Genomic DNA, 53,823 nt, shown 5'->3' with positions numbered 1-53,823 from the left:
CTCGCTGGAGGATGACGTAGCCGCGGTGCGAAGAGCCATCGATGCGCAGCCCGGCAAGGTGGTCCTGGTCGGGCATTCCTGGGGTGGCGTCGTCATCACGGAGGCCGGCGCCGCCGAAAAGGTTGCTTCGCTCGTGTACGTGGCGGCGTTCGCACCAGACGCCGGGCAAATCGCAGGCGAGATCGGCAAGAACCACCCACCGGCGCCCGGCTTCGCCCACATCAGCGCGGACTCAGGGGGCTTCCTGCGGCTGACGCCGGAAGGGGTGAGCAAGCATTTCGCGCAGGACCTGCCGGCCTCGAGAACCGCCGTGATGACCGCCACGCAAGGACCGATCCACAGCAAGGCCTTCGAACAGAAGGTCTCGACAGCGGCGTGGAAGACCAAGCCTTCGTGGTATGTGGTCGCCACTGCAGACCACATGATCCAGCCGGATCTCCAGCGTGAGATGGCCAAGAAGATCGGTGCCCGCGTCACTGCGCTGAACACCAGCCACGTGCCGCACCAGTCGCAGCCCGCCAAGGTGGCGCAGGTGATCCTGGACGCTGTTCGTCAATCCAAGTAGAGGCCCGGCGCGCCGGGCTGCGCTGCGAGAGGCGCGAAGCGCCTCTACGTGCTGCTACTTCTTCTGCCGGTACTTGCGCAGCGCCGCGATCTGGGCCGCCATCACGGCCAGTTCGGATTGGGCGAGCGCGATGTCGATGTCGCTCTTGGCGTTCTTGAGCGCTTCCTCGGCCGCGGCCTTCGCCTTGCTGGCCTTCTCGTCGTCGAGGTCCTTGCCGCGGATCGCGGTGTCGGACAGCACGGTCACGGTACTGGGCTGCACTTCCAGGATGCCGCCGGCCACGAAGACGAATTCCTCGCCGCCGTCGGCCGTCTCGATACGAACCGCCCCCGGACGGATGCGCGTGATCAGCGGCGTGTGGCGCGGATAGATACCGAGCTCGCCGGCTTCGCCGGGCAGCGCGACGAACTTGGCCTCGCCCGAGAAGATGGACTCCTCGGCACTGACCACGTCGACGTGAATGGTGTTTGCCATCTGGATTCCTATGGCGCCTTAGGCGACCTTCTTGGCTTTCTCGAAAGCCTCGTCGATACCGCCCACCATGTAGAACGCCTGTTCCGGCAGGTGGTCGGCTTCGCCGTTCACGATCATCTTGAAGCCGCGGATGGTTTCGGCCAGCGGCACGTACTTGCCGGGCGAGCCGGTGAACACTTCGGCCACGTGGAAGGGCTGCGACAGGAAGCGCTGGATCTTGCGCGCACGGGCCACGGCCAGCTTGTCGTCGGGAGCCAGTTCGTCCATGCCCAGGATCGCGATGATGTCGCGCAGTTCCTTGTAGCGCTGCAGCGTGCCTTGCACGGCGCGGGCCACGTTGTAGTGCTCTTCGCCGACCACATGCGGGTCGAGCTGGCGCGAGGTCGAGTCCAGCGGGTCCACGGCCGGGTAGATGCCGAGCGACGCGATGTCGCGCGACAGCACCACGGTGGAATCCAGGTGGGCGAAGGTGGTGGCGGGCGACGGGTCGGTCAAGTCGTCGGCCGGCACGTACACGGCCTGGATCGAGGTGATCGAGCCGACCTTGGTCGAGGTGATGCGCTCCTGCAGGCGGCCCATTTCCTCGGCCAGCGTCGGCTGGTAGCCCACGGCGGAAGGCATGCGGCCCAGCAAAGCGGACACTTCGGTACCGGCCAGCGTGTAGCGGTAGATGTTGTCGACGAAGAAGAGCACGTCGCGGCCTTCGTCGCGGAACGATTCGGCGATGGTCAGGCCGGTCAGCGCCACGCGCAGGCGGTTGCCCGGGGGTTCGTTCATCTGGCCGTAAACCATGGCCACTTTCGACTCGCCGAGGTTCTCGAGGTTGACCACGCCCGAGTCGGACATCTCGTGATAGAAGTCGTTGCCTTCGCGGGTGCGCTCACCCACGCCGGCGAACACCGACAGGCCGGAGTGGGCCTTGGCGATGTTGTTGATGAGTTCCATCATGTTCACGGTCTTGCCCACGCCGGCGCCGCCGAACAGGCCCACCTTGCCGCCCTTGGCGAAGGGGCAGACCAGGTCGATCACCTTGATGCCGGTTTCCAGCAGGTCGGTCGACGGCGAGAGCTCGTCGTAGGCCGGTGCCTTGCGGTGGATCGAAGCGGTGACTTCCTGGCCGACCGGGCCGCGCTCGTCGATCGGGCGACCGAGCACGTCCATGATGCGACCCAAGGTCGCCTTGCCCACGGGCACGGTGATCGGGTTGCCGGTGTTGGTCACGACCAGGCCGCGACGCAGGCCGTCGGACGAGCCGAGCGCAATGGTGCGCACCACGCCGTCGCCGAGCTGCTGCTGCACTTCGAGGGTCAGCGTGCCGCCTTCGTATTGCAGCGCGTCGTACACCTTGGGCATCTGGTCGCGCGGAAATTCCACGTCGACCACGGCGCCGATACATTGAACGATCTTGCCTTGCGCTGTATTTGCTTGAGCCATCATCTGCTCCGGTAAAAATTAATTCTGGTTGAGGTCGAAGGACCGAAGGTCTTCAGACGCCTGCGGCCGCCGCAGCGCCCGAAACGATCTCCGACAGCTCTTTGGTGATGCCGGCCTGGCGGGTCTTGTTGTAGACCAGCTTGAGCTCGTCGATCACGTTGCCGGCGTTGTCGGTGGCAGACTTCATCGCGACCATGCGCGCCGACTGCTCCGACGCCATGTTCTCGGCCACCGCCTGGTACACCAGCGATTCGACGTAGCGCACCAGCAGTTCGTCGATCACGCTCTGGGCATCGGGCTCGTAGATGTAGTCCCAGGAGTGCTGGCCCTTTTCCATCTTCATCGATTCGGCGGCCAGCGGCAGCAGCTGCTCGACCACCGACTCCTGGCGCATCGTGTTGATGAACTTGGTGTAGCAGAGATAGACCGCGCTGAGCTTGCCCTCAGCGTATGCGTCGAGCAGCACCTTGACCGGGCCGATCAGCTTGTCGAGATGCGGCGTGTCGCCCAGCTGGGTGACATGCGAGACCACGCGGGCGCCGATGCGGTTCAGAAAACCCAGGCCCTTGTTGCCGATCGCCACCGCCTCGATGGCGACACCGGCCGACTGCTGCTCGCGCAGCTTGGTCGTCACGACGCGCAGCACGTTGGTGTTCATGCCACCGCACAGGCCCTTGTCGGTCGTCACGACGATGAAGCCCGCGGCCTTCACGTCGTTGACCTTCATGAAGGCGTGCGTGTACTCCGGGTTCGCCTGGCCGAGATTGGCCGCGATGTTGCGGATCTTCTCGCTGTAGGGGCGGGCGGCGCGCATGCGTTCCTGCGCCTTGCGCATCTTCGACGCGGCCACCATTTCCATGGCCTTGGTGATCTTCTTGGTGTTCTCCACCGATTTGATCTTGCCGCGGATTTCCTTACCAGCTGCCATTGGGACTCCTTGGGTCGATCAGGCGAACGACTTCTTGAACGAGGTGACGGCGGCCGTCAATTCGGCCTCGGCGTCCTTGTCGATCGCCTTGGCCTGCTCGATCTTGTCGAGCAGCGCGCCGTGGCTGGACTTCAGGAACTGGTGCAGGCCGTGTTCGAACGGCAGCACCTTCTTGACGTCGAGATCGTCCATGAAGCCCTTGTTCACCGCGAACAGCGAGGCACCCATCAGCGAGATGGGCAGCGGGCTGTACTGGGCCTGCTTCAGCAGTTCGGTCACGCGGGCACCGCGGTCGAGCTGCTTGCGGGTGGCTTCGTCGAGGTCGGAGGCGAACTGCGCGAAGGCCGCGAGTTCGCGGTACTGCGCGAGGTCGGTACGGATACCGCCCGACAGGCTCTTGATGACCTTGGTCTGCGCCGACGAACCCACGCGCGACACCGAGATACCGGCATTGATGGCGGGACGGATGCCGGCGTTGAACAGGTTGGTTTCCAGGAAGATCTGGCCGTCGGTGATCGAGATCACGTTGGTCGGCACGAAGGCGGACACGTCGCCGGCCTGCGTTTCGATGATCGGCAGTGCGGTCAGCGAGCCGGTCTTGCCCTTGACTTCGCCCTTGGTGAAGGCTTCGACGTAGTCGGCATTCACGCGGGCTGCGCGTTCGAGCAGGCGGCTGTGCAGATAGAACACGTCGCCGGGGTAGGCTTCGCGGCCCGGCGGGCGGCGCAGCAGCAGCGAGACCTGGCGGTAGGCCACGGCCTGCTTGGACAGGTCGTCATAGACGATCAGCGCGTCCTGGCCGCGATCGCGGAAGTACTCGCCCATCGTGCAGCCCGAATACGCGCTCACGTACTGCATGGCGGCCGATTCGGAAGCCGAAGCGGCGACCACGATGGTGTAGTCCATCGCGCCGGCCTGCTCCAGCGCGCGCACCACGTTCTTGATCGACGAAGCCTTCTGGCCGATCGCGACGTAGACGCAGGTCATGTTCTGACCCTTCTGGTTGATGATCGCGTCGATCGCCACCGCGGTCTTGCCGGTCTGGCGGTCGCCGATGATCAGCTCGCGCTGGCCGCGGCCGATCGGCACCATCGAGTCGATGGACTTGAGGCCGGTCTGCATGGGCTGGTCGACCGACTTGCGGGCGATCACGCCCGGGGCGACCTTTTCGATCACGTCGGTCATCTTGGCGTTGATCGGACCCTTGCCGTCGATCGGCTGGCCGAGTGCATTCACCACGCGGCCGATGAGCTCGGGGCCGACCGGCACTTCCAGGATGCGCCCCGTGCACTTGACGGTGTCGCCTTCCGAGATGTGCTCGTACTCGCCCAGAATCACGGCGCCGACCGAGTCGCGCTCGAGGTTCAGCGCCAGGCCGAAGGACGGCGTGCCGTCCGCCGTGGGCGGGAACTCGAGCATTTCGCCCTGCATCGCGTCCGACAGGCCGTGCACGCGCACGATGCCGTCGGTCACCGACACCACGGTGCCCTCGTTGCGAATGTTCGCGCTGACGCCGAGGCCTTCGATGCGGCTCTTGATCAGTTCGGAAATTTCTGCGGGATTGAGTTGCATGACTCTTTCCTTCTTTCTTTGTAAGGGCTGACGGCCTCAGGCTGCCAGCGCAACTTTCATTTGTTCGAGGCGCGCTTTGACGGAGGTGTCGAGCACCTCGTCACCCACCACCACACGAATGCCGCCGATCAGGGCCGGCTCCTGCTGGACCGAGATCTGCAGCTTGCGGCCGAAGCGCTTTTCAAGCGCCGCAGCAACGCCATTCAGCGCTGCCGCATCGATCGGGAAGGCGCTGTATACGACGGCGTCGGACGAACCGCTTTGCGCATTCGCCAGGGCCCGGAACTGCTTCGCGATTTCCGGCAGCGCGGAAAAGCGCCCGTTCTCGAGCAGGGCCATCAGGAAGTTGTTGGCGGCAGCCGGCAACGCAGCGCCGTAAGCGCCGGCGATGACGCCGAGCACCTGCTCGGGCGTGACCTTGGGGTTGTCCGCGAACTGCTGGAGCTCGGGGTTGGCGGCGATGGCGGCGACTTTTTCGAGCCAGGCGCCGGCGCCCGCGAGGTCCGACGAAGACGCCTTGAACAGCGCTTCGGCATAAGGACGTGCAATGGTGGCGAGTTCTGCCATGGCTTCGATCAGAGTTCGGTCTGCAGGCGGGCGAGCAAATCGGCGTGCACGGCCGGATTCACTTCCTTGCGCAGGATCTGCTCGGCGCCCTTGACGGCCAGCGCGGCCACCTGCTCGCGCAGGGTCTCGCGCGCCTTCACGGCCTGCTGCTCGGCTTCGGCACGGGCGGCTGCGACGATCTTGTTGCCTTCTTCCGTGGCGCGGGCCTTGGCCTCTTCAACGATGGCCTGCGCACGACGTTCGGCATCGGCAAGACGTTGCGCGGACTCGTTGCGCGCCTTGCCCAGTTCGACTTCCACCCGCTTGTCCGCATCGGACAGCGCGGCCTTGGCCTTGTCGGCAGCAGCCAGGCCATCGGCGATCTTCTGGGCACGCTCATCCAGCGCCTTGGCGATCGGCGGCCACACGAACTTCATCGTGAACCCGACAAGAATCAGGAACACGATCATCTGGACGATCAGGGTACCGGTAATGCTCACTTTTCACCCTCTCTTTGGGATTCGATCCGACGAGAAGCCGGGTCCCCGATTACTTCGGCAGGTTGGCGATTTGCGCGAGGAACGGGTTGGCCGTTGCGAACCACAGCGCGATGCCGGTACCGATGATGAACGCGGCGTCGATCAGACCGGCCAGCAGGAACATCTTGGTTTGGAGTTCACCCATGAGCTCGGGCTGGCGTGCAGCCGACTCGAGGTACTTGCTGCCCATGATGCCGATGCCGATACATGCGCCCACAGCGCCCAGACCGATGATCAGGCCGGCGGCCAGTGCAACAAAGCTAATAACTTCCATGATGACTCCTAGAGGACTTTGGTTGAAGAGAAAAGAAAAACGAAAAACTGAAGAGAACGCCGATCAGTGGTGATCGTGCGCCTGGCCCACGTACACCAGCGCCAGCATCATGAAGACGAAGGCCTGCAGCGTGATGATCAGGATGTGGAAGATGGCCCACGCGGTGCCCGCGACGACATGGCCGAGCGCGAGGAACACGCCCGTGGCCGACAGCGTCCAGGCGCCGCCCATCAGTGCGATCAGAAGGAAGATCAGTTCGCCGGCATACATGTTGCCGAACAGACGCATGCCGTGCGAGACGGTCTTGGCGATGAACTCGATCATCTGCATCGCGAAGTTGAAGGGATAGAGCGCCCAGTGGTTGCCGAAGGGCGCGGTGAACAGCTCGTGGATCCAGCCGCCCAGGCCCTTGATCTTGACGTTGTAGTACAGGCAGATCAGCAGCACCGAGACCGACATGCCCATGGCCACCGAGAGGTCGGCCGTGGGAACCACGCGCAGATAGGCATGGTGCGGATCGCCATGGATCAGACCCCAGATCCAGGGCAGCAGATCGACGGGCAGCAGGTCCATCGCGTTGAGCAGGAAGATCCACACGAAGATCGTGAGCGCCAACGGTGCCACGAACTTGCGGCTGTTGGCGTTGTGGACGATGCCCTTGGCCTGCTGGTCGACCACTTCTACCAGGATTTCGACCGCAGCCTGGAATCGGCCCGGCACGCCCGAGGTGGCCTTGCGCGCGGCCGACCACAGCACCCAGCAGCCCAGCACGCCGAGCAGGATCGAGAAGAACAAGGAGTCGAAGTTGAAGACCGAGAGGTCGGCGACGCCCGTCGGCTTGGAGCTCTGAAGATGCGTCAAGTGGTGAACGATGTATTCACCAGCGGTCTGACCATGTTCCGCAGCGTTTTCAGCAGCCATCCGTTACTCGTCTTTAAGTTTCAAGCGCCTGGGAGCCAGCATCACTGCCACCCACGCCGCCTTCATTGTCACCACCAGGCCGACCAGCATCGCCGGCCAGCTCAGCGCCGTTACCAGCCTTGGCGCGGCGATCAGCATCGCCACCGTCAAGGCCATCTTGACCATTTCCCACAAGAAGAATCCGAACACCGCAGTGCCCGGATTCAGGGAAGAAAACCTTCCGGTGAGCCCCCGCGCGAACACCGCAGCGGGAATGACCACTGCCAGTGCGCCGTATCCGGCGGACCACCCCAGATTTTGCCTCCCCGTCAGGCCCCAGGCGGCCAACGCCACCAGCAGCCCCGCTCCGATCTGAACCGCAATCACGCGCCAAGGCGAGATCGACGGCTTCTTTTCGCGCAGCCGCTGGGCCTCTTCGGCGGTCAACGGCTTGAAGTCAGCATCCGGGTCTTGAGCGTCCTCTCGGACTTCCCTCTCTCTCACATCGCGGGCGATTGTTTTCATTTCGAATGAAGCCCGGATGACGACCCAGAATTTCTACAAAGCCATTGATTATAAGTAAAAACCCATGGCTCTCCGCCATGTTCCGAGCCGCGCTCGCAAAACATCCTTGCCCCGCGCTGCGGCAAGCGCACAGCAGTTGGAAAGCGCCGGAGTGGCCCCACCATAATCTCCTATGCACCCGATCGCCGACGCCATCCCCGACTCCCTCTGCTACCTCGACGGCAGCTACGAGCCTCTTCGCGACACCAAGGTCAGCGTGCTCGACCGCGGCTTCATCTTCGGCGACGGCGTCTATGAAGTGGTGCCGGTCTACGGCGGCGTGCCTTTCTGCTTCGAGGAGCACATGGCGCGGCTCGACCGCTCGCTGGGCGAGCTGCAGATCGCCAATCCGTTGACGCATGCGCAATGGCGCGCGATCGCGATGCATCTCGTCGAGGCCAGCCCGCCTTCCGAGCGCGCGGCCGTGCAGGCCATCTACATCCAGGTCACGCGCGGCGTGGCCCCGCGCGAGCATGCGATGGTGCAGGGCCTCGTGCCCACCGTGTTCGTCATGCTGAACCCGATGAAGCCGGTGTCCGAAGCGATGCGCGCCAAGGGCGTCGCTTGCGTGAGCGCGCACGACTTCCGCTGGCAGAAGGCGCACATCAAAAGCACCAGCCTGCTGGGCGCGGTGCTGGCGCGGCAGATCAGCGTCGAGGCCGGCGCGGCCGAGACCATCATGTTCCGCGGCGACTGGCTCAGCGAGGCATCGTCGAGCAACGTCTGGGTGGTGAAGGACGGCGCGGTCTACGGACCGCCCAAGGACGAGCTGGTGCTCACGGGCATCCGCTACGGCCTCATAGAGCGCATCTGCGCCGAGGCGAACTTCCCCTTCTCGCTGCGCCGCATCGCACGCGACGCAGTCTTCGGCGCCGACGAACTGCTGCTGTCCTCGGCCAGCAAGGAAGTGCTGCCGGTGGTCACGCTCGACGGCCAGCCTATCGGATCGGGACGTCCCGGCCCGGTCTTCCAGGCGCTGCATGCGGGCTACCAGCGGGCCATCGAGCGCAGCGCGCGAGAGCAAGGAGTCCACGCATGAGCCCCGCCCGGCCGCCCGAAGGGGCTCACGCCGCAGTGCACAGCACGGAGGTTACCTAATGAGCACATCCCCCGACACCCCGCCGATCGACGCGCGCAAGGAATCGCTGATCGAGTACCCCTCGCAGTTTCCGATCAAGGTCATGGGCGCCAAGGCCGATGGCTTCGTGCATGCGATCACTCTGATCGCCGAGCAGTTCGATCCGAACTTCGATGCCAGCACCATCGAGCTGCGCAACAGCAAAGCCGGCAACTACCTGGGCGTGACCATCACCGTCACCGCCACCAGCCGCGAGCAGCTCGACGCCATCTACATGGCGCTGTCCGCGCATCCGATGGTCAAGGTGGTGCTCTGAGCACAGCGCTCGCGCCCGTGTGGCTCGGCCGCGTCGCCTACGCGCCGACCTACGCGGCGATGCAGCAGGCGACACGGGAGCGCACGCCGGACACTGCCGACGCGCTCTGGATCTGCGAACACCCTCCGGTCTATACGCAGGGCCTGGCCGGCAAGGCCGACCATGTGCTGAATCCCGGCGACATTCCGATCGTGCAGACCGACCGCGGCGGCCAGGTGACCTACCACGGCCCCGGCCAGGTGGTGGCCTATCCGCTCGTCGACCTGCGGCGCGCCGGCTACTACGTGAAGGAATACGTCTTTCGCATCGAGGAGTCGGTGATCCGTACGCTGGCGCACTTCGGCGTCACCGGCCACCGCGTGGGGGGCGCACCGGGCATCTATGTGCGGCTCGACGACCCCTTCTCGCACGCCGCGCTGACCGGCCCGATGCATCCCACCGACCCCTTCCGCGGCCTCGGCAAGATCGCCGCACTGGGCATCAAGGTCAGCCGGCACTGCGCCTACCACGGCGTTGCGCTCAACGTCGCGATGGACCTGGAACCCTTCTCGCGCATCAACCCCTGCGGCTATGCAGGGCTCGAAACCGTCGATCTTTCTACAATCGGCGTTCAAACAACCTGGGACGAAGCCGCGCAGGTGCTGGCCGGCAAGCTGGCCGCCTACCTCGCGCCTTGAGCCCCACTCAAGAGAAGCCATGAGCACCCTCGACGTTGTCCGCGACGCACAGAGCGCCGAAAACTACAACCCCCTGGCCAAGCAGAAGGCCGCGGCCAAGCTGTCGCGCATCCCGGTCAAGGTGATCCAGCAGGGCGAGGTGCTCAAGAAGCCCGAGTGGATTCGCGTCAAGGCCGGCAGCCCGACCACCCGCTTCTACGAGATCAAGCAGATCCTGCGCGAGAGCAACCTGCACACGGTCTGCGAAGAAGCCTCCTGCCCCAACATCGGCGAATGCTTCGGCAACGGCACCGCCACCTTCATGATCATGGGCGACAAGTGCACGCGGCGCTGCCCCTTCTGCGACGTCGGCCACGGGCGGCCCGATCCGCTGGACAAGGACGAGCCGCTGAACCTCGCGAAGACCATCGCCAAGCTGCGCCTCAAGTACGTGGTGATCACCAGCGTCGACCGCGACGACCTGCGCGACGGCGGCAGCCAGCACTTCGTCGACTGCATCCGCAACATCCGCGAGCTCTCGCCGCAAACGCAAATCGAGATCCTGGTGCCCGACTTCCGCGGCCGCGACGACCGCGCGCTCGAAATCCTCAAGGCCGCGCCGCCGGACGTCATGAACCACAACCTCGAGACCGCGCCGCGCCTCTACAAGGAAGCGCGCCCGGGCAGCGACTACCAATTCAGCCTCAACCTCTTGAAGAAGTTCAAGGGACTGCATCCCGAGGTGCCGACCAAGAGCGGCATCATGGTCGGCCTCGGCGAAACCGACGAAGAGATCCTGCAGGTCATGCGCGACATGCGCGCGCATGACATCGACATGCTGACCGTCGGCCAGTACCTCGCGCCCAGCAGCAGCCACTTGCCGGTGCGCCGCTATGTGCATCCCGACACCTTCAAGATGTTCGAGGAAGAGGCCTACAAGATGGGCTTCAGCCATGCCGCCGTGGGCGCGATGGTGCGCAGCAGCTACCACGCCGACCAGCAAGCGCACGCGGCCGGCGTCTAGGCCTCGACCGGAAGCCTGCTTGCGGCTTCAGCGCGCGAGCGCACTTGCCAGTGCCCGCCAGTGCCTTGCGCACTCGGCCTGCTCAACGTAAAAAAACCACTGCGGAATTCTCGCGGCGAGCAGATCGTGCGCGCCGCATGTGCGAGCGCGCCTCCTTTCTCGTCCATCCGTCAGGCCTCGAGGCTGCGCCCTCATTCGCTCTGCCCAGGCGCGTGAACTTGTGCGCGAAAAGCCTTTTCGCGCAACGATCATCGAATGTGAATTTTTCACATTATTAACATATAGTCACGTTTTGAAATTTTTCTGGGCGCTCGAAGGGATTGGCCTCCATGCATCAGTTTCTGGAATTGCCGTCGACTGCATTCACGCTGTCAAGCCGGCGCGCGCGCTGCAACGGACGGCGGCCATCGCGTGGCTTCACCTTGATCGAGTTGATGGTGACGGTGGCGATCGTCGCCATCCTGGCAGCGATCGCCTATCCCTCGTATACCAATTACATCGTTCGTTCTAATCGATCGGCCGCCCAGGGCTACATGCTCGAACTCAGCAACCTCGAGCAGCGCTACCTTTTGGACGCGCGGAGCTACGCCCCGAATCTGGCCGCGTTGAACTATTCACCTCCGTCGAATGTGTCGTCCAACTACTCCATCGAGGCGGCCCCCGTTGCCGGCACGCCACCGAAGTTCAGGATCACCGCCACGCCGACCGGCGGTCAGGCCGCCAGGGACACCGCCTGCGGGACGCTGACCATCGACGAAGCGGGAGCGAAGACTGCGTCGGGCACCAGCGGAGCTGCGGGATGCTGGTAAGCCGTCGCCGCACGCGCCGCCACGTCCGCGGCTTCACCCTGATCGAACTGGTCACCGTGATCACGGTGATGGGCGTCCTCGCTGCGCTTGCGCTGCCCTCGTTTCGCGCCTTCGTTGCGAACCAGCGCATCCGCAACGTTTCCTTCGACTTGATGGCGGCGCTCACGCTCGCTCGCAGCGAGGCCGTGACCCGCAATCGCAGCGTCGATCTGGCGAAGACAGGCAGCGCCTGGGACGAAGGCTGGGAAGTGAAGGACGGCGCTAACGTCTTCCACAGCCAGCAGGCCTACAAGAACCTCGCCATCAGCGACTCGAGCGACCTGGACGTCATCACCTATGGCAAGGACGGCCGCACCGTGACCACGAGCACCAAGTTCACCATCGCGCCGTCGGCCACCATGGCAGGCGTCAATTCGCGCTGCATTTCCATCGGGCTGAGCGGCCTGCCGAGCAGCAGCATGGGGGCCTGCTAGATGGCGCCGCGCATTCCGGCTCGCGTGACGGCCCAGCAGGGGGTCGCACTGATCGAAGTCCTGGTCACGCTCGTGATCCTGCTCTTCGGGCTGCTCGGCCTGGCAGGCGTGAGCAGCCGCGCCAACGTTGCCGAGATGGAGGCCTACCAGCGGATCAAGGCGCTACAGCTCGTGCAGGACATGGCCGATCGCCTCAATGCGAACCGGAAGGTCGCAAGCTGCTATTCGAATGGCGCCACCGGCTTGCAGTTGAGCGCGACCAGCACCACCGTGCCGGCCTGCACCGCGGGCAACGTGCAGCAGCAAACCCAGGCGGCTGCCGATCTCACGGCCTGGAAAGACTTGATCAGTGGCCAGGCCGAAACCCAGTCGGGCGCCAAGCTCGGCGCCATGATCGGAGCGATCGGCTGCGTGACGCTCGACGACGCGGCCAACAACATCTATCTGATCGCCGTGTCGTGGCAAGGCCTGGCCAAGACGGCCGCGCCGACCCTGGCCGATGGCAGCACCGCCTTTCCCTGCGGCAGCGGAGCCTACGGCGACGAAAAATTGCATCGGGTGGTCACGACCAAGGTGCGGATCGGGGCGTTGTCGTGAGAGCGCGCATGCATTCCGGCTACCGGCGGCACAACAGCGGCTTCACGCTGGTCGAGCTGATGGTGGCCATCACGCTCGGCCTGTTCCTGATGATCGGCCTGATCAGCTTGCTGGTCTCGACCGTGAGCTCGCGCTCCGAACTCGACAAGACCGGGCGCCAGATCGAAAACGGGCGCTACGCGCTCCAGCTGCTCAGTGAAGACATCCAGATGGCCGGTTTCGTCGGCGCTTCCTCGAGCACCGCTTTCGCGACCGTGGCGCCGGTGGCCTGCCCTACGAATGTCGCCGCCCTCGGCTACTTTGCAATGACGAGCCCGGGCACTTCCACCGTTCCCTTGCCGATCCACGGACTGAGCAGCACGCCGAGTTGCATCAGCAATGTCATGGCGGGCACAGCGATGCTGGTCGTCACGCGCGTCAGCACCAACATCGTAAGCCCCGCGTCGGCAGTCGCAGCCGAGGCCTACCTGCAGGTTTCCACCTGCTCGAATGACACGCTGCCCTTTGCGGCCGCAGCCGGCGCCTCCGCGGCCAGCTTTCCGCTGATGCAGAAGGACTGCCTGCCGAGCAAGCTTGCGCCACTGCGCAAGATCGTGCAGCACGTGTACTTCGTGAGCACCTGCAATGTGTGCGGCACCGACACCATTCCCACGCTCAAGATGGCCGAGTATCTGAACGGCGAGATGAAGATCACCCCGCTGGTGGAAGGCATCGAGAACCTGCAGCTCGACTACGGAATCGACATGGACGGCAGCGGCTCCCCGGACTGCTACACCAGCAATCCGGCCAGTCCGCCGGCATCGGAAATTGCCGTCGCGGTATGCCCGCAAACCACGCCGGCCTACGACTGGACCGTGGCGCTGACCAACTGGGCCAACGTGATGGCCATTCGCATTCACGTGCTGGCGCGCAACACCGAGCCGAGCGGCGGCTGGACCGACGCCAGAACCTACGACATGGGGCTGGCCGTGCCGGCCGCAGGCCCCTTCAACGACCGCATCAAGCGCCACGTCTACAGCACGGTCGCGCGCCTCTACAACAGCTCGGGCCAGAGGGAAACACCATGAACCGCTCCAGGCGCAGCGCCGCGCCGCGCATGCAGGCAGGCGCCACCTTGCTGGTCTCGATGATCTTTCTGATGGTGATCACGCTGATCGTCGTCTCGTCCATCAAGGCCGTCAACGTCAACACCAAGCTGGTCGGCAACATGCAGACCCAGAAGGAGGCCGGCGCGGCCGCGCAGCAGGCGATCGAAAGCACGATCAGCGCCGACTTCACTTCGCTGCCGGTGCCCAGCACGTCGGTGATAGACATCAACAACAGCGGCCAGCCCGGCTCGGCCTACACCGTCGAGGTGCCGGCGCCGCTTTGTACCGGCGTCAAGCCGATCAAGCTGAGCGAGCTGGACGCCACCAACACGGACGACCAGCCCTGCTATGCCAGCGGCGCTTCGCAGAACACGGGCATCGTCGGCTCGGGCGCGAGCGGCAACTCGCTGTGCTCGAACTCGAACTGGGAAGTCAATGCCACCGCCACGCCGCCCGGGAGCACGGAGCCGGCCCCGACCGTGCACCAGGGCATCGCCGTGCGCGTGGCCGTTGGCGCCGCATGCTGATCAATCAGGAATAGGACCGATGCGCAACTCACAATTTTTGCAACTGGGTGCCTTGGCCCTGCTGACGCTGGCCAGCGCCGCGGTACGGGCCGAAGACATCGACATCTACCAGGGCTCGTCCGGCGGCAGCATCCCGAACATGCTGATCATTCTCGACAACGCGGCGGCGGCCAGTGCGAGTTCGAGCTTCACATGCCCATCCCTGACGGTCAACGACCCGAACAAGAACCTCGGCTTCGAACAATGCGGCCTGCACAGCGCGGTCTCCAAGATCGGCAGCAACGCGGCACTCAACGGCAACATCAATCTGGGCTTGATGTACTTCCCGGGGGGCCCCACCGACGGCGGCACCTTCGTCCTGCCTGCAGCATCGCCCGCGCCCGGCTCGCTGCTTCTCATGGACGGAACCAGCTCCGATGACAGCAAGGGCGTCGGCAAGATGCTCCGACGCGTCGAGGCGCTGAGTCTCAACAAGGACAAGGGCAACAACAACCAGATCGCGCAGGCGATGCAGGAAGCGTGGGCCTTCTACCAGGGCAAGACCGGCCTCTCGGGCACCACCTACCCGGGCCTGGCGAACCAGCAAGCCTGCGGCAAGAACTTCGTTCTCTACATCACGCTCGCCACCAACAACCAGAAGCCGCAGGACAGCGGCACCCGGGGCGGCACGGCCTTGCAGGCCGCAGCAGGCTTGAGTGCACTGCCTGCGCAATTGACGCTGCCGGCCTGGAAATCGGAGCTCTCCTCTTCCGCGGCCTCCGGCAAGTACCGCAGCGACTATGCGGACGAATGGGCGAACTTCATGTACACGGGCAGTTCGCCCAATCTCGCGACGACGTATCCGGGCATCACGACCTACACCATCATCCTCAGCGATGGCAGCAACCCCGACTACGAACAGCTCATGGTCAGCATGGCCGAACAGGGCGGCGGCAAGTATTTCCTGGTCGAGCTCGGAGACGTCCAGGGCCTGATCGACGCCATCCTCCAGATCTTCAACGAGGTGCAGGCCGTCAACAGCGTGTTCGCGGCGCCGGTGCTGCCGGTGAGCGCCAACACGCAAGGCACCTACCTCAACCAGATCTACATGGGCATGTTCCGCCCCGACGGCGACGTCAACCCGCGCTGGCAGGGCAACCTCAAGCAATACCAGTTCGGTGTCGACATCACCGACCCGACGGCGCCGCAGTTGTTCCTTGCCGACGCCTCCTGGGGGAAGTACTCGGTCGGCACCAACGCCAACCGGGCACTGAGCGCAGCGGGCACGGGCTTCATCTCGCCCTCGGCAGTGAGCTTCTGGACCTCCAAGTCCATCGGTTCCCTGCCCGACTCCAAGGGCGGCTTCTGGCTCAATGCCTTCAAGGAGCAAGGCGCCAAGGACGGGTACGACTGGGAGGATGGACAGGTCGTCGAGAAGGGTGGCGTCGGGCAACAGATTCGGCTCAAGTACCTGACAGACAGCTATTCGGCCACCGCGGCCGCCGCGACACCCACGACCGCGCGCAACGTCTTTACCTGCATCGGCACCGGTTGCAGCGCCAATGCGGCTTTGAGCACGATGCCCTTCAAGGCCGACAACACGAATCTCAGCGCGACGGCGCTGGGTATCATCGACAGCAAGGTGACCCCGGCCAACCTGATCAACTGGGTCCGCGGCGAAGACACCTACGCGGCCGGCGACACCGCAGCGGGCCGCGAATCGAGCAGCCCGCCCGACGCAAGCATCAAGATCCGCGGCTCCGTGCACGGCGACGTCCTGCATTCCCGACCCGCGGTGATCAACTACGGCGGCACGACCGGCGTGGTGGTGTTCTACGGCGCCAACGACGGCATGTTCCGCGCCATCAACGGCAACCAGCCGAACAACCCCACCGACAGTAGCAAGCCCATGGGCAACTGCACGGTGTCGTCGACCTGCGCCCTCACCATGAGGGACGCTACCGGCGCCACCACGAGCATCCCGCCGGGCGGCGAGTTGTGGAGCTTCGTGCCCTCGGAGTTCTACCCGGGCCTGCAGCGGCTCTACGAGAACAGCCCGACGCTGAAGCTGGGCACCTTGACCACCGGCAGCGCGAAGAACTACTTCTTCGACGGCGCACCCAGCGTCTACCAGAACAGCGCCACCGGGAAGGCCTACATCTTCCTCTCGGCGCGCCGCGGCGGCCGCCTGCTCTACGCGCTCGACGTGAGCGATCCCACGAACCCCAAGTTCATGTGGAAGCGCACCAATGCCGACACAGGCTTCGCGGAACTCGGGCAGACATGGTCGCAGCCGAAGGTGGCCATGATCAAGGGCCACGCCAACCCGGTGCTGATCTTCGGTGCGGGCTACGACACCAACGAGGATGTCGAGCCGCCCAACGCCGACACCATGGGCCGCGGGATCTTCATCGTCGACGCGGTGACCGGCAACGTGCTGTGGCAGGCCGGCCCGGGCGGCGCAGGCAGCAGCTGCACCGGCAACCCTTGCAAGCTGGCCGAGATGACCTACTCGATCCCCGCCGACGTCACGCTGGTGGATCGCGACTTCGACGGCCTCATCGACCGGCTCTACGCAGCAGATACCGGCGGCAACATCTGGCGCGTGGACCTTCAGCCCACCGGCAGCGGCGACATGAGCACCTGGCAGGCCACCCACCTCGCCGCTCTGGGCGGAAGCGGCGCCACCAGGCGCAAGTTCTTCTTTCCGCCGGACGTGGTGCTGACGAAGACCTACGACGTGGTGCTCGACATCACCGGTGACCGGGAGCACCCTCTGCTGCCGCATCAGGCCACCAACATCGTGAACCGCTTCTACATGATCAAGGACACCAAGGTCGGCATGAGCGCGAGCGGCTGGACACCGGTGCGCGACGACACCAGCAGCAGCGCCAACCTTGCGCCGGCGACGCTGTTCAAGGCCACCAACACGATTCCGTACGACGGCTCGCTGAACGGCTTCTACGTCACCCTAGCCGGCGCTGGCGAAAAAGGCGTGAACGCGCCGACGACCGTCGGCGGCCTGGTCTACTTCGGCACCAACCAGCCCATCGTTCCCAGCAGCACCACTTGCCAGGCCAATCTCGGCACGGCGCGCAGTTATTCGGTGAACTTCCTCACTGGCGCTTCGAGTTCCCGTCTGTTCGACGGCGGCGGGCTGGCACCCTCGCCCGTGTTCGGCATCGTCACGGTCAACGTCGGCGGTACGGACCGCCAGCTGCCCTTCCTGATCGGCGGCGGTGGCTCCGGCGCCGACGGCAAGTCCGGCCTGGGGGCGCAAAAGCCGGTCATACCGATCAAGAACATACGGAAACGGACCTACTGGTATCGAGAGACGGACCGGGACCACTGAGGCCGAAGAAGCCGGCGTCCAATCACGTCCTGCTGCTGGCATCCTTCGCTGCAAGGACTTCGGTATCCTGTGCGTGTCCGTGAACAGCGCTGCGTGCAGACAATGCGGGCGCCACATCCTTCTCACCACGTATGACCGATTTCCAGGCGGCGATGGACCGCGACTTCGGCGTGATCGCCGAGCTGATCCACCTTCACGCGCATGAGGCCTCCGAGCGACCCGCGCTGGTCGACGGCGCACGCGAACTGAACTACGGCGCGCTCGACGCGCTGATGGACCGCATCGCCGCCGGCCTTCAGCGCGACGGCCTGCGCGCAGGCGATGCGATCGCGATCTGCGCCGCGTCGAGCGTGAACTATGCGGCGGTGTTTCTGGGCGCGCTGCGCGCCGGCATCGCCGTCGCGCCGCTGGCGCCCGGCTCCACGCCCGCCAGCCTGGCGCGGATGATCGAGGACGCCGAGGCGCGCATCCTGTTCGTCGATGCGGCCACGGCCGAGGTGATCGGCGATGCGGCAGCAGCAGGCGTCCCGCGCATCGCGCTCGACGGCTGCGAGGCCGGGCAAGCGCTCGAAGCCTGGCTCGCGCCGGCCGGTACGCGGCCTGCGGCCGTCGAGCCGCAGCCCGCCTCGCCCTTCAACATCATCTATTCCTCGGGCACCACCGGCGAACCCAAGGGCATCGTGCAGGGCCACGGCATGCGCTGGGCCCATGTGCGGCGCGGAGCGAAGTACGAGTACGGGCGCGACACTGTCACGCTGCTGTCGACGCCGCTCTACTCCAACACCACGCTGGTCGTGTTTTTTCCGACCATCGCCTACGGCGGCTGCGTGATCCTGATGCCGAAGTTCGACGCCGCCGGCTACCTGAAGCTGGCCGAGCAACATCGCGTGACGCACACGATGCTGGTGCCGGTGCAGTACCAGCGGCTGATGGCGCACTCCGCCTTCGATGCGCACGACCTGTCGAGCTTCCGCTTCAAGTTCAGCACCAGTGCGCCATTCAACGCTGCCCTCAAGGCCGACGTGCTGAAGCGCTGGCCCGGCGGCCTGATCGAGTTCTACGGCATGACCGAGGGCGGCGGCACCTGCATCCTCGAGGCGCACCTGCATCCGGACAAGCTGCACACGGTCGGCCAGCCGGCAGAAGGCAGCGACATCCGCTTGATCGACGAAAGCGGCCGCGAAGTCGCACCCGGCGAGGCCGGTGAGGTGGTGGGCCATTCGGCCGGCATGATGGTCGGCTACCACCGTCAGCCGGAGAAAACGCGCGAAGCCGAATGGTTCGATCCCGCGGGCAAGCGCTTCATCCGAACCGGGGACGTCGGCCGCTTCGACGACGAGGGCTTCCTCACGCTCTTCGATCGCAAGAAGGACATGATCATCAGCGGCGGCTTCAACATCTATCCGAGCGATCTCGAGGCGGTGTTGCGCGAGCATGCGGCGGTGGCCGATGTGGCGGTGATCGGCGTGCCCTCCGAGCAATGGGGCGAGACGCCGGTGGCCTTCGTGGTGCGGCGCGCCGGCGACGACACCGCCGCCGACGCGCTGCTGCAATGGGCCAACGCCCAGCTCGGCAAGACCCAGCGGCTCGCGCGCCTGCAGCTCATCGACGAGCTTCCGCGCAGCGCGATCGGCAAGGTGCTCAAGCGCGAGCTGCGTGAGCGCGACGCCGCACGCTGAAGCCGCGCCCGCGCACGTTGGCGGCGGCAACCCCCTGCTGTGGGTGCTGGCGCTGGTGGCGATCGGCTTCGCGATCGCGCGGCCGCGTCCGCCGATCGACTACCTGCTGCTGATCGACTGGCAAACCATCGGCGCACTGGCCGGGTTGCTCGTCATCACTCAGGGCGTGGAGAAGAGCGGCATGCTGCAGGCCGCCGCCGCGCGGCTGCTCGCGCGCACCACCGAGCTGCGCACGCTTGTCTTTCTGCTCACCGCGAGCGCGGCGCTGCTCTCGGCGCTGGTCACCAACGACGTGAGCCTGTTTCTCCTGGTGCCGCTCACGCGCGTGCTGGCTGCGCAGGCGCATCTGCCGCTGGCGCGGCTGGTGGTGCTGGAGGCGCTGGCGGTCAACGCGGGCTCGGCGCTCACGCCGATCGGCAATCCGCAGAACCTCTTTCTCTGGCGTCGCTCCGGCGAGAGCTTCATCGGCTTCATGGGCATGATGGCGCCGACCGTCGCGCTGATGCTGTTCTGGCTCTTCCTCGCCATCCGCTTCCTGGTGCCGCGCGCGCCGATCCTGCTCAAGCCGGCCGGCGATGCGGCACCCATGCAGCCGCGGCTGCTCGCCCTGTCGGGGCTGCTCTTCATCGGCTTCGTGATAGCGCTCGATCGCCACTGGCTGGTGGCCGGCCTCGCCGTGGTGCTCGGCGTCTTCCTGCTGTTGCGGCCGCGCGTGCTGCTCGGCGTCGACTGGGCGCTGCTCGCGATCATCGCGCTGATGTTCGTCGATCTGCGGCAGCTGGCCGAGCTGCCGGCCATCGCATCGCTGCTCGGCCAATGGACCATCGCCGAGGGCTGGCGCGCCTACCTCGCCGCGATCGTCACGTCGCAGTTCATCAGCAACGTGCCCGCGGCCATCCTGCTGGAGCGCTACGTGCACGACCTGCCGGCGCTGGCGGCTGGCGTGAGCGTCGGCGGCTTCGGCTGCGTGCTGGGGTCGCTGGCCAACCTGATCGCCCTCAGGCTGGCCAAGGTGCCGCACGGGCTGCGCGAATTCCATCGCATCAGCATCCCTTTCCTGCTGGTGTGCGCGGCCTCGGCGCTGCTGCTCAGGCTCTAGTCTTCATTGCGGCCATCGCGGACGGATCGACCAGCCGGTCGTAGTCCGCGGCGCTCAGGAAGCCCAGCGCGACGGCCGCATCCCGCGGGCTGATGTTCCGTTCCAGCGCGGTCTTCGTGATCTGTGCGACCCGGTCGTAGCCCAGCACGGGATTGAGCGCGGTCGCCAGCAGCAGCGCGTTGTCGACGTGGACGGCCAGGCGCGGCCTGTCGACCTCGATGTCCTTCACCATCCGTTCGGAGAACACGCGGGCGCTGTCGGCCAGCACGCGGATCGACTGCAGCAGGTTGTGGATCAGCACCGGCTTGGCGACATTGAGCTCGAAGTTCCCCGAGGCGCCGGCCATGGTGATGGTGACGTGGTTGCCCATCACCTGGAGCCCGGCCTGCACCACCACTTCGGCGATGGTCGGGTTGCGCTTGCCCGGCATGATCGAGCTGGTCAGCCCGTCGTTCGGAATCACCAGCTCGCCCAGCCCGCACCGCGGCCCCGAGCCGAGCAGGCGGATATCGTTGGCGATCTTGACCAGCGAGGTCGCGACGACGTTGAGTGCGCCCGAAATCTCCACCATCGTGTCGTGCGCTGCCATGCCCTCGAACTTGCTGGGATTCGGCGCGAAGGCCACGCCGGCCAGCGCACTCAGCTCATCGCAAAAGGCGGCGTCAAAGCCAGACGGCGCATTGAGCCCGGTGCCGGCCGCGGTGCCGCCCTGCGGCAACAGGCACAGGCGCGGCAAGGTGGCGTCGATGCGGTCGATGCCATGGCCGACCTGGCGCGCGAAGGCATCGAAGGCATGGCCCATTGTCATCGGCACTGCATCCATCAGGTGCGTGCGCGCGATCTTCAGCACGTCGGCGAAGGCCGCGGCGCGTTCGTCCAGCCGTTGACGCAGCAACACCAGCGCCGGCCGCAGGCGTTGCGTGAGTTCCAGCAGCGCCACCAGGTGCATCACGGTCGGGAAGCTGTCGTTGGACGATTGCGACGCGTTGACGTGGTCGTTGGGATGCACCGGCGCGCGCGTGCCCAGCGGCTGGCCCAGCAACTCGTTGGCGCGGTTGGCGATCACCTCGTTCGCGTTCATGTTGGTCTGCGTGCCCGAGCCCGTTTGCCACATGGCGAGCGGGAAGTGTTCGTCGAAGCGGCCCGCGTGCAGTTCTTCGGCGGCGGCGACGATCTTCTCGGCCAGTGCCGCGTCGAGCGTGCCGCAGCGCAGGTTGGCGCGCGCGGCCGCCATCTTCTGCAAGCCGAAGGCGCGGATCAGGCAGGCAGGGAAGCGCTCCTCCCCAATCTCGAAGACGCCCAGCGCGCGCTGGGTCTGTGCGCCCCAGTAGCGGTCGGCCGGTATCTCGACCGGACCGAAGGCATCGAGCTCCATCCGCATGGCTGTCATGCGCTTCAGTCCAACGAGATATTGGCCTTGGCCGCAACCTCTTTCCAGCGCGCCACTTCCGCCTCGGTGTGCTTGCCCAGCGCGGCACCGGTGTACTGCTCGGTCGGGAGCATCTGGATCGCCTGGCTCGCCATCTTGTCGGTGAAGGCCTTGTCCGTCATGACCTTCAGATAGGCCTGCTGGACCTTGTCGAGCGCGGCCTTGGGCGTTCCCTTGGGCGCGTAGATGCCGTACCAGGTCGATGCCTCGAAGCCGGGCAGCACCGTCTCGGCCAGCGTGGGCACGTCCTTCAGTTGCGGCAGGCGCACCTTCGAGGTGACGGCGAGCGCGCGCACCTTCGACTCGGTGATCTGCGGCAGCGCGGTGTTGGTCTGGTCGAAGATGCCGTCGACCTGGCCGCCGATCACGTCCACCAATGCCGGGCCCGCGCCCTTGTACGGCACCAGCGTGACCTTGACGCCGGCCGCACTGGCGACCAGCGCCGCGATCAGGTGCGAACTGGAGCCCACGCCGGCATTGCTGATGAAGAGCTTGTCCGGGTTCTTCTTGCCGAAGTCGATCAGCCCCTGGATGTCCTTCGCCGGATGCTCCTTTCGCACCATCAGCACCAACGGCGTGTCGGGGAAGCGGAACACGGGCTCGAAGTCCTTCACGGGGTCATAGCTCAGCTTCTTGTAGAGCGCAGGCGCGGCGCCCATGTAGCCCATGTGGCCGACCAGCATGGTGTAGCCGTCGGGCGCTGCGCGTGCGGCCTTGGCTGCACCGATGGTGCCGCCGGCCCCAGCCGAGTTGTCGATCACGATCGGCTGGCCGAGCTCGCGCGCCACGCGCTCGGCGATGCTGCGCGCCAGCGCGTCGGTCGGGCCGCCGGCGGCGAAGGGAACGATCCACGTGATCGGCTTGGTCGGGTAGGCCTGGGCGTCTGCGGCACCCATGGCGGCGGTGGCCGCGAACGCGCACAGAACGGTCTTGATGAAACGCATGCTCATGTCTCCTGGAATGGAAGGAAGGAAGGGGTCTGGGGAATTCAGTGCTGCGCCTTCGCCGACAGCGCGAGCGCGCGATCCACCATCTGCGGCGCGAGGCCGAGATAGTTGGCGGGGTCGGTCAGGCGCTCGATCGCGCCGCGGTCGAAGTGCTTCGTGACTGCGGGCAGTGCGGCCAGCGCCTCGGCCAGCGTGCCGCCCTTCTCGTTCACCGTGCGGCAGGCGTCGTAGACCAGGTCGTGCGCCTGCTGGCGACCGGAGTGGGGCGCCAGGCCCATCATCACCGCCTCGGCGACGATCAGGCCGCGGCTGATACCGAGGTTGTGCTTCATGCGCTCGGCGTCGACGACCAGCCCGCCGAGCGCGAACTTGGCCTGGTGCAGCGCACCGGCCGTGAGGATGAAGCTCTCGGGGATCGCGATCCACTCGGCATGCCACGGGCCGGTGGCGCGTTCGAAGTCCTGCACCATCGCGTCGACCATCAGGCCGGCGTGCTGCCGGACCGCCTTCGACGCGGCCAGCATCAGTTCGCTGGAGATCGGGTTGCGCTTCTGCGGCATCGTGCTGCTCGCGCCGCGCCCCTTGACGAAGGGCTCGTAGACCTCGGCGAACTCGGTCGAGGCCATGATCATGATGTCGAGCGCGATCTTGCCGAGCGAGCCGGTCACGAGCGCCAGCAGGTTCACCGCCTCCGCAAAGCCGTCGCGCGCCACGTGCCAGGTGGTGGCGGGCACGCCCAGGCCGAGCGCATCGGCCATCGCCTGCTGCACTTCGAAACCCTTGTCGCCGAGCGAAGCCAGCGTGCCGGCGGCGCCGCCGAACTCGACCAGCGCGACGCGCGGGCGCAGCTCGGCCAGCCGCTGCTGGTGGCGATCGAACATCGCGAGCCAGATCGCGGCCTTGTAGCCGAAGGTCACGGGCAGGGCCTGCTGCAGGTGGGTGCGGCCGGCCATCGGCGTGTCGCGGTACTTCTTCGCGAGGCCGGCCAGGATGGCACGCAGCTCGCGGATGTCGGCGTCGACGCTGTCGAGCGCATCGCGCACCTGCAGCGCGACCGCGGTGTCCATGATGTCCTGCGTGGTCGCGCCCCAGTGGACGTAGCGGCCGGCCTCGCCGCACATCGCCACCAGTTGATGCACCAGCGGCAGGATCGGGTAGCCGACGATGTCGGTCTCCTCGCGCATGTGGTCGAAGTCGATGCGCTCGATGGTGCATTCGCGCGAAATCGTTTCGGCCGCCTCCCGCGGGATCACGCCGACCTGCGCCTCGGCCTTCGCCAGCGCGACCTCGGCATCGATGTAGCGCTGGATCAGTGCGCGGTCGGAAAAGAGCGCGCGCATCTTCGCGGTGCCGAAGGCGTCGCGGAACAGGATCGAATCGACGACGGTGCTGGCCATCGGAACGGATGAAGAGGACATGTCGGCCTTAATATGTTCGGACATATTGACTTTAATATGTCCGAACATAAACACGACTCGGTATTTACCCCGGGCCTCAGAATCACGCCCACGATGAACAAGCCCCGCTTCTCCGATATCGCGCTGCACCTCAAGGAAGGCATCACCTCGGGTCACTACCCGGTGGGCGCGCTGCTGCCCACCGAGATGGAGCTGCGCGACCACTACAAGACCAGCCGGCACACGGTGCGCGCCGCCTTGCAGGAGCTGCAGCAGCTGGGGCTGGTGTCGCGCCGCAAGAACGTCGGTACGCGCGTGGAGTCGGCGACGCCGCAGGTCGGCTTCCAGCAGTCGCTGGCCTCGGTCGAGGACGTGGTGCAGTTCGGCGCGACGCACGTGCGGGTGGTGCGCGAGGTCGAGACGGTCGAGTCCAAGGGCGCGCTGGCGCGCCTGCTCGGCTGCCCGGAAGGAACCGCCTGGCTGCGCATCTCCAGCCTGCGGATGGACGAAGAGCAGCCGGAGCTGCCGATCTGCTGGACCGACCTGTACATGGACCCGGCCTACACGGCGCTGGTGGAGCGGGTGCGCGATTCGCCCGAGACGCTGGTCAGCACCTTGATCGAGCAGCAGTACGGCCGGCGCGTGGTCGAGATCGTGCAGCAGTTGCAGGCGCTGGCGGTGCCGGCGGCGATGGCGCGGCAGCTGGGCGTGGAAGCCGGATCGGCGGCCATGCAGATCGTGCGCCGCTACCTCGACGCCGACGGCGGCACGATCGACGTCACCGTCACCGTCCATCCGGCGGATCGCTTCTCGCTCACCATGCGGTTGCAGCGCGCGGCCGGCTGAACGGGAGGAAAATCGGCGCCCTCCCCATGCAGTTCAACAGCACGTCCTCGTCGCCTTCGCACGGTCTTTCGCTGCGGCGCTACGGCGCTTCGCGCGGCAGCCATGCGCACGAGCACTTCCAGGTGCTGGTGGGACTCGACGGCGTGCTGGACTTGGAGATCGAGGGACGCGGCCGGCGCATCGGCGCCGGCGAGGGCTGGGTGGTGACGCCCGGCGATCGCCACGACTTCGAATCGCGCGCCGGCAGCCGCTGCCTCGTGCTCGACACCACGCAGGACCTGTGGGCGCAGTGCGCGGGCCGGGCGCCGATGGCACCGCAGCTGCTGTCGCTGGCGCGCTACCTGGCGCTGTGCGTGACGCAGGCTTCGCCGCCCGCGACGGCGCTGCATCACGCGCCGGCGCTGCTGCTGGAGGCCTGGGGCCCCGTCGTTCCGAATGGCCGCCGGCGCGCCATCGACTGGCCGGCCCTCGCCGCATGGGCGCAAGCGCGCTGGCATCGGCCCCTGAGCGTCGCCGACCTCGCGGCGGTCGCGTGCCTGAGCCCCAGTCAGTTCGCCCAGCGCTGCCGCAATGAGCAAGGCATGGGCGCGATGCAATGGCTGCGGAGCCAGCGGCTGCTGCAGGCACGGCAGTTGCGCAGCGGCGGCATGAGCGTCGCGGAGACCGCACGCCGCGCCGGCTACCGCTCGCCTTCGGCGCTCACGGCCGCGCTGCGAAAAAGCTGAAGACCGTCGTTCCCCGACGACGAACCGTCGTCGCGCGACGAGTCGGCCGCTTAAGCTCGACCGATGTCCGCCACCCTGTACGCACTCGCCGCCATCGCCCTCTGGGGCACACTCGCCTCGCTCGGCACTTCGCTCTCGCATCTGCCGCCCTTCCTGCTGACCGGCCTCGCGCTGATGATCGGCAGCGTCATGAGCTGGCCGGCCGTGCTGCGCGACCGCCGGGCCTGGGCCGTGCCGCCGCGCACGCTGGCGCTCGGCGTCTACGGCCTGTTCGGCTTCCACTTCCTGCTCTTCATCGCGCTGCGGCACGCGCCGCCGGTCGAGGCCAACCTGGTCAACTACCTGTGGCCGCTCCTCATGGTCGTGCTGGCGCCGGCGCTGCTGCCGGGCGTGTGGCTGCGGCCGCTGCATGTGGCCGCGGCGCTGCTGGGCTTCGCGGGCGCCGCGATCGCGATCCTCGGCGCGCGCAGCGGCGCCGAAGCCGCGGCCGGCGGTGCGTACTGGGGTTTCGTGCCCGCGCTCGGCTCGGCGTTCATCTGGGCCAGCTATTCGCTGTGGACGCGGCGCGTGCGTGCGTTCCCGACCACGGCCATCGGGCTCTTCGGGCTGGTGTCGGGCGCGCTCTCGCTCGCCTGCCACGCACTGCTGGAGCCGGCAGCGGCGCTCACTTCGCGCGACTGGCTGCTGGTCGCGCTGTGTGGGCTGGGCCCGCTCGGCGCAGCCTTCTTTCTCTGGGACATGGCGCTCAAGCGCGGCGACGTGCGCCAGATCGGCATCCTGAGCTACATCACGCCGCTCGCCTCGACGGCGCTGCTGCTGGTGGTCACGGCGCGGCCGCTGAGCTGGACCATCGCGCTCGCGGCGGCCTTGATCATCTCGGCCGCGGTGATGGGGTCACGCGCGCGCTAGACAAATCAACCAGAGACCTGGAGCACCAGCTTGCCGAAGTTCTGCCCGGTGAACAGGCGCGTCAGCGCTTCCGGGAAATTGTCGATGCCTTCGACCACGTCTTCGCGGCTCTTCATGCGGCCGTCCTTCAGGTAGGCCGCCATCTCGGCCACGGCCTCGTGGTAGCGATCGGCATAGTCGAACACCACCATGCCCTGCATGCGCGCCCGGTTCACCAGCAGGCTCAGGTAGTTCTTCGGGCCCTGCGCGGGTGCGCTGTTGGCGTTGTTGTACTGGCTGATGGCGCCGCAGATGATGATGCGCGCGCCGCGCGCGAGCCGCGCCAGCGCGGCATCGAGGATCTCGCCGCCGACGTTGTCGAAGTAGATGTCGATGCCCTTGGGGCAATGGACCTTCAGGCCATCGCGCACGGCCGACGGGCCGGCCTTGTAGTCGATGCAGGCGTCGAAGCCGAGCTCCTTCACCACCCAGTCGCACTTCTCCTGCCCGCCGGCAATGCCGACGGCGCGGCAGCCCTTGATCTTCGCGAGCTGGCCGACCGTCTGGCCGACCGCGCCGGCGGCGCCCGAGACGACCACGGTTTCGCCGGGCTTGGGCTGCCCGATGTCCATCAGGCCGAAATAGCCGGTCATGCCGGGCATGCCGAGCACGTTGAGCCATTGCGTGATCGAGCCGGCGCGCAGGTCGATCTTGGTGAGCCCGCTGCGCTTGATCTCTTCCTGTGGAATCAGGATGTATTCCTGCACACCCAACGTGCCGTAGACCGTGTCGCCCACCGCGAAGGCCGGGTTGCGCGAGGCGATCACGCGGCCGATGCCGCCGGCGCGCATGACGGCGCCGATCTCGACCGGCGCGATGTAGCTCTTGCCCTCGTTCATCCAGCCGCGCATCGCGGGGTCGAGCGACAGCGAAAGGGTCTTGACCAGGACACCGCCTTCGGCCGGCTCGCTGACCGGCTCGGTCGTGAACTGCCAGTTGTCGCGCGTGGCCGCGCCTTCGGGGCGCTTGGCGAGGCGGACCTGGTGGTTGGTGAACGTGCTGCTCATGGGGGGTGTCTCCTGCTGCTGCTTGTCTGCGGGAGGGCATCGTAGCCCCGCCTCCCGCGCAAGCCGGTAGCGCAGGCGACACCAGCTGGGGCCTCTCAACAGGCCCTAGCTAGAACGGGTAGTGCCGCGGCGTGGTCTGCACCGTGATCCAGCGCAGCTCGGTGAAGGCTTCCACGCCTGCCTTGCCGCCGAAGCGCCCGTAGCCCGAGGCCTTGACGCCGCCGAAGGGCATCTGGGCCTCGTCGTGCACCGTGGGGCCGTTCACATGGCAGATGCCGGCCTCGATCCGGCGCGCCACATTCCAGGCCCGCGCGACGTCGCGCCCGAACACGGCCGAGGAAAGGCCGAACTCGTTGTCGTTGGCGGTGGCGACCGCCTCCTCGACGCCGCGCACGCGCACCACCGCCTTCACCGGCCCGAAGGATTCCTCGCGGTAGATCTGCATCTCGCGCGTCACATGGTCGAGCACCGTGGCCGGCATCAGCGTGCTGTCGGCGCGGCCGCCGCACACCAGCGTGGCGCCCTTGGCGAGCGCGTCGTCGATGAGCGCGTTGCAGCGGGTCACGGTGCTGCGGTCGACCACCGAGCCGAGCACCACCGGGCCCTCGCGCGGGTCGCCCAGCGGCAGGCGTTGCGCCTTGGCCGCGAACTTCGCGACGAATTCGTCGGCGACGGCCGCATCGACCACGATGCGCTCGGTCGACATGCAGATCTGGCCCGAGTTGGCAAAAGCGCCGAAGGCGGCCGCGTTCACCGCCGCATCGATGTCTGCATCGTCCAGCACCACCAGCGGCGCCTTGCCGCCGAGTTCGAGTACCACCGGCTTGAGGTATTTGGCGCAGGTCTGCGCGATGATCCGGCCGACCTTGGTCGAGCCGGTGAAGTTGACGCGGCGCACTGCCGGATGCGCGACCATGGCCTCGACCACGGCGCCCGCATCGGCCGGCGCGTTAGTGACGAAGTTCAGCACGCCGGGCGGCAGCGCGGCCTCGTTCAGCGCCTCCACGATCAGCGCATGGGTCTGCGGGCACAGCTCCGAGCCCTTCAGCACCACCGTGTTGCCGCAGGCCAGCGGCGTCGCGATGGCACGCACGCCGAGGATCACCGGCGCGTTCCACGGCGCGATGCCGATCACCACGCCGGCAGCCTGCCGCACGCCCATCGCGAGGCTGCCCGGCACGTCCGAAGGAATGACTTCGCCGCCGATCTGCGTGGTCAACGCCGCGGCCTCGACCAGGATGCCGGCCGCGAGATGGACATTGAAGCCGGCCCACATCGCCGAGGCGCCGGTCTCGCGCGCCATGGCCTGCACGAAGGCATCGGTGCGCGCCTCGAGCGCCTGTGCGGCCTTCAGCAGCAGCGCACGGCGCTCGCCAGGTCCGGTCTGCGACCAGCCGGCAAAGGCCTGCGCCGCGGCATCGACCGCGGCGATCGCATCCGCGGGCGTGGCTGCGGGCGCGACGGTGGCGACGCTGTCGTCCAGCGGATTGCGGCGCTCGAAGGTGGCGCCGCTCGCCGCCGAGCGGCGCTCGCCGTCGATGAGCATGGAAATGGTGGCGGTCATGCGAGGGTGCTCCAGAAAGAAAAGGGGTTCAGGCCACGCCGAGGTAGGCCTGGCGGATCACGTCGGAGTCGAGCAGCGTCTTCGCATCGCCTGAAGCGACGATGCGGCCGCGTTCGAGCACGTAGCCGCGGTCGGCCGCCATGAGCGCCTTGCGCACGTTCTGCTCGACCATCAGCACGGTCACGCCCTGGGCCGCGATGCGTCGCACGATGGCCAGCAGCTCGTCGACCATGCGCGGCGCGAGGCCGAGCGAGGGCTCGTCGAGCATCAGCAGCCGCGGGCCGCTCATCATGGCGCGAGCCACCGCCACCATCTGCTGCTCGCCGCCGCTCATGGTGCCGGCCAGCTGCGCGGCCCGTTCCTTCAGGCGCGGAAAGTCGTTGAAGGCACGCGCCAGTCGCTCGCTGCGCAGCCGCGCGGGTGCGAGCCAGGCGCCGAGTTCGAGATTCTCCGTCACGCTCATCTGCGGGAAGAGCTGCCGGCCTTCGGCGACCAGCGCGAGACCCTGGCGCACGCAGGCCGTGGCGTCGTTGGGAGGCAGCGTCGCGCCGTCGAGCAGCAGCTCACCCGCACGCGGCAGCAGGCCGGCGAGCGCCTTCAGCAGCGTGGTCTTGCCGGCGCCATTGGGGCCCAGCACGACGGTGATGCCGGGCAGCACGTCGAGATCGAGTCCCTGGATCACCTGGAAGCCGTGATAGCCGGCCGCCAGCCCGCGGACATGCATTCCCGAAGCGCTCACGCCTGGCCCTCCATCTCGTCGCCCAGATAGGCCTCGACCACTTCGGCATTGCGAACCACCTCGGCCGGCGATCCGTCGGCGATCTTGCGGCCCTGGTGCAGCACCAGCACGCGCTCGACATAGCGCAGCAGCGTGGTCACCGCGTGCTCGATCCACACGACGGTGAGGCCATGCGCGTCGCGCAGGCTGCGGATGCGCCGCGCCATCGCATCGAGCTCGGCCTCGGTGAGACCGGCCGCCACTTCGTCGAGCAGCAGCACGCGCGGCCGCGTGCCGAGCGCCATGCCGATCTCCAGCAGCCGCTGCTGCGAAGGCGTGAGGTCGGCGGCCAGGCGATCGGCCAGGGTGCCGAGGCCCAGCATGTCGAGAATGTCGCCCTCGCTCTTCAACCCCGCGATCGGCGTGCGATGGCGCCCCGCGAACTGCATGCCGAAGCGCACGTTGTCGGCGAGCGTCATCTCGGCCATGACGCGCGGCGTCTGGAAGGTGCGCGCGATGCCGTGCGCCGCGTAGTGGTGCGGGCCGCGGCCGGTGAGATCGATGGTGCCCTGCACCAGCAGCTTGCCGGAGGTCGGCGCGATGACGCCAGAGATGGCGTTGAAAAAGGTGGTCTTGCCGGCGCCGTTGGGCCCGATGATGCCGACCAGCTCGCCCGCATGCAGGCGCGCGCTGACCGCATCGACCGCCGTGAGGCCGCCGAAGCGCACGGTGAGCGCGCGGGCTTCGAGCAGAGGAATCACCGCGTCATTCATTTCTCTGCCTTTGCCACAGCGTCGCCAGCCCGTTCGGCAGATACATCACGCACAGGATCAACAGGAGGCCCAGCACCATCATGTAGCCGTAAGGCAGTTGCAGCCGCAGCGTCTCGGCCAGCAGGCTGAAGACGACCGCCGCGACGATCGGCCCGCCGATGCTGGCTGCGCCGCCGATGAGCGCGATCAACACGGTCTGGAAGCCGATGAAGGGGCTGAACACGGCGGCCGGCTCGATGTAGGTCCAGCGCACCGCCATGGCCGCACCGGCCGCACCGGCGAAGGCGGCAGTGAGCGCGAAGCCCGCGATCTTGATGCGGCGCGTGTCGACCCCGAGCGTCTGCGCACGCTGCTCGTCGGCGCCGATGCCCGCGAGCGCGAGGCCGAAGCGGCTGCGCTTGACGAGAATCGCAGTCGCGATCGCGGCACCGGCGATCGCGAGCACCGTGAGGTACACCGTCTCGTTCGAGGGCACGACCGTGAGCACGCGGCCCACGGTGCCCGAGACCTGCTTCTCGACGAAGGTGACGGCATGGCGGATCAGCTCGGTCATGCCGAAGGTCAGCACTGCGAAGTAGGTGCCGCGCAGATGCAGCACCGCTGCGCCCATCGCGACCGCGACCACGCTCGCCACGGCCGCGCCGCAGAGGATCACCAACGGCCACGGCAGCACGCCTAGCAGCGTCGCGCTGGCATACGCGCCGAGCCCGAAAAAAGCGGAGGTCGCGAGCGAGAGGTAGCGCGTCGCGCCGCAGAACAGCGACCAGCTGGCGGCGAGCGCGATGTACATGAGGCAGCTCAGCGCGATCGCGCTCACGAATTCAGAAGCCAGCCATGGCACGCTGGCCGCGAGCAGCAGCCCGGTGGAGAGCCAAAGCCAGGGCCTCTTGGCGAGCGCAACCTTCATCGCGAGAACAGGCCGTTGGGGCGCCAGATCAGGACGCCGATGAACACCGCATAGGACAGCAGCATCTTGAACGAGGGGCTGGTGAAATGCATACCCAGCGCCTCGACCACGCCCAGCAGCAGGCCGCCGACCAGGCTGCCTGCGATGCTGCCGAAGCCGCCGAGGGTGATGACGATCAGCGCGGTCACGGTGTAGGGCTCGCCCATCGAGGGCGAGATCTCGTAGGTCATCGACAGCAGTGCGCCGGCCACGCCCGAGAGCCCGAGGCCGATGCCGAACATCACCGGATGCAGCCGTTTCGTGTTGATGCCCACCAGCTGCGCGCCGACGGGCGACTGCATCAGCGCGCGCACCGCCTTGCCCAGCAACGTGAGCTTGAGCAGCGCGATGAGCACCAGGCTCAGGGCGAGCGCGATGCCGAAGAGCACCAGCTTGTTGACGGTGAAGCGCATGTCTGCGATCTGCACCGGCTCGGCCAAGTAGTCGTAGCCGCGCAGGTCGCCGCCCCAGATCAGGAGCGCCGTGTTCTGCACGAAGAACATCAGGCCGAAGCCGACCATCAGGCTGCGCGCCTCGAACACTTCGACGCTGGGCGCGCGTGCCGCGACCTGGCGAAAGCACAGCCGGTGCACCGCCATGCCGATCCCCATCAGCACCACGAACGCGGCCGGCAGGAAGACCAACGGCGAGATGCCCCAGGCGGTGTGCGCCCACCAGGTCAGGAAGGCGCCGAGCATCAGGAATTCGCCGTGCGAGATGTTCATGATGCGCATCAGGCCGTACTGCAGGTTCAGGCCGATCGCGACCAGCGCATAGATGCCGCCCGTGATCAAGCCGCCGGCCAGGAGCTCGGCCCATCCAGTAAGGGACACGCTATTTCCAGGCCGGCTTCGGCATCAGTTGTGCGGTCGCACGGTTCTTCGGCCACACCACCTCGAACTCGCCGCCCTGCCATTGCGCCACAGTGCCGGGAATCGATGCGTTCTCGCTGCCCTCGAAGCGCATCGGCCCGAGGATGGTCTTGAACTCGTTCTTCGCGATCTGCTCGCGCAGCGCCTTGCGGTCCAGGCCCACCCTGGCCACCGCCTGCTGCAGGATCTCGAGGCCGGCCCAGCAATGGCCGCTGGCCCAGCGGTCGGGCTCCTTGCCGAACTTCTTGGTGTGCGCATCGAAATACGCCTTGGCCTCGGGACTGGTCTTGGCGTTCCACGAGCCCATGCCGATCACGCCCTCGGTGTTGGCTGCCATCACGTTCTTGTAGAGCTGGAAGGCGGTGCCGACCGAGGCGTAGAAGTACTTCGGATTGAAGCCCACCTCCCGCGCCTGGCGGCTCGCGAGGATGGTGTCGGGCGGGTAGGTGATGCCGATGAAGGCATCCGGGTTCATGTCCTTCATCGTGCGCAGCACCGGCGCCAGGTCCTTCACGCCCAGCGGGTAGCTCTTGCGCTCCAGCACCTGGATGCTCGTCTTCTTGAGCGCGGCATTCAGCGCGGCGAAGTTTTCCAGCCCGAACAGGTCGTCCATATAGACGATGACGATGCTCTTGACGCCGTTCGCGACCAGCATGTCGACCAGCGCGCCCATCATCTTGTCGGGCTGCTGCAGCAGCGAGAAGAAGTACGGCAGCTGCATGTCGATCAACTTGCGCGACAGCGCGGTCGGCGCCAGCATCGGATAGCCGAAGCGGTTGGCCAGCGGCGCGACGGCGAAGCTGGCGCCCGAGCCCCAGGGCGGCAGGATCAGGTCGACCTTGTCGCTGCCCATCAGCTTCTCGAAGGTGCGCACGCAGGTCTCGGTCTCGCTGCGGTCGTCGTAGCCGACGAGCTCGATGGGCCGCTTCGCGCCTTTCACCGACAGCCCGCCGGCCGCATTGACCTGCTCGGCCCACAGCAGGTAGTTGGGCTCCTGGCTGACCTGCGCGCCGGCCGCCCAGGGGCCGGTGCGGGCGATGGCATAGCCGATCTTCACCGGCGCACCCTGCGCGAACAGGCGCGGCGCGACGGCAGCGGCGCCGACGGCGGTGGCGGCTTGCTGGATCCAGCGGCGGCGATTGGCGTTTGGCATGCGAGTCTCCTTGCGGGCGTCGTTTGCGTCCGATGCCGTGATCGTAGGAAGCGCAGCCCTGCGCCGCTGTGCCCGCTGCGCACAAAGCATTTGACGCAGCGTGCACACCGCTAGTGGTTAACCCGCAAAGCCCGCCAAGCTCGGCACGCCGGACAATAGACGCATGACCGCCTCCCTGCTGCTGTCGACCGACGAAATCCCGCCGCGCGAGCGCGCACCGGTCTGGCGCGAATGGGTCTGGCGCCATTTCGGCGGCCTCGATTCCGAACTCTACGGCGACAGCGAATTCGACGGCCACATCGCGGCCTCGCATGCCGGCGACGTGATCCTCACGCGACTGGAAGCCAACCGGCACCGCGTGCTGCGCACCCCGCAGATGGCGCGCAGCAGCGAGGCCGCCTACCTGAAGATCGTCGCGCCCTGGCAGGGCTCGGCCGCGGTGACGCAGCGCGGCCGCGAGGCCTCGGTGCGCACCGGCGGCTGGACGCTCTACGACACCACCGCCGACTACACCGTCGCCAACCCCGAACGCAGCGACCACCTGATCGTGATGCTGCCCAAGGACCAGCTGGCGGTGCCCGACCTGCCGCTGGGCGAGCTGGTGGCGCGCCGCGTGGGCGGCGCGAGCGGCATCTCGCGCGTGGCGCTGGAGACCATGCGCAACACCTACCTCGAGCTGCCGTACATGAGCGAAGCGGCGGCGCGCGGCGCGGGCGAGCTGATCATCCAGCTGGTGCGGCTGTCGCTGATGGAGCTGGCCGGCCAGGAGACGCCGCGCAGCCAGCGCGAAGCGCTGAAGGACCGCATCCGCCAGCACGTGGCGCAGCATCTGCGCGACCCCGCGCTTTCCATCGACGGCATCGCGCAGGCGCTGCGCTGCAGCAAGCGACACCTGCACAACGCCTTCGCCGGGGACGAGGACACGCTGGCCGGCTACATCCTGCACCAGCGCCTGGCCTGCTGCATCCGCGACTTGGTGGACCCGGCCAACGCGGCACGGCCGATCACCGACATCGCACTTGCCTCCGGCTTTTCCAACCTCTCGCATTTCAGCCGCGTGTTCCGCGAACACACCGGCGGCAGCCCGAGCGAGTTCAGGCGCCAGGCAGCACGGCGCTGACCGCGAGGCCCGGCTGCGCATTGCGCACGCGCAGCGTGCCGCCATGCGCTTCGGCCACCAGCCGGCACAGGTACATCCCGAGGCCGACGCCGCCGGTGGCGCGCTGGCGTGCGCTGTCGGTGCGGTAGAACGGCTCGGTCAGACGCTCGAGCTGCTCCGGGTCGACGCCGGGCCCGAAATCGCGCACCTCCAGCTCGAGGCCGCCCTGCCCTGCCGCGCGCAGCGCGATGTGCGGCGGCTCGGCGGCTTCGGCGCCGTAGCGCAGCGCGTTGTCGAGCAGGTTGCGCACCAGGAGGCGGATGCGCAGGCGGTCCAGCGGCAGCGCCGGCAGTTTTTCTGCGAGTTCCAGGACGACGTGCCCACCCCCGGGATGTTCGGCCACCAGCTCGCGCACCAGCGCCGCAAGATCCACCGGTTCGCGCTGCAGCGCTGCATGCGGGCTGGCCAGGCGCTCGCTTTCGAGCAGGTCGCTGATCAGGTCGCGCATCTCGGCCAGGTCGCGCAGGAGCGCGGCGCGCTCGGTCTCGCCCTCGGGCGTGGCCGGCAGCAGCTCGGCATTGAGGCGCGCGCGCGTGAGCGGCGAGCGCAGTTCGTGGCTCAGCGCCAGCAGCAGCGCGCGCTTGGCGTCGAGCATGGCCTGGATGTCGTGCGCCATGGTGTTGATGCGCTGGGCCAGGTCGCCCAGTTCGTCGCGCCGGCGCAGCGGGATCGGCTGGTCGAAGGCGCCGCGGCCGAAGCGCTCGGCGCCGGCGCGGATGTCGTCGAGCGGCCGCAGTAGCCGGCGCACATAGACGTAGGCGAGCACGATCAGGCCCAGCAGCAGCGCCAGCGTGATCCAGCCGATGCCGTGCGGCTCGCGCTGCCACGGCAGGGTGCCGAGGCCGAAGCTCACGCGGTGGCCGTCGGCGGTGCTGCGCGTGAGCCAGTCGCCGCTGCGCGGGCCGAAGCCGCGTTGCCGGCGCTGGGGATGCGAATCCCAATTGACCTGTGGGCCCTGGATGCGGATCGAGATCGGCAGCCGCGTCACCATCGCCTCGGCGCGCGCGACATCGGGCGGCGTGCCGAGCTCGGCCACCAACCGGTCCATGTAGTCGGCCACCAGCGGCTGCGCCGCCTCGCGCCAGCCGCTGGAGAAAGCGCGCTGCATGCCGCCCAGGAACACGGCCGCCATCGCCATCGCGAGCAGCACGAAGACGGTGATCAGCCGCAGCCGCAGCGAATGGCGCCAGCGGTGGCCCCACTGGCGCGGCGTGCCGTGCCTGCGCCTCACGGCGGGCCCTTGCCGACGGCGAGCGTGTAGCCCGCGTTGCGCAGGGTCTTGATGCAGTCCAGCGGCTCCAGCTTCTTGCGCAGCCGGCTCACGACGATGTCGACCGCGCGCGTGTAGAGCTCGGCCTCGTGGCCGCGCAGGCGGTTGAGGATGTCGTCGCGGCTCCAGACCTTGCCGGGCTGGTCGGCCAAGAGCGCCAGCAGTTCGAACTCGGTGCCGGTCAGTTCCACCCGCTCGCCCTGGCGCAGCACCTCGCGCCTGTCGAGGTCGATCGACAGGCCTTCGAATATGCGGCGCTGCGTGGCCGCAGCCGGCGCCGGCGCGCGCTGCCTGCGCAGGATGGTTTGCACGCGCGCCACCAGCTCGCGCGGCTCGAACGGCTTGGGCAGGTAGTCGTCGGCACCGAGCTCGAGGCCCACCACGCGGTCCATCACGTCGCCGCGCGCGGTCAGCATCACGATCGGGATGTCGCTCTCCTTGCGGATCTCGCGGCACAGCGCGAAGCCGTCCATCTCGGGCAGCATCACGTCGAGGATGGCGGCGTCATAGCGGCCGGCGCGCAGCTTGGCGAGCCCTTCGCTCGGCCGCGTGGCGCTCTCGAGCGCGCAGTCGAAGCGCGCGAAGTAGCTGGCCAGCGGCGCGGCGAGGTGCTCGTCGTCGTCGATCAGCAGGATGCGGGGCATTCGGCGATTGTGCATACCGGCGAACACAAGGCTGCAGATCAGGCCCGCCGGCATCGGATCGCCGTGCTCACCATGGGTCAGCGCGGCCGATGCGGCCCAGGTGCGTGGCGCCGAACTCGCTGCCGTACTTGAGCCCGTAGCCGAGCGCGCGATCGAGGGCGATGTGGGCGCACCAGATCAACCCGATCGCGAGGGCGAGTGACGTCTCGCCCAGTGCGCCGAATGCCAGCAGCGCAATTGGACCGATGTACGAATGTGCGGCGTTGTAGGCAGCGGCACCGGCGCGCGAACCGGCGAGGTAGCCGAGGAAGGACAGGTCGGGCAGCAAGAACAGCATCGCGAAGAGGCCCCAGCTCGCGCCCAGCTGCATGTAGGCGACCGCGACCGCCGCGAGCACGACGAGGCCTTCGAGCCGCAGCACGATGCGCACGCCGCCCAGCGTGGCACCGGACGACGAGCCTTCGATCGGGGCCTGGCCGGCCCGCGGCGCCCGCGGCGCGACGAAGCGCGGCGCAGATGCATCAGCCATGGCGGTTCCAGCGGCGGCCGCGACGCTCCATGAACTCGCGCACCTTCTGCTGCTGCGCCGGGTTCAGGTTGTCGAAGAAGTCGGCCGCCGCCGCGATCACTTCGGGGCTGCCGGCCTGGATAGCGGCGGTCTTGTCTTCCACCAGTTTCTTCGCGCGCTCCTGGTCGAGCTTGGACCCGGCGAACAGGGCACGGAACTCGGCGCGCGGGTCGCCGCCGCCGCGCAGGGCGGCGCGCTGGGCCTGCAGCTTCTCGCTCAGCACCGCGAGCTTCTGCTTCTGTGCAGCATCGAGATCGAGCTTGCTGCCCACGCGCTCGACCATGCGGGCGCGGAACTCGGCGCGGTCTTGCTCCGAGCCGCCGCCCCAGCCATGGCGATGACCGCAGCCGACGAGGCTGCCTGCGACGAGCGCTGCGCCCGCAACACCGAAAAGTGAACGCTTGAACCAGGGTTTCATGAGAGTCTTCCTTTGAGGACTGATCGGATGTCGATCAGGAAGACCCGATGGTGCGATCCGGGCGCCGCAAAGTCCTTTCGCGCCGGTTTCGCCGTGTTTCGTTTTATTGCGACGCAGCCGCCGGCGTGAGCACGGCCGCCGGCTCTTCCGCCTCCAGCACCTCTTGCGCCCAGGCTTCGAGCTTGCTCGTGTCGGCGCGCAGCACTTCCTGCTTGACGGCCAGGATCTGCGAGGGGTGCATCGAGAAGCTGCGCAGACCCATGCCCAGCAGGAGCCGCGTGAACATGACGTCGCCCGCCATCTCTCCGCACACGCTCACGCCCTTGCCCTGGCGCCGGCACTCGGCGATGGTCTCGGCCACCAGGCGCAGCACCGCGGGATGGGCGGGATCGTAGAGGTGCGCCACCGATTCGTCGGCGCGGTCGATGGCCAGCGTGTACTGGATCAGGTCGTTGGTGCCGATCGACAGGAAGTCGAAGTACTTCAGGAAGGTCTTGAGCGTGAGCGCCGCGGCCGGAATCTCGATCATGGCGCCGAGCTTCACGTTGCCGTGCACCGCGCCGCGGTTGTCGAGCTCGGCGCGCGCGAAGTCGATCAGCGAAAGCGTCTGGCGGATCTCGCTCGCGTGCGCGAGCATGGGGATCAGGAGATGAATCTCTCCGTGTGCCGCGGCGCGCAGGATGGCGCGCAGCTGCGTCAGGAACATGGCGGGGTCGGCCAGGCTCCAGCGGATCGCGCGCAGGCCCAGCGCCGGGTTGAGGTGTCCATCGTCGCGCACCGACCTGCCGTCGAGCGGCTTGTCGGCGCCGACGTCGATGGTGCGGACCGTGACCGGCATGCCCTGCATGCCCTCGACCGCGCGCTTGTAGGCCTGGTACTGCTCCTCCTCGTCGGGCAGGCGCGTCAGGCGCTGGGCTTCGCGGCCCATGAACAGGAACTCGCTGCGGAACAGGCCGACGCCGACCGCACCGGCCTTGACCGCGTTGATCGTGTCCTCGGGCATCTCGATATTGGCCAGCAGGTCGACGCGCTGGCCGTCGAGCGTGACGGCCGGCTTGTGGCGCAGGCGCGAGAGCCGCCCGCGCTCCAAGTCGTTCTGGCGCTGCTTGAAGCCGTATTCGGCCAGGATGATCGGCGAGGGGTCGACGATCACGACGCCGCCGTCGCCGTCGATGATGACCCAATCGTCCTGTCGCACCAGCTGGCTCGCGCTGCGCGCGCCGACCACGGCCGGGATGTCCATGCTGCGCGCCACGATCGCGGTGTGCGAGGTGCGGCCGCCGACGTCGGTCACGAAGCCGGCGAACACGCTCTTCTTGAACTGCAGCATGTCGGCCGGCGAGAGATCGTGCGCGATCAGCACCAGCGGGGCGTCGATGGCGTCGTTGGCGGTCGGATCGGCATCGTCGTCCTCGGCCCTGCGCTTGCGGCGCGGCGGCGTCGGCGCCAGCACCGCGGCGGTGCCCTTCATGCGGTGCAGCAGCCGCTCGACCACCTGTTCGAGGTCGGCCTTGCGTTCGCGCAGATATTCGTCCTCCATCTCGTCGAACTGGCGCGCGATCACCTCGAGCTGCGTGGTGAGCGCCCATTCGGCGTTGTAGAGGCGCTCGACGATCCAATGCTTGACGCCGCCGGTGAGCACCTCGTCCTGCAGCAGCATCTGGTGCACCTCGAGCAGCGCCGCGAGTTCGTGCGGCGCATCGTTCGGCCCCATCAGCGCGACGCTGGCCTGCAGCTTCTGCAGTTCCTCGGCCACCGCGTTGCGCGCGGTGCGCACGCGGTCGATCTCGGTCTCGACTTCCTCGGGCTTGATGAAATAGTGCGCCACGTCGATACGGCTCGAGACCACGAGCACGGCGCGGCCTATGGCAATGCCACGGGCGACAGGGAGCCCGTGGACGGCGAAAGTCATTCACCTTCTCCGAATTTGTCGTTCATCAACGCGACGATCGCGTCCATCGCTTCCTGCTCCCGCTCGCCGTTGGTTTCAATCTCCACCGTCACGCCGATGCCCGCCGCCAGCATCATCACGCCCATGATGCTCTTGGCATTGACGCGGCGATCGCCGCGCGAGAGCCAGACCTCGCAGGGATAGCTGCCGGCGAGCTTGGTGAGTTTGGCCGAGGCGCGCGCATGCAGCCCCAGCTTATTGCTGATGGTCACGGATGTCTTTATCACTGTGCTTTCTTCTTGCCTGATTCTGGGGTGCCGCCACCGCCACCTGCATCACGCCCGCGGTGCCGCCGGTGAGCGCGCGCTGCACCAGGGTCTCGAGCGGCTCGTTGCGGTAGCTCACGGCGCGCAGCAGCATCGGCAGGTTGACTCCGGCCACGAGGCGCGAACGCACGCCATCGACCAGCTTCTGCGCCACGTTGCAGGGCGTGGCGCCGAACACGTCGGCCAACACCAGCACCTGCGAGCGCGGCGCGCGCTGCAGCTGGGCCAGCGTGATGCGCGCCGCCGCGAGGGTTTCGTCCGGCGACACATTGGGCAGCACGTCGAGGGCGACGACAGAGGTCTCGCTGTCCGGGAACACATGCAGCGCGCACTGCCGCAGCGCCTGGGCGAGCGGCGAGTGGGCGATGATGAAGATGCTGTTCATGTGGGTCGGAAGGCTGCCTGTCGATTATGCGGGGGCGCCCACAGGAAGTAGAAATAAGACAACAAACAGCATCCCAGAAACAGGCCCAGCGCGCCACGAAAGGCGCCTACCGTGTCGAAGCCGGCACGACCGAACAGGTCGATCAGGAGCCCGACACCCCACTGAACCACGAAAACGCCGAGAAACACCACCAGGTTGTATGCCGAGAGGGCGCGCCCCGCCAGCGTGGCGGGCAGCGCCATCGCGACCGCGGGCTGGGCCAGCGCCACCACGGTCGAGCTGCAGAGGAAGATCGCCCAGGCCAGGGTGCCCGCTGCACGGCCGAGCACCAGGATGGCGGCGAGCGCCAGCATGGCGAGCGGCAGGCCCCAGCCGATCAGCCGGGCCGCTGCGAGGCCCCGGCGCACCAGCCACGGGTTGGCGGCGCCCCAGAGCCAGTAGGTGACGAGCATCGCGATGCTGATCGAGAACAATGCATCCGCGGCCTCCGCCGGCGCGTAGCCGGCGACGCGCGTGAGCCACGGGACGACCCAGAGCGTCAGCATGGCGACGAAGCCGCCGTAATTGAAGAAACCGATCGGCATGAGCTTGCGGAAGAATGGGTCGCGCCATACGGCGGCGTAGCCGGCGTCCCGGCGAGGAACAGCGACTTCCTGAACGTTCGCCGCATGGGCCGCGTTGTCCCACGCGGGCGCGGCCCAGGCGATCAGCAGCATCGAACCCAGCACGCCGGCTGCGAGCAGCCAGAAAAGCGGCCGCCAACCCACCAGCGGCGTCAGCCACTGCACGGGCAGCGTGGCGGCAACCAGGCCCAGCGAGCCGATCATCAGCATCCAGGAGTTGCTGCGCAGCTGCAGCGCCGGGTCGAACCAGCGGCGGTAGCCGGTGAGCGGCGCCATCAGGCAGGCGCTGACGCCCACGCCGGTGAGGACACGCGCCGCCAGCAGCAGCCAGAACTGCGTCGCCACCGAGAACAGCAGGCAGCCGGCGACCGCCATCGACAGAAATGAGAGGATCACGCGCTTGGGACCGTGCCGATCGAGCCAGCTGCCCATGGGCAGCTGCGTCAACGCGAAGCCGAGGAAATAGCCGCCGGCGAGAAGCCCGAGGTCGCGCGAATGGAGGGCGAACTCCGCCGTCAGCGTGGGAGACAGCGTGGCGGTGATGGCGCGCACCAGCGTCGAGAGAAAGTAGGCGAAGGCAAAGGCCAGGAAGACCGCCGCGATCCGGCCGCGACCAGCCAGAGCGCCGCCGCTCATGGAAGGCGCAAGCCCTCGAAGAAGATGGCGAGCGCCTCGGTCGAGGAAGGCTTGCCGAGCACGGTCGCCTGGTAGAGCGCCACCTTTCCGGCGCGCTGCTGGGCGAACCAGAGCACGTGGGTCGGCCCGCTGGCACCAGGCTGGGTGTCGAGCCGGATCGGCCCGGGCGATTCGGCGGCGCGGGCCATCACGATCGGCGTCTCGGCGACCGGGGCACTGCCCAGCTGCGTGCGCGTTGCCGCGCGCCAGGCGCGCATCCAGGCATCGGCCTGCGCGGCATCGCTGGCCGCTGCGTGCGCGACGGCGAAAGTGGCGCCGCCGGCCTCGCAACCTGTCACGTCGACGCTGATCAGCTCGGCGCCGAGCGGCAGCATGCGCGTCGCCCGGTCGGCCTTGCAAGGCAGGAGCGCGATCAAGCCATCGTCCGCGATGGGTATTTCGCGCCAATTGAAGACGGGACTGCACGCGCCGAAGGCTGCAGCGGCCAGCGCGAGCGTCGCGAATCGGGGACGGAACGGAAAGGGCATCGGAGCGATTATCGAGCCGCCCCCCGCCCTCCGACTCGGGACTAACGCAATGCGCCGAACACCTTCTGCAAAATCGCGCTGCCGCTGCCCACCGGGTCCTGCCGGATCTTGCGCTCTTCCTCGCCGATCATGAGGTAGAGGCCGTCGAGCGACTTGCCGGTCACGTAGCGCTGGATGTTGGCGTCTTCCTTTTTCACCAGGCCGTAGCCGGCTGCCTTGCCGGCGATGCTGTTGTACTTCTCCGCCAGCTTGACCTTGACCGTGGCGTAGGTCACGACGGGCAGGAATCGCTCGGTGAGCGGCGCGCGGGTCTTGTTGGCGAAGAACTGGGTGACCGAGGTGTCGCCTCCGACCAGGATCCCCTTGGCATCGGCCACGCTCATGGTGCGCACGGCGTTCACCAGCAGGTCCTTGCCCGCCGGAACCGCCTGCTCGGCGGCGCGGTTCATCGCCGTCACGAGCTCGTCGATGCGGCTGCCCTGGCCCACCATGCGCAGCATCTTGCCCGCGTCCTCGAGGTAGCCGGGCAGCGGAATGCGGACCTTGGGATTGCCCAGGAAGCCATCCTGGCGCCCAAGCAGACCGACCGCCGCGGTGGCACCTTTTTCGAGCGCGGCCTTGAGCCCCTTCGAGGCGTCGCCGGCGCTGAGGTCGTCGATCGTCAGCGCATGCGCCTGCCGTATTGCCAGCAATGCCAGGGCGGCGGGCGCGGCCAGGAAGGCGGAACTAAAATCTCGTCGGTCCATCCATCGTTCTCCCATGAAAAAAATCATCTACGCCGCAGCCGTCGCGATCGCCCTGGCCGTCGGCGTGGGCGTGTATCTGAATACGGGGGTGTCGGCGGCGCCGGCGTCGACCTTCGTGCTGCTCGACGGCAGCAAGAGGAGCACGGACGATCTTAAGGGCAAGGTCACGCTGGTCAATTTCTGGGCCACCAGCTGCGTCACCTGCGTGGCCGAGATGCCCAAGGTGATCGCAACCTACGACAAGTACAAGGGCCGGGGCTATGACACGGTGGCGGTGGCCATGAGCTACGACCCGCCGAGCTACGTGGTCAACTTCGTCGAGACGCGCAAGCTGCCGTTCAAAGTGGCGATCGACAACACCGGCGCGGTGGCGCAGGCCTGGGGCGACGTGAAGCTCACGCCGACCACCTACATCGTCAACAAGCGCGGCGAGATCGTGAAGCGCTATGTGGGCGAACCCGACTTTGCCGAGCTGCACAAGCTGATCGAGAAGCTGCTGGCCGAAGCCTGAGCGGCGTCCGGGGCGGCCCTCGGATGCTCAGTCCTTGCGGAAGCTGTCGTGGCACGACTTGCATGTGCCACCCACCGATGCCATCGCGGCCTTGAGCGTATCCAGGTTGCCGGCAGCGGTGGGCAGCTTGCTGGTCTCGGCCATCAGCTTCTCGCTGAGCTCCTTGAATTTCGCCTGCTCCTTCCAGATTTCCGGCTTGGCGTCGCCGCCCTCGGTCCCGGCGCCGAATCCGGCCCAGGGCAGCTTGGAAATCTCGGCCACCACCTGGGCATTGGCGGCAGCGGCCGCCGCGTCAAACGGTGCGCGACCGCTGGCCATGGCGCCCAGACGGGCCACGTGCTGGTTCTGGATGAACATCGCGCTCTGGCGATACTTGATGGCGTCTTCTTTTTTGGCAAACTGGGCGATCGCAGGCAGGCAAAGGGCTGCGCCGGCCGCTGCCAGGGTGAACGAGGCAAGGCGATTCATCGTGTTTTCCTTGTTAGACAGCGCCGCGGGGCCGGCACCGTGACAGTGTCCGGGGGCTGGTCGAGCGCGGTGCATAGAGACAACCCGAAGGCGCGGCGGCCGCGACTTTGCTAATCTGCGCTTCCCGCAGCCTCGCGCACCCCGTCCTCCCGATGTCCGACACCTTCGAGCCCAGCACGCGCCGCGCGAGCCTGGGTGATGCCAGCGCGGCCCGTACGCGGGTCTGGGACCTGCCGACGCGCGTGTTTCACTGGGCGCTCACGGCGGCGGTGATCAGCCAGCTCGTGACCGGCTTCGCAGGCATCATGGAGTGGCACTTCCGCGGGGGCTACACGGTGCTTTCGCTGCTGCTGTTCCGCCTGATCTGGGGCTTCATCGGCGGGCGTTGGTCGCGCTTCGCCGCCTTCGTCTATTCGCCCGGCTCGCTCATGAACTACCTGCGGGGGCGTGCTCATCCAGACCACCTCATCGGCCATACGCCGCTCGGCGCATTCTCCGTGTTCGCGCTGCTCGCGATCCTGGCGCTGCAGGTGGCGAGCGGCCTGACTGCCGACGACGAGATCACCGCGTCCGGCCCGCTCACGCGCTTCGTCTCCGGCGCGACGGTGAGCCTGGCCACGGGCTGGCACACCAGCCAGGGCAAATGGATCGTGATTGCGCTGGCCGGCCTGCATGTGCTGGCAGTGCTCTACTACGTGCTCATCAAGCGCCGTCGCCTGGTGCGGCCGATGATCTCGGGCGACAAGCTGGTGACGGACGGCAGCGCGGCACCGAGCCGCGACGATGCCGCCTCGCGGCTGCTGGCCTTGGCGGTGTTCGCGGTGTGCGCGGCCTTTGCGGCGTGGATTGCGTCGTTGAGAGCATGAGCTTCTCGACTTCACGCCCCCTGCCGCTGGCCGATGCGCCGGATATCGTACTGATCACGCCCGACGAACGGCAGGAGATCGAGGCGACGCGCGCGATCTTCAAGGACTACGCGGCCTCGCTCGGCATCGATCTGTGCTTTCAGAACTTCGACGCGGAGCTCGCCAACCTGCCCGGCGACTACGCGGAGCCGCGCGGCGCGCTGCTGCTGGCGCTGGTCGATATCAAGGACGCCGCCGCGATGGCCGATGTGCCGCTGATTCAACGGCCGCAAGGCGGCCTGGCCCACGTCGCCGGCTGCTGCGCGCTGCGCCCCCTGGACACGACCGACTACCCCAACGCGGCAGAAATGAAGCGGCTCTACGTGCGGCCTGCCTTCCGCGGCCTGGGGCTCGGCCGACAGCTGGCCGAAGCGATACTGGACGCGGCACGCGGCGCCGGCTATGCCTGCGTGCTGTTGGATACGCTGGACGACATGGAATCGGCGCGCGCACTCTACGAAGACTTGGGCTTCGAAGAGGTGCCGCCCTACTATCACAACCCGATCGCCGGGTCGCACTACCTCAAGGTGGATCTCTAACGCTCAGCCGCGCGCCTGCGCGAGCAGCGTGTCCGCGTCGCTGACCTCGAACTTGCCCGGCGCTTCGACGTTGAGCGCCGCCACCTTGCCGTCCTTCACCAGCATCGAGTAGCGGTTGCTGCGCACGCCCATGCCGCGTGCCGTCAGGTCAAGGGTCAGGCCGGTCGCATTGGCGAACGCGCCGCTTCCGTCGGCCAGCATACGTACTTTGGTGCCGGTCTTCTGGTCGCGCGCCCAGGCGCCCATGACGAAGGCGTCGTTGACGCTCACGCACCAGATTTCGTCCACGCCGGCGGCCTTGAAGTCATCGAAGTGCTGCACATAACCCGGCACATGCTTGGCCGAGCAGGTCGGCGTGAAGGCTCCGGGCAATGCGAACAGCGCGATGGTCTTGCCTGCGGCCGCCTTGGTCACGTCGACCGGGTTCGGGCCGATGCTGCAACCCTCGCCTTCGACCTCGGAATATTCCTGCAGGGTCGCAGTAGGAAGGGTGTCGCCGACTTTGATCATGAGATCTGCTCCTGAAAAAGAAAAACGGCCCACATTGTGGGCCGCTTTTGCTTTGGCTGCGTCGCCGGGGGAGCGGGGTATCAGACCAGCACGGCCTTTTCGACCAGGCGGGTCACGACCCAGTTCTTCGACTTCGAGATAGGCCGGCTTTCGGTGATCTCGATGGTGTCGCCCAGCTTGTACTCGCCCTTTTCGTCATGGGCGTGGTATTTGCTCGTCTTGGCCACGATCTTGCCGTAGAGCTCGTGCTTCACACGACGCTCGACCAGCACGGTCACGGTCTTCTCGCGCTTGTCGCTGACCACCTTGCCGATCAAGGTGCGCTTGAGGGATTTTTTAGCTTCCGTCATGTTCACTCCTTACTTGGCGGCTTGGGTTTCTTGCTGCTGCTTCTGCGCAAGAATGGTCTTCGCACGCGCGATGTCGCGGCGCGTGATGCGCAGCGTCGACGTGTTCGACAGTTGTTGCGTGGCCTTCTGCATGCGCAGGCCGAAATGGGCCTTCTGCAGATCCTTGATTTCGGTCTGCAGGCCGGCGACGTCCTTGTCGCGCAGCGCTTGCGCCTTCGACACCTTGGCCGGCGTGGCCGCGGCGTCCTTCTTCTTACGTGTTGCCATCAGTGTTCTCCTCGATCAGGCGCCGAGCTGGCGCGCGACGAAGGTGGTGCGCAGCGGCAGCTTGGCGGCAGCCAGGCGGAATGCTTCGCGGGCGAGTTCTTCGGGCACGCCGACGATCTCGTAGATCACCTTGCCAGGCTGGATTTCGGCGACGTAGTACTCGGGGTTGCCCTTGCCGTTACCCATCCGCACTTCGGCGGGCTTGTGGGAGATCGGCTTGTCGGGGAACACGCGAATCCAGATGCGGCCACCGCGCTTGACGTGGCGCGAGATCGCGCGACGAGCGGCTTCGATCTGGCGCGCGGTCAGGCGGCCGCGGTCGATCGACTTCAGGCCGAAGTCACCGAAGGACACCGCGTTGCCGCGGGTCGCGATGCCGGTGTTGCGGCCCTTTTGTTCCTTGCGGAACTTTCTGCGTGCAGGTTGCAGCATGTTTGTTACTCCGTGGATCTAAGAACGATCACTCGTTCTTGGCACCGTCAGCTGCTGCAGCTGGCGCGGGCTTGCGCACGCGCTTAACGGCGGGTTTCGAGTCTGCACCCGGTGCTGCCGGAGCGGCACCAGTGGCTTCTGCGGGCTTGTCGCTGCCGTCGGCCGGAGCGACGTTGCCGCCGATCGGACCACGGGCACCGGCGCGCGGGCCGGGGCCGCGGCGGTCGGAACCGGGACGGTCGCCACCGGGGCGGCCGTCACGGCGCGGGCCACGCGGGCGGCGCTCTTCTTCGGGACGCGGCGTTTCGACGGCCGGCAGGTCGTTGCGACCCAGCGTGTCGCCCTTGTAGACCCAGACCTTGACGCCGATGACGCCGTACGTGGTCTTGGCTTCCGAGGTGCCGTAGTCGATGTCGGCGCGCAGCGTGTGAAGCGGCACGCGGCCTTCGCGGTACCACTCGGTACGCGCGATTTCGATGCCGTTCAGGCGGCCGGCCGACATGATCTTGATGCCCTGGGCACCCAGACGCATGGCGTTCTGCATGGCGCGCTTCATCGCGCGGCGGAACATGATCCGCTTCTCGAGCTGCTGCGTGATGCTGTCGGCGATCAGCTGTGCATCGATTTCGGGCTTGCGCACTTCCTCGATGTTCACTGCGACCGGCACGCCCAGCTGCTTGCCGAGTTCGCGCTTGAGGTTCTCGATGTCCTCGCCCTTCTTGCCGATTACGACGCCCGGACGTGCCGAGTAGATCGTGATGCGTGCGTTCTTGGCAGGACGCTCGATCAGGACGCGCGACACCGACGCGTTCTTGAGCTTCTTCTTCAGGTACTCGCGCACCTTGATGTCTTCGGCCAGCATGCCCGCGAAGTCACGGTTGCTTGCGTACCAGCGGCTGGACCAGTTACGGCTGACCGCGAGGCGGAAGCCGGTAGGGTGGATTTTCTGTCCCATATTTCTTCCAGGCCTCTTAGTTGCCGACCGTCACGTACACATGGCACGTCGGCTTGCTGATGCGATTGCCGCGACCCTTGGCGCGCGCGGTGAAGCGCTTGAGCGTGGCGCCCTGTTCGACGTAGATGGTCTTGACCTTCAGTTCGTCGATGTCGGCACCGTCGTTGTGCTCGGCGTTGGCGATCGCCGACTCGAGCACCTTCTTGACGATCACAGCGGCCTTCTTCTGCGTGAATTGCAGGATGTTGAGCGCTTGATCGACCTTCTTGCCGCGGATCAGGTCGGCGACCAGACGGCCCTTGTCGACCGAGAGGCGAACGCCGCGGAGGACTGCACGTGTTTCAGACATGGTCGTTCCTTACTTCTTCTGGACTTTCTTGTCCGCGGGGTGCCCCTTGAACGTGCGCGTGAGCGCAAATTCGCCGAGCTTGTGGCCGACCATCTGGTCGGTAATGTAGACAGGCACGTGCTGCTTGCCGTTGTGCACGGCAATGGTCAGGCCGATGAACTCGGGCAGGACCATCGAGCGGCGCGACCAAGTCTTGATCGGCTTCTTGTCCTTGGTCGTCACGGCCTTGTCGGCCTTGGCCACCAGGTGGTGGTCGACGAACGGACCCTTTTTGAGAGAGCGAGTCATTGTGCTGTCCCTTACTTCTTGCGACGCGACACGATGAAGACCTGCGTGCGCTTGTTGTTGCGGGTGCGATAACCCTTGGTGAGATTGCCCCACGGATCGACAGGATGACGGCCTTCGCCGGTCTTGCCTTCGCCGCCGCCGTGCGGGTGGTCGACCGGGTTCATCACCACGCCGCGAACGGTCGGGCGGATACCCATCCAGCGCTTCACACCGGCCTTGCCGAGCTGGCGCAGGCTGTGTTCTTCGTTGGCGACTTCACCGATGGTCGCGCGGCACTCGACGTGCACGCGGCGAACTTCGCCCGAGCGCATCCGGACCTGGGCGTAGACGCCTTCGCGGGCCAGCAGCGTGGCCGAGGTACCGGCCGAGCGGGCGATCTGCGCGCCCTTGCCGGGCTGCAGTTCGATGCAGTGGATCGTCGAACCCACGGGAATGTTGCGGATCGGCAGCGTGTTGCCGGCGCGGATCGGAGCTTCCGAACCGGAGAGCAGCGTTGCACCGGCTTCCAGACCGCGCGGGGCGATGATGTAGCGGCGCTCGCCGTCGGCGTAGCACACGAGCGCGATGTGGGCGGTGCGGTTCGGGTCGTACTCGATGCGTTCGACCTTGGCCGGGATGCCGTCCTTGTTGCGCACGAAGTCCACCACGCGGTAGTGGTGCTTGTGACCACCGCCCTTGTGACGGGTCGTGATGTGACCGTTGTTGTTGCGGCCGGCCTTCTGGAACTGGGGTTCCAGCAGGGCAGCGTGCGGCGCACCCTTGTACAGGTGGTCCCGCGAGATCTTCACCGCGCCGCGCTGGCCCGGCGAAGTGGGTTTCATCTTGATGACGGCCATGATTAAGCGCCTTCCCCAACGAGGTTGAGCTCTTGACCGGCCTTCAGCGTCACATAGGCCTTGCGAACGTTGTCGCGGCGGCCGACGGACTTGCCGAAGCGCTTGGTCTTGCCCTTGGTGTTGAGCACCGACACACCCTGGACCTCGACCTTGAACATCAGTTCGACGGCGGCCTTGATCTCGGGCTTGGTGGCGTCCTGCAACACCTTGAAAGTGACTGCGTTCGACTTCTCGCCGACCATCGTGGCCTTTTCGGACACGATCGGGGCGACCAGAACGCTCATCAGACGACCTTCGTCGAACTGACGCTGCTGCGGAGTCGGGTTCATGCGGCTCATGCGAACATCTCCTTGAGCTTGTCGACGGCGCCCTTGGTGACCAGCACCTTCTTGTAGTGGACCAGCGACACCGGATCGGCGTAACGCGGCTCGACGACGAGCACGTTCACCAGGTTGCGCGAGGCCAGGTACAGGTTCTCGTCGACTTCCTCGGCGATCACGAGCACGGACTCGAGATTCATCGCCTTGAACTTGGCGGCCAACGGCTTGGTCTTGGGCGAGTCGACCTTGATCGAATCGACCACGGCCAGGCGGCCTTCACGAGCGAGCTGCGAGAAGATGGCGGCCATGCCGGCGCGGTACATCTTCTTGTTGATCTTCTGCGAGAAGTTTTCGTCGGGCATGTTCGGGAAAATGCGGCCGCCCCCGCGCCACAGCGGCGAGGAAGTCATACCGGCGCGGGCGCGGCCCGTTCCCTTTTGCTTGAAAGGCTTCTTGGTCGAGTGCTTGACCTGCTCGCGGTCCTTCTGGGCGCGCGTGCCTTGGCGGGCGTTGGCCTGGAATGCGACGACGATCTGGTGGACCAGGTCCTCGTTGTAGTCACGGCCGAACACGGTCTCGGGGGCGTCGTACTTCGAGGCGGCCTGGCCTTGTTCGTTCAGGAGTTCGAGTTGCATTACTTCGCTCCTTCGGCCGCTTGCGGCTTGGCCTTGACGGCCGGACGCACGGTGACGAAGCCACCCTTGGAGCCCGGAATCGCGCCCTTGATCAGAAGCAGCTGACGCGCTTCGTCGATACGGATGACGTCGAGGTTCTGGGTCGTCACGGTGACGTCGCCGAGGTGGCCCGTCATGCGCTTGCCCGGAAACACGCGGCCGGGATCCTGCGCCATGCCGATGGAGCCGGGGACGTTGTGCGAACGGCTGTTACCGTGCGACGCCCGCTGCGAGCTCATGTTGTGGCGCTTGATGGTGCCGGCGTAGCCCTTGCCGATCGAAGTGCCTTGCACGTCGACCTTCTGGCCCACCGCGAACACGCTGGCCGCGGCAATCACGCCGCCGGCCTTGTGCTGACCCGCCGTATCGGCTGTCACGCGGAATTCCTGGATGATTTCGCCGGCTTCGACGCCAGCCTTGGCGAGGTGGCCTGCTTCGGGCTTGGTGACGCGCGATGCCTTGCGCGATCCGAACGTCACTTGCAGTGCGACGTAGCCATCGGTCTCTTGGGTTTTGATCTGGGTCACGCGGTTGTTCGACACATCCACCACCGTGACGGGAACTGCATCCCCGTCATCGGTGAAGAGACGCATCATCCCCACCTTGCGGCCCAGCAACCCGAGGGAGTTGCTCAGACTCATTGGTTTTTCTCCAAAAATGGAATCCTCTCCCGCCGCTGCCACTTCAATTGGCGACAGCGTTTGGTATGCGGAAGAAGGTTGATAAAGCTCTGCGCAACTTTCACCCCAAAAGGCGCAAGTTAGGCAGAGCCGAAGATTATAGCCCGCAGACGACCGCAAGAGCAAGCCGCCGGAAAGGAAGCGCGCAGCGACCCTATTTCACCGGCATGGCATGGATCTTGTCGCCGTCCGGCGTCTGCTTGAGGGTGCCGCTGGCAGGCAGCGCGGAAGGCACCTTGCCGACCTGAACGGGCACCGAGGTCGCGCTGGTGGCGCCGCGCTGGGTGGTGAACACATGGAGATAGCCGACGCCTTCGGCGCCAGGTACGACCTGGACCGTCAAGGTCGTCGTCTGACCGGCCGGCAGCGGCTGCGTTCCCCCGGCGCCGCTCAGCGACAGGCCGCCCTCGGCCGTCAGGCGAACCGACGCGCCGGCGGGATCGGTGATGCCGTCGAAGCTCAGGACGATTGGAAGGGCAACCCCGGCCTGCGGGGTGCCGTCGACGCGGTACTGCACGGAAACGCCGGAGCCGTTCGACTTGGCCGGCGCTGCTGACATCTTGGGCGCACTGCGCTCCGGCTTGCTGTCGGCGCAGGCTTGCAAGGACGCGCCCATCGCCAGCGATGCGACGACGATGGCTGCCAAGCTGCGATGTGCATGCATGGATGCGCTCCTCAATTGATGGTGACGGTGAAACATGTGTTCGACGACGAGTTGTTGAAGTCGTTCAAGACCAGAACGCTTTCGCCGGCGGCAAGGGGGACAGAAGCAGTCTGGACGACAGTCGTTTCCACACTAGCGTCGACGATCTGACGCCCCTGATAGACAACGAAGTCCGGATCCGATCCGCCGGGGCCGGTGGCGCTGATAGCGTAGTTGCGCGCGCTAGGCGCGGTGAACCGCAGATAGACGTAGCTGCCCAGCTTGTTGCCCGCGCCGCCCAGATTTGTGACGCAAGCGGAAGTACTCCCGCCAACCGCGGCAGGGCGGTACATCGGCAATGCATAGCTCGCCAGTGTGCCGCCGCTGTTGTTCGTTTCCTGCTGCCCAAAGGGGTCGTTCGGGGCGGCACTGATGTTCTGGCCAGCGAGCAACGTATTCAAAGCAGCGGCGCTGCCCGGTGCCGCCGCCTGGAAAGCGGCCGCGAACGGATGGATGGCGGTCACAGCCACGCCATTCTTGAAGGATGCAGCGGTAAGGGTGTCATGTATCGGCTTGAAGCCGACCTGGCTGTTCAAGTTCCACAGGATCGAATGGATCGAAGCTTCGCGGAACCAGCCTGGATTGGACGACGCACCTGCGGCCAGGTTGAGGTTTCCACCCTGCGCCTGGCTCGGGCCAACGGAATCGGTGTAGTTGCTGCGTCCCAGTGCGATGCCGGACCAGGCATTGCCCCAGCCCTCGGAAAATGCCAGCCGCCGATCGAGAAGTTCGCTCAGGGAATGGCTGCCGCCCGGCGAATCGTCGCGGCTGAAGGCCGACTGGTAGTAGTGCCCCCACTCGTGCGCCACGACGGGCGCGTCGTATTCGTCGGTATCGACGTCCTCCTTGCCCAGCACATAGATGGCGCGGCCCGTGCTTCTGTTGGTGAAGAAAGTCGTTCCGATCTGCCCCAGCGCCAAGGTACCCGACGCCGGAACGTTATTGACGCTCCAGAACACGCGCAGCAGCGGAAACGCAGTGCCCGGCGCCACCGAGAGAACCTTGGCCTGCGTCGTGTAGACCGTATCGAGCAGCGCAAAAGGCCCCGCGACGCGGGTCGATGCGTAGCTCGTGCCGTTCCAGCCGGAGGGCGCATGGACATCGCGCGTGAGCGTGCCCACTGCGGCGGTGGAGAAAGCAGGCGTCTCCATCGCGTAGATCGCATCGGACTGGGTGTTGTCGCGGACAGTGACGTCCCAACTCGCGCCCGAACCGGTCTGCAGCATCTGCGCCTTGACCCGCACCATGACGGATGTGTTCGCGGGAACCGAAACGGAATAGGCGCCGTTGGCGTCGGTGCTCGCCGTCGCTACGACCGCCGACGCGCCGTTGACCACTTCGACCACGGCGCCGCGAACCGGCTTGACCGCGACGGCCGCGTAGTTAAGCGTCCCTGTCGCATTCGGCACCGAATCGAAAGTAACGGTGCCGTTCAGCGTGACGGTCGTCGCGCCCGGCAGGCCCCCGATCGGGAAGCCGCCACCGCCACCGCCCCCGCCCCCGCCGCCACATGCGCCAAGCACCACCGCGACAGCCACCGCAAAGGCCCGCAAGAGCCATGTTCTAGTCTTCATTTTCGCCCTCTGAGCGTTCACGTCCGGCCAATCGCCGCCCTCCCGGAGAATGCCACAGCCAGGTGTCAAAAAGAACAAAGCCCGCCGGCATTTCTGCGGGCGGGCCGTGGCGAAGTAACCGAAGTTGCTTATTGAAGCTTGATTTCGACGTCCACGCCGGCCGGCAGGTCGAGCTTCATCAGCGCGTCCACGGTCTTGTCGGTCGGGTCGACGATGTCCATCAAGCGCTGGTGCGTGCGGATCTCGAACTGGTCGCGGCTCGTCTTGTTGACGTGCGGCGAACGCAGGATGTCGAAACGCTTCATGCGGGTCGGCAGGGGCACGGGGCCCTTGACGATCGCGCCGGTGCGCTTGGCAGTGTCCACGATCTCGGCGGCCGACTGGTCGATCAGCTTGTAGTCGAACGCCTTCAGGCGGATGCGGATTTTTTGCTTGGTGGCCATGATGATTCCTTGTGCGCTCGAATCAGAT

General features: G+C 66.8%; 64 protein-coding genes (1 of these 64 only partly in view). 20 read left to right on the top strand and 44 right to left on the bottom strand.

The window, feature by feature from the left end; genetic code table 11:
• Window positions 1-565 carry the 3' portion of an alpha/beta fold hydrolase gene (locus tag EJI01_RS15440; RefSeq protein WP_260602473.1) on the top strand. Its footprint begins 173 nt before the window's first position, so 565 of the gene's 738 nt are visible here — the last part of the coding sequence; the start codon falls outside the window, past its left edge; its stop codon occupies window positions 563-565.
• A 54-nt stretch (window positions 566-619) separates the two neighbouring features.
• On the opposite strand, the gene EJI01_RS15435 is transcribed toward EJI01_RS15440, so the two are convergent.
• The 9 genes from EJI01_RS15435 to EJI01_RS15395 all read right to left on the bottom strand — a co-directional run bounded on the left by EJI01_RS15435 (window position 620) and on the right by EJI01_RS15395 (window position 7,757).
• Window positions 620-1,039 (bottom strand): F0F1 ATP synthase subunit epsilon, encoded by a 420-nt coding sequence (locus tag EJI01_RS15435; RefSeq protein ID WP_126838031.1) that lies wholly within the window; start codon window positions 1,037-1,039, stop codon window positions 620-622.
• An 18-nt stretch (window positions 1,040-1,057) separates the two neighbouring features.
• Window positions 1,058-2,473: a F0F1 ATP synthase subunit beta gene (atpD, locus tag EJI01_RS15430; protein ID WP_126838209.1), complete on the bottom strand. Its 1,416-nt coding sequence runs from the start codon at window positions 2,471-2,473 to the stop codon at window positions 1,058-1,060.
• A 52-nt stretch (window positions 2,474-2,525) separates the two neighbouring features.
• Window positions 2,526-3,401, bottom strand: a complete 876-nt coding sequence (gene atpG / locus EJI01_RS15425) for a F0F1 ATP synthase subunit gamma (protein WP_126838030.1) — start codon at window positions 3,399-3,401, stop codon at window positions 2,526-2,528.
• 18 nt (window positions 3,402-3,419) lie between these two features.
• Entirely contained in the window at window positions 3,420-4,973 is a 1,554-nt protein-coding gene (gene atpA / locus EJI01_RS15420; RefSeq protein WP_126838029.1) for a F0F1 ATP synthase subunit alpha, read from the bottom strand.
• A 36-nt stretch (window positions 4,974-5,009) separates the two neighbouring features.
• Window positions 5,010-5,540 (bottom strand): F0F1 ATP synthase subunit delta, encoded by a 531-nt coding sequence (locus tag EJI01_RS15415; RefSeq protein ID WP_126838028.1) that lies wholly within the window; start codon window positions 5,538-5,540, stop codon window positions 5,010-5,012.
• Between the two features lie 8 nt (window positions 5,541-5,548).
• Entirely contained in the window at window positions 5,549-6,019 is a 471-nt protein-coding gene (locus EJI01_RS15410) for a F0F1 ATP synthase subunit B (RefSeq protein ID WP_126838027.1), read from the bottom strand.
• 49 nt (window positions 6,020-6,068) lie between these two features.
• Window positions 6,069-6,332 (bottom strand): F0F1 ATP synthase subunit C, encoded by a 264-nt coding sequence (gene atpE, locus EJI01_RS15405; protein WP_007830191.1) that lies wholly within the window; start codon window positions 6,330-6,332, stop codon window positions 6,069-6,071.
• A gap of 63 nt (window positions 6,333-6,395) precedes the next feature.
• Window positions 6,396-7,253, bottom strand: a complete 858-nt coding sequence (atpB, locus tag EJI01_RS15400; protein ID WP_126838026.1) for a F0F1 ATP synthase subunit A — start codon at window positions 7,251-7,253, stop codon at window positions 6,396-6,398.
• A gap of 3 nt (window positions 7,254-7,256) precedes the next feature.
• On the bottom strand, window positions 7,257-7,757 hold the full coding sequence (locus EJI01_RS15395) for an ATP synthase subunit I (protein ID WP_126838025.1): 501 nt from the start codon (window positions 7,755-7,757) through the stop codon (window positions 7,257-7,259).
• A gap of 172 nt (window positions 7,758-7,929) precedes the next feature.
• Between EJI01_RS15395 and EJI01_RS15390 the strand changes: the two genes are divergently transcribed.
• The 12 genes from EJI01_RS15390 to EJI01_RS15335 all read left to right on the top strand — a co-directional run bounded on the left by EJI01_RS15390 (window position 7,930) and on the right by EJI01_RS15335 (window position 20,473).
• Window positions 7,930-8,835, top strand: a complete 906-nt coding sequence (locus EJI01_RS15390) for an aminotransferase class IV (RefSeq protein WP_126838024.1) — start codon at window positions 7,930-7,932, stop codon at window positions 8,833-8,835.
• Window positions 8,836-8,893: 58 nt separating this feature from the next.
• Window positions 8,894-9,190: a YbeD family protein gene (locus EJI01_RS15385; protein WP_126838023.1), complete on the top strand. Its 297-nt coding sequence runs from the start codon at window positions 8,894-8,896 to the stop codon at window positions 9,188-9,190.
• Between the two features lie 17 nt (window positions 9,191-9,207).
• Window positions 9,208-9,867, top strand: coding sequence for a lipoyl(octanoyl) transferase LipB (gene lipB / locus EJI01_RS15380; RefSeq protein WP_409513956.1), 660 nt, complete (start codon window positions 9,208-9,210; stop codon window positions 9,865-9,867).
• A 19-nt stretch (window positions 9,868-9,886) separates the two neighbouring features.
• Window positions 9,887-10,870 carry a lipoyl synthase gene (lipA, locus tag EJI01_RS15375; protein ID WP_126838021.1) on the top strand — a complete coding sequence of 328 codons (984 nt, stop codon included), beginning with the start codon at window positions 9,887-9,889 and terminating at the stop codon, window positions 10,868-10,870.
• A gap of 329 nt (window positions 10,871-11,199) precedes the next feature.
• On the top strand, window positions 11,200-11,679 hold the full coding sequence (locus tag EJI01_RS15370; RefSeq protein WP_126838020.1) for a type IV pilin protein: 480 nt from the start codon (window positions 11,200-11,202) through the stop codon (window positions 11,677-11,679).
• Window positions 11,670-12,152: a GspH/FimT family pseudopilin gene (locus EJI01_RS15365; RefSeq protein WP_126838019.1), complete on the top strand. Its 483-nt coding sequence runs from the start codon at window positions 11,670-11,672 to the stop codon at window positions 12,150-12,152. Before EJI01_RS15370 ends, EJI01_RS15365 begins: the two co-directional genes overlap by 10 nt.
• Window positions 12,153-12,749 carry a type IV pilus modification protein PilV gene (gene pilV / locus EJI01_RS15360; protein ID WP_185878933.1) on the top strand — a complete coding sequence of 199 codons (597 nt, stop codon included), beginning with the start codon at window positions 12,153-12,155 and terminating at the stop codon, window positions 12,747-12,749.
• Window positions 12,750-12,757: 8 nt separating this feature from the next.
• Window positions 12,758-13,816, top strand: coding sequence for a PilW family protein (locus EJI01_RS15355; RefSeq protein ID WP_126838018.1), 1,059 nt, complete (start codon window positions 12,758-12,760; stop codon window positions 13,814-13,816).
• A complete protein-coding gene (locus EJI01_RS15350; protein WP_126838017.1) occupies window positions 13,813-14,364 on the top strand; it encodes a PilX N-terminal domain-containing pilus assembly protein in 552 nt (183 codons plus the stop codon). Before EJI01_RS15355 ends, EJI01_RS15350 begins: the two co-directional genes overlap by 4 nt.
• Before the next feature lie 19 nt (window positions 14,365-14,383).
• Window positions 14,384-17,695 (top strand): pilus assembly protein, encoded by a 3,312-nt coding sequence (locus tag EJI01_RS15345; protein WP_126838016.1) that lies wholly within the window; start codon window positions 14,384-14,386, stop codon window positions 17,693-17,695.
• A gap of 131 nt (window positions 17,696-17,826) precedes the next feature.
• Window positions 17,827-19,374, top strand: coding sequence for a class I adenylate-forming enzyme family protein (locus EJI01_RS15340; RefSeq protein WP_409513955.1), 1,548 nt, complete (start codon window positions 17,827-17,829; stop codon window positions 19,372-19,374).
• Window positions 19,352-20,473 (top strand): SLC13 family permease, encoded by a 1,122-nt coding sequence (locus EJI01_RS15335; RefSeq protein ID WP_126838015.1) that lies wholly within the window; start codon window positions 19,352-19,354, stop codon window positions 20,471-20,473. Before EJI01_RS15340 ends, EJI01_RS15335 begins: the two co-directional genes overlap by 23 nt.
• On the opposite strand, the gene EJI01_RS15330 is transcribed toward EJI01_RS15335, so the two are convergent.
• From EJI01_RS15330 to pcaB, 3 genes are read right to left on the bottom strand one after another with little or no spacing between them, the layout of a single operon-like run.
• Window positions 20,463-21,863, bottom strand: a complete 1,401-nt coding sequence (locus tag EJI01_RS15330) for a class II fumarate hydratase (RefSeq protein ID WP_126838014.1) — start codon at window positions 21,861-21,863, stop codon at window positions 20,463-20,465. The genes EJI01_RS15335 and EJI01_RS15330 overlap by 11 nt on opposite strands.
• A 5-nt stretch (window positions 21,864-21,868) precedes the next feature.
• Window positions 21,869-22,846, bottom strand: a complete 978-nt coding sequence (locus EJI01_RS15325; protein WP_126838013.1) for a tripartite tricarboxylate transporter substrate binding protein BugD — start codon at window positions 22,844-22,846, stop codon at window positions 21,869-21,871.
• Between the two features lie 44 nt (window positions 22,847-22,890).
• A complete protein-coding gene (pcaB, locus tag EJI01_RS15320; RefSeq protein WP_126838206.1) occupies window positions 22,891-24,267 on the bottom strand; it encodes a 3-carboxy-cis,cis-muconate cycloisomerase in 1,377 nt (458 codons plus the stop codon).
• Between the two features lie 93 nt (window positions 24,268-24,360).
• Here pcaB and EJI01_RS15315 point away from each other — a divergent pair, with 93 nt between their 5' ends.
• From EJI01_RS15315 to EJI01_RS15305, 3 genes are all read left to right on the top strand, one after another.
• Window positions 24,361-25,092 carry a GntR family transcriptional regulator gene (locus EJI01_RS15315; RefSeq protein WP_126838012.1) on the top strand — a complete coding sequence of 244 codons (732 nt, stop codon included), beginning with the start codon at window positions 24,361-24,363 and terminating at the stop codon, window positions 25,090-25,092.
• A gap of 26 nt (window positions 25,093-25,118) precedes the next feature.
• Window positions 25,119-25,817 carry a helix-turn-helix transcriptional regulator gene (locus EJI01_RS15310; protein ID WP_126838011.1) on the top strand — a complete coding sequence of 233 codons (699 nt, stop codon included), beginning with the start codon at window positions 25,119-25,121 and terminating at the stop codon, window positions 25,815-25,817.
• Between the two features lie 63 nt (window positions 25,818-25,880).
• Window positions 25,881-26,726, top strand: coding sequence for a DMT family transporter (locus tag EJI01_RS15305; RefSeq protein WP_126838010.1), 846 nt, complete (start codon window positions 25,881-25,883; stop codon window positions 26,724-26,726).
• A gap of 5 nt (window positions 26,727-26,731) precedes the next feature.
• Here EJI01_RS15305 and EJI01_RS15300 read toward each other — a convergent pair whose 3' ends face one another.
• The 7 genes from EJI01_RS15300 to EJI01_RS15270 form a co-directional block, all read right to left on the bottom strand.
• Window positions 26,732-27,772: an NADP-dependent oxidoreductase gene (locus EJI01_RS15300; RefSeq protein WP_126838009.1), complete on the bottom strand. Its 1,041-nt coding sequence runs from the start codon at window positions 27,770-27,772 to the stop codon at window positions 26,732-26,734.
• A gap of 109 nt (window positions 27,773-27,881) precedes the next feature.
• Window positions 27,882-29,336, bottom strand: coding sequence for an aldehyde dehydrogenase (locus EJI01_RS15295; protein WP_126838008.1), 1,455 nt, complete (start codon window positions 29,334-29,336; stop codon window positions 27,882-27,884).
• Window positions 29,337-29,364: 28 nt separating this feature from the next.
• Window positions 29,365-30,060: an ABC transporter ATP-binding protein gene (locus EJI01_RS15290; RefSeq protein WP_409513960.1), complete on the bottom strand. Its 696-nt coding sequence runs from the start codon at window positions 30,058-30,060 to the stop codon at window positions 29,365-29,367.
• An 11-nt stretch (window positions 30,061-30,071) separates the two neighbouring features.
• Complete coding sequence (locus tag EJI01_RS15285) at window positions 30,072-30,827, bottom strand: ABC transporter ATP-binding protein (RefSeq protein ID WP_126838006.1); 756 nt, start codon at window positions 30,825-30,827, stop codon at window positions 30,072-30,074.
• A complete protein-coding gene (locus EJI01_RS15280) occupies window positions 30,820-31,734 on the bottom strand; it encodes a branched-chain amino acid ABC transporter permease (RefSeq protein WP_126838005.1) in 915 nt (304 codons plus the stop codon). The genes EJI01_RS15285 and EJI01_RS15280 overlap by 8 nt, the downstream gene beginning before the upstream one ends.
• Window positions 31,731-32,606, bottom strand: a complete 876-nt coding sequence (locus EJI01_RS15275; protein WP_126838004.1) for a branched-chain amino acid ABC transporter permease — start codon at window positions 32,604-32,606, stop codon at window positions 31,731-31,733. Before EJI01_RS15275 ends, EJI01_RS15280 begins: the two co-directional genes overlap by 4 nt.
• A gap of 1 nt (window position 32,607) precedes the next feature.
• Complete coding sequence (locus EJI01_RS15270; RefSeq protein WP_126838003.1) at window positions 32,608-33,798, bottom strand: amino acid ABC transporter substrate-binding protein; 1,191 nt, start codon at window positions 33,796-33,798, stop codon at window positions 32,608-32,610.
• Between the two features lie 163 nt (window positions 33,799-33,961).
• On the opposite strand from EJI01_RS15270, the gene EJI01_RS15265 reads away from it, so the two are divergent.
• Window positions 33,962-34,918: a helix-turn-helix domain-containing protein gene (locus tag EJI01_RS15265; protein WP_126838002.1), complete on the top strand. Its 957-nt coding sequence runs from the start codon at window positions 33,962-33,964 to the stop codon at window positions 34,916-34,918.
• Here EJI01_RS15265 and EJI01_RS15260 read toward each other — a convergent pair.
• The 10 genes from EJI01_RS15260 to EJI01_RS15215 form a co-directional block, all read right to left on the bottom strand.
• Entirely contained in the window at window positions 34,893-36,188 is a 1,296-nt protein-coding gene (locus EJI01_RS15260; protein ID WP_260602472.1) for a cell wall metabolism sensor histidine kinase WalK, read from the bottom strand. The two genes, EJI01_RS15265 and EJI01_RS15260, sit on opposite strands and share 26 nt — an antisense overlap.
• Window positions 36,185-36,871, bottom strand: coding sequence for a response regulator transcription factor (locus EJI01_RS15255; RefSeq protein ID WP_126838001.1), 687 nt, complete (start codon window positions 36,869-36,871; stop codon window positions 36,185-36,187). The genes EJI01_RS15260 and EJI01_RS15255 overlap by 4 nt, the downstream gene beginning before the upstream one ends.
• A gap of 67 nt (window positions 36,872-36,938) precedes the next feature.
• Window positions 36,939-37,400, bottom strand: a complete 462-nt coding sequence (locus EJI01_RS15250) for a DUF4260 domain-containing protein (protein ID WP_126838000.1) — start codon at window positions 37,398-37,400, stop codon at window positions 36,939-36,941.
• Window positions 37,393-37,857 (bottom strand): Spy/CpxP family protein refolding chaperone, encoded by a 465-nt coding sequence (locus EJI01_RS15245; RefSeq protein ID WP_126837999.1) that lies wholly within the window; start codon window positions 37,855-37,857, stop codon window positions 37,393-37,395. Before EJI01_RS15245 ends, EJI01_RS15250 begins: the two co-directional genes overlap by 8 nt.
• Window positions 37,858-37,960: 103 nt before the next feature.
• Window positions 37,961-39,769, bottom strand: coding sequence for a phosphoenolpyruvate--protein phosphotransferase (gene ptsP / locus EJI01_RS15240; RefSeq protein ID WP_126837998.1), 1,809 nt, complete (start codon window positions 39,767-39,769; stop codon window positions 37,961-37,963).
• Window positions 39,766-40,035 carry an HPr family phosphocarrier protein gene (locus EJI01_RS15235; RefSeq protein WP_126837997.1) on the bottom strand — a complete coding sequence of 90 codons (270 nt, stop codon included), beginning with the start codon at window positions 40,033-40,035 and terminating at the stop codon, window positions 39,766-39,768. The genes ptsP and EJI01_RS15235 overlap by 4 nt, the downstream gene beginning before the upstream one ends.
• Window positions 40,004-40,459, bottom strand: coding sequence for a PTS sugar transporter subunit IIA (locus EJI01_RS15230; protein WP_126837996.1), 456 nt, complete (start codon window positions 40,457-40,459; stop codon window positions 40,004-40,006). The genes EJI01_RS15235 and EJI01_RS15230 overlap by 32 nt, the downstream gene beginning before the upstream one ends.
• Entirely contained in the window at window positions 40,456-41,718 is a 1,263-nt protein-coding gene (locus EJI01_RS15225; protein WP_126837995.1) for an MFS transporter, read from the bottom strand. Before EJI01_RS15225 ends, EJI01_RS15230 begins: the two co-directional genes overlap by 4 nt.
• Window positions 41,715-42,245, bottom strand: coding sequence for a hypothetical protein (locus EJI01_RS15220; protein WP_126837994.1), 531 nt, complete (start codon window positions 42,243-42,245; stop codon window positions 41,715-41,717). The genes EJI01_RS15225 and EJI01_RS15220 overlap by 4 nt, the downstream gene beginning before the upstream one ends.
• A 41-nt stretch (window positions 42,246-42,286) precedes the next feature.
• Window positions 42,287-42,991 (bottom strand): DUF4197 domain-containing protein, encoded by a 705-nt coding sequence (locus EJI01_RS15215; protein WP_126837993.1) that lies wholly within the window; start codon window positions 42,989-42,991, stop codon window positions 42,287-42,289.
• 13 nt (window positions 42,992-43,004) lie between these two features.
• Here EJI01_RS15215 and EJI01_RS15210 point away from each other — a divergent pair, with 13 nt between their 5' ends.
• Complete coding sequence (locus tag EJI01_RS15210) at window positions 43,005-43,502, top strand: TlpA disulfide reductase family protein (protein WP_126837992.1); 498 nt, start codon at window positions 43,005-43,007, stop codon at window positions 43,500-43,502.
• Between the two features lie 27 nt (window positions 43,503-43,529).
• Here the strand turns inward: EJI01_RS15210 and EJI01_RS15205 are convergent, their stop codons facing one another.
• Window positions 43,530-43,970: a c-type cytochrome gene (locus tag EJI01_RS15205; RefSeq protein ID WP_126837991.1), complete on the bottom strand. Its 441-nt coding sequence runs from the start codon at window positions 43,968-43,970 to the stop codon at window positions 43,530-43,532.
• Window positions 43,971-44,122: 152 nt separating this feature from the next.
• Between EJI01_RS15205 and EJI01_RS15200 the strand changes: the two genes are divergently transcribed.
• The gene (locus EJI01_RS15200; protein WP_126837990.1) at window positions 44,123-44,836 is read left to right on the top strand and encodes a cytochrome b/b6 domain-containing protein; all 714 of its coding nucleotides are present in this window, start codon (window positions 44,123-44,125) and stop codon (window positions 44,834-44,836) included.
• On the top strand, window positions 44,833-45,414 hold the full coding sequence (locus tag EJI01_RS15195; protein ID WP_126837989.1) for a GNAT family N-acetyltransferase: 582 nt from the start codon (window positions 44,833-44,835) through the stop codon (window positions 45,412-45,414). The genes EJI01_RS15200 and EJI01_RS15195 overlap by 4 nt, the downstream gene beginning before the upstream one ends.
• A gap of 3 nt (window positions 45,415-45,417) precedes the next feature.
• On the opposite strand, the gene EJI01_RS15190 is transcribed toward EJI01_RS15195, so the two are convergent.
• The 14 genes from EJI01_RS15190 to rpsJ all read right to left on the bottom strand — a co-directional run bounded on the left by EJI01_RS15190 (window position 45,418) and on the right by rpsJ (window position 53,795).
• A complete protein-coding gene (locus tag EJI01_RS15190) occupies window positions 45,418-45,924 on the bottom strand; it encodes a peroxiredoxin (protein WP_126837988.1) in 507 nt (168 codons plus the stop codon).
• An 80-nt stretch (window positions 45,925-46,004) separates the two neighbouring features.
• Entirely contained in the window at window positions 46,005-46,274 is a 270-nt protein-coding gene (rpsQ, locus tag EJI01_RS15185) for a 30S ribosomal protein S17 (protein ID WP_126837987.1), read from the bottom strand.
• Between the two features lie 9 nt (window positions 46,275-46,283).
• Window positions 46,284-46,541, bottom strand: coding sequence for a 50S ribosomal protein L29 (rpmC, locus tag EJI01_RS15180; RefSeq protein ID WP_409513954.1), 258 nt, complete (start codon window positions 46,539-46,541; stop codon window positions 46,284-46,286).
• Between the two features lie 15 nt (window positions 46,542-46,556).
• Entirely contained in the window at window positions 46,557-46,973 is a 417-nt protein-coding gene (rplP, locus tag EJI01_RS15175; RefSeq protein WP_028250943.1) for a 50S ribosomal protein L16, read from the bottom strand.
• A 28-nt stretch (window positions 46,974-47,001) separates the two neighbouring features.
• Window positions 47,002-47,928 (bottom strand): 30S ribosomal protein S3, encoded by a 927-nt coding sequence (gene rpsC, locus EJI01_RS15170; RefSeq protein WP_126837986.1) that lies wholly within the window; start codon window positions 47,926-47,928, stop codon window positions 47,002-47,004.
• A 16-nt stretch (window positions 47,929-47,944) separates the two neighbouring features.
• Window positions 47,945-48,277: a 50S ribosomal protein L22 gene (gene rplV, locus EJI01_RS15165; RefSeq protein WP_019657678.1), complete on the bottom strand. Its 333-nt coding sequence runs from the start codon at window positions 48,275-48,277 to the stop codon at window positions 47,945-47,947.
• Window positions 48,278-48,286: 9 nt separating this feature from the next.
• Window positions 48,287-48,565, bottom strand: coding sequence for a 30S ribosomal protein S19 (gene rpsS / locus EJI01_RS15160; protein ID WP_007838132.1), 279 nt, complete (start codon window positions 48,563-48,565; stop codon window positions 48,287-48,289).
• An 11-nt stretch (window positions 48,566-48,576) separates the two neighbouring features.
• A complete protein-coding gene (gene rplB, locus EJI01_RS15155; RefSeq protein WP_028250945.1) occupies window positions 48,577-49,401 on the bottom strand; it encodes a 50S ribosomal protein L2 in 825 nt (274 codons plus the stop codon).
• Window positions 49,402-49,403: 2 nt separating this feature from the next.
• Window positions 49,404-49,730, bottom strand: coding sequence for a 50S ribosomal protein L23 (gene rplW, locus EJI01_RS15150; RefSeq protein ID WP_185878941.1), 327 nt, complete (start codon window positions 49,728-49,730; stop codon window positions 49,404-49,406).
• A gap of 5 nt (window positions 49,731-49,735) precedes the next feature.
• Window positions 49,736-50,356 (bottom strand): 50S ribosomal protein L4, encoded by a 621-nt coding sequence (gene rplD / locus EJI01_RS15145; RefSeq protein ID WP_126837984.1) that lies wholly within the window; start codon window positions 50,354-50,356, stop codon window positions 49,736-49,738.
• Window positions 50,356-51,036, bottom strand: coding sequence for a 50S ribosomal protein L3 (gene rplC, locus EJI01_RS15140; RefSeq protein WP_126838203.1), 681 nt, complete (start codon window positions 51,034-51,036; stop codon window positions 50,356-50,358). Before rplC ends, rplD begins: the two co-directional genes overlap by 1 nt.
• A 193-nt stretch (window positions 51,037-51,229) precedes the next feature.
• Window positions 51,230-51,739, bottom strand: a complete 510-nt coding sequence (locus EJI01_RS15135; protein WP_260602470.1) for a hypothetical protein — start codon at window positions 51,737-51,739, stop codon at window positions 51,230-51,232.
• An 11-nt stretch (window positions 51,740-51,750) separates the two neighbouring features.
• Window positions 51,751-53,352, bottom strand: coding sequence for a carboxypeptidase-like regulatory domain-containing protein (locus EJI01_RS15130; protein ID WP_126837982.1), 1,602 nt, complete (start codon window positions 53,350-53,352; stop codon window positions 51,751-51,753).
• Window positions 53,353-53,480: 128 nt separating this feature from the next.
• The gene (rpsJ, locus tag EJI01_RS15125; RefSeq protein WP_028250951.1) at window positions 53,481-53,795 is read right to left on the bottom strand and encodes a 30S ribosomal protein S10; all 315 of its coding nucleotides are present in this window, start codon (window positions 53,793-53,795) and stop codon (window positions 53,481-53,483) included.
• Window positions 53,796-53,823 lie beyond the last annotated feature (28 nt).

The organism is Variovorax sp. MHTC-1 (assembly GCF_003984645.1).
Lineage (GTDB): Bacteria > Pseudomonadota > Gammaproteobacteria > Burkholderiales > Burkholderiaceae_C > Variovorax.
This window is presented reverse-complemented; position numbering and strand designations above follow the sequence as displayed.

Bases quoted from the DNA above. Each gene is read 5' to 3' on its own strand.
- EJI01_RS15435 (WP_126838031.1), bottom strand. From the start codon at position 1,039: ATGGCAAACACCATTCACGTCGACGTGGTCAGTGCCGAGGAGTCCATC.
- atpD (WP_126838209.1), bottom strand. From the start codon at position 2,473: ATGGCTCAAGCAAATACAGCGCAAGGCAAGATCGTTCAATGTATCGGC.
- atpG (WP_126838030.1), bottom strand. From the start codon at position 3,401: ATGGCAGCTGGTAAGGAAATCCGCGGCAAGATCAAATCGGTGGAGAAC.
- atpA (WP_126838029.1), bottom strand. From the start codon at position 4,973: ATGCAACTCAATCCCGCAGAAATTTCCGAACTGATCAAGAGCCGCATC.
- EJI01_RS15415 (WP_126838028.1), bottom strand. From the start codon at position 5,540: ATGGCAGAACTCGCCACCATTGCACGTCCTTATGCCGAAGCGCTGTTC.
- atpE (WP_007830191.1), bottom strand. From the start codon at position 6,332: ATGGAAGTTATTAGCTTTGTTGCACTGGCCGCCGGCCTGATCATCGGT.
- atpB (WP_126838026.1), bottom strand. From the start codon at position 7,253: ATGGCTGCTGAAAACGCTGCGGAACATGGTCAGACCGCTGGTGAATAC.
- EJI01_RS15395 (WP_126838025.1), bottom strand. From the start codon at position 7,757: ATGAAAACAATCGCCCGCGATGTGAGAGAGAGGGAAGTCCGAGAGGAC.
- EJI01_RS15390 (WP_126838024.1), top strand. From the start codon at position 7,930: ATGCACCCGATCGCCGACGCCATCCCCGACTCCCTCTGCTACCTCGAC.
- EJI01_RS15385 (WP_126838023.1), top strand. From the start codon at position 8,894: ATGAGCACATCCCCCGACACCCCGCCGATCGACGCGCGCAAGGAATCG.
- lipA (WP_126838021.1), top strand. From the start codon at position 9,887: ATGAGCACCCTCGACGTTGTCCGCGACGCACAGAGCGCCGAAAACTAC.
- EJI01_RS15370 (WP_126838020.1), top strand. From the start codon at position 11,200: ATGCATCAGTTTCTGGAATTGCCGTCGACTGCATTCACGCTGTCAAGC.
- EJI01_RS15365 (WP_126838019.1), top strand. From the start codon at position 11,670: ATGCTGGTAAGCCGTCGCCGCACGCGCCGCCACGTCCGCGGCTTCACC.
- pilV (WP_185878933.1), top strand. From the start codon at position 12,153: ATGGCGCCGCGCATTCCGGCTCGCGTGACGGCCCAGCAGGGGGTCGCA.
- EJI01_RS15355 (WP_126838018.1), top strand. From the start codon at position 12,758: ATGCATTCCGGCTACCGGCGGCACAACAGCGGCTTCACGCTGGTCGAG.
- EJI01_RS15350 (WP_126838017.1), top strand. From the start codon at position 13,813: ATGAACCGCTCCAGGCGCAGCGCCGCGCCGCGCATGCAGGCAGGCGCC.
- EJI01_RS15345 (WP_126838016.1), top strand. From the start codon at position 14,384: ATGCGCAACTCACAATTTTTGCAACTGGGTGCCTTGGCCCTGCTGACG.
- EJI01_RS15340 (WP_409513955.1), top strand. From the start codon at position 17,827: ATGACCGATTTCCAGGCGGCGATGGACCGCGACTTCGGCGTGATCGCC.
- EJI01_RS15330 (WP_126838014.1), bottom strand. From the start codon at position 21,863: ATGACAGCCATGCGGATGGAGCTCGATGCCTTCGGTCCGGTCGAGATA.
- EJI01_RS15325 (WP_126838013.1), bottom strand. From the start codon at position 22,846: ATGCGTTTCATCAAGACCGTTCTGTGCGCGTTCGCGGCCACCGCCGCC.
- pcaB (WP_126838206.1), bottom strand. From the start codon at position 24,267: ATGTCCTCTTCATCCGTTCCGATGGCCAGCACCGTCGTCGATTCGATC.
- EJI01_RS15315 (WP_126838012.1), top strand. From the start codon at position 24,361: ATGAACAAGCCCCGCTTCTCCGATATCGCGCTGCACCTCAAGGAAGGC.
- EJI01_RS15310 (WP_126838011.1), top strand. From the start codon at position 25,119: ATGCAGTTCAACAGCACGTCCTCGTCGCCTTCGCACGGTCTTTCGCTG.
- EJI01_RS15305 (WP_126838010.1), top strand. From the start codon at position 25,881: ATGTCCGCCACCCTGTACGCACTCGCCGCCATCGCCCTCTGGGGCACA.
- EJI01_RS15300 (WP_126838009.1), bottom strand. From the start codon at position 27,772: ATGAGCAGCACGTTCACCAACCACCAGGTCCGCCTCGCCAAGCGCCCC.
- EJI01_RS15295 (WP_126838008.1), bottom strand. From the start codon at position 29,336: ATGACCGCCACCATTTCCATGCTCATCGACGGCGAGCGCCGCTCGGCG.
- EJI01_RS15290 (WP_409513960.1), bottom strand. From the start codon at position 30,060: ATGCATGTCCGCGGGCTGGCGGCCGGCTATCACGGCTTCCAGGTGATC.
- EJI01_RS15285 (WP_126838006.1), bottom strand. From the start codon at position 30,827: ATGAATGACGCGGTGATTCCTCTGCTCGAAGCCCGCGCGCTCACCGTG.
- EJI01_RS15280 (WP_126838005.1), bottom strand. From the start codon at position 31,734: ATGAAGGTTGCGCTCGCCAAGAGGCCCTGGCTTTGGCTCTCCACCGGG.
- EJI01_RS15270 (WP_126838003.1), bottom strand. From the start codon at position 33,798: ATGCCAAACGCCAATCGCCGCCGCTGGATCCAGCAAGCCGCCACCGCC.
- EJI01_RS15265 (WP_126838002.1), top strand. From the start codon at position 33,962: ATGACCGCCTCCCTGCTGCTGTCGACCGACGAAATCCCGCCGCGCGAG.
- EJI01_RS15255 (WP_126838001.1), bottom strand. From the start codon at position 36,871: ATGCCCCGCATCCTGCTGATCGACGACGACGAGCACCTCGCCGCGCCG.
- EJI01_RS15250 (WP_126838000.1), bottom strand. From the start codon at position 37,400: ATGGCTGATGCATCTGCGCCGCGCTTCGTCGCGCCGCGGGCGCCGCGG.
- EJI01_RS15245 (WP_126837999.1), bottom strand. From the start codon at position 37,857: ATGAAACCCTGGTTCAAGCGTTCACTTTTCGGTGTTGCGGGCGCAGCG.
- ptsP (WP_126837998.1), bottom strand. From the start codon at position 39,769: ATGACTTTCGCCGTCCACGGGCTCCCTGTCGCCCGTGGCATTGCCATA.
- EJI01_RS15230 (WP_126837996.1), bottom strand. From the start codon at position 40,459: ATGAACAGCATCTTCATCATCGCCCACTCGCCGCTCGCCCAGGCGCTG.
- EJI01_RS15225 (WP_126837995.1), bottom strand. From the start codon at position 41,718: ATGAGCGGCGGCGCTCTGGCTGGTCGCGGCCGGATCGCGGCGGTCTTC.
- EJI01_RS15220 (WP_126837994.1), bottom strand. From the start codon at position 42,245: ATGCCCTTTCCGTTCCGTCCCCGATTCGCGACGCTCGCGCTGGCCGCT.
- EJI01_RS15215 (WP_126837993.1), bottom strand. From the start codon at position 42,991: ATGGACCGACGAGATTTTAGTTCCGCCTTCCTGGCCGCGCCCGCCGCC.
- EJI01_RS15210 (WP_126837992.1), top strand. From the start codon at position 43,005: ATGAAAAAAATCATCTACGCCGCAGCCGTCGCGATCGCCCTGGCCGTC.
- EJI01_RS15205 (WP_126837991.1), bottom strand. From the start codon at position 43,970: ATGAATCGCCTTGCCTCGTTCACCCTGGCAGCGGCCGGCGCAGCCCTT.
- EJI01_RS15200 (WP_126837990.1), top strand. From the start codon at position 44,123: ATGTCCGACACCTTCGAGCCCAGCACGCGCCGCGCGAGCCTGGGTGAT.
- EJI01_RS15195 (WP_126837989.1), top strand. From the start codon at position 44,833: ATGAGCTTCTCGACTTCACGCCCCCTGCCGCTGGCCGATGCGCCGGAT.
- EJI01_RS15190 (WP_126837988.1), bottom strand. From the start codon at position 45,924: ATGATCAAAGTCGGCGACACCCTTCCTACTGCGACCCTGCAGGAATAT.
- rpsQ (WP_126837987.1), bottom strand. From the start codon at position 46,274: ATGACGGAAGCTAAAAAATCCCTCAAGCGCACCTTGATCGGCAAGGTG.
- rpmC (WP_409513954.1), bottom strand. From the start codon at position 46,541: ATGGCAACACGTAAGAAGAAGGACGCCGCGGCCACGCCGGCCAAGGTG.
- rplP (WP_028250943.1), bottom strand. From the start codon at position 46,973: ATGCTGCAACCTGCACGCAGAAAGTTCCGCAAGGAACAAAAGGGCCGC.
- rpsC (WP_126837986.1), bottom strand. From the start codon at position 47,928: ATGGGACAGAAAATCCACCCTACCGGCTTCCGCCTCGCGGTCAGCCGT.
- rplV (WP_019657678.1), bottom strand. From the start codon at position 48,277: ATGTCTGAAACACGTGCAGTCCTCCGCGGCGTTCGCCTCTCGGTCGAC.
- rpsS (WP_007838132.1), bottom strand. From the start codon at position 48,565: ATGACTCGCTCTCTCAAAAAGGGTCCGTTCGTCGACCACCACCTGGTG.
- rplB (WP_028250945.1), bottom strand. From the start codon at position 49,401: ATGGCCGTCATCAAGATGAAACCCACTTCGCCGGGCCAGCGCGGCGCG.
- rplW (WP_185878941.1), bottom strand. From the start codon at position 49,730: ATGAACCCGACTCCGCAGCAGCGTCAGTTCGACGAAGGTCGTCTGATG.
- rplD (WP_126837984.1), bottom strand. From the start codon at position 50,356: ATGCAACTCGAACTCCTGAACGAACAAGGCCAGGCCGCCTCGAAGTAC.
- rplC (WP_126838203.1), bottom strand. From the start codon at position 51,036: ATGAGTCTGAGCAACTCCCTCGGGTTGCTGGGCCGCAAGGTGGGGATG.
- EJI01_RS15135 (WP_260602470.1), bottom strand. From the start codon at position 51,739: ATGCATGCACATCGCAGCTTGGCAGCCATCGTCGTCGCATCGCTGGCG.
- EJI01_RS15130 (WP_126837982.1), bottom strand. From the start codon at position 53,352: ATGAAGACTAGAACATGGCTCTTGCGGGCCTTTGCGGTGGCTGTCGCG.
- rpsJ (WP_028250951.1), bottom strand. From the start codon at position 53,795: ATGGCCACCAAGCAAAAAATCCGCATCCGCCTGAAGGCGTTCGACTAC.